Origin of the sequence: Saccharothrix sp. CB00851 (assembly GCF_001905065.1) — a bacterium.
Lineage (GTDB): Bacteria > Actinomycetota > Actinomycetes > Mycobacteriales > Pseudonocardiaceae > Actinosynnema.
This window is the reverse complement of the sequence record NZ_LWLC01000035.1, coordinates 30,243-86,702: the sequence shown is the minus strand read 5'-3', so window position 1 is coordinate 86,702 and position 56,460 is coordinate 30,243. Positions and strand designations below refer to the sequence as shown.

The 56,460-nt window shown below is 71.5% G+C and carries 53 protein-coding genes and 2 pseudogenes; 13 read left to right on the top strand and 42 right to left on the bottom strand.

Features of this window, described 5'->3' with window-relative positions; all coding sequences use genetic code 11:
• Window positions 1-48 precede the first annotated feature (48 nt).
• The 12 genes from A6A25_RS31260 to A6A25_RS31205 form a co-directional block, all read right to left on the bottom strand.
• Window positions 49-669, bottom strand: coding sequence for an EndoU domain-containing protein (locus tag A6A25_RS31260; RefSeq protein WP_241829005.1), 621 nt, complete (start codon window positions 667-669; stop codon window positions 49-51).
• 84 nt (window positions 670-753) lie between these two features.
• Window positions 754-1,188 (bottom strand): hypothetical protein, encoded by a 435-nt coding sequence (locus A6A25_RS43445; RefSeq protein WP_143193523.1) that lies wholly within the window; start codon window positions 1,186-1,188, stop codon window positions 754-756.
• 690 nt (window positions 1,189-1,878) lie between these two features.
• Entirely contained in the window at window positions 1,879-2,463 is a 585-nt protein-coding gene (locus A6A25_RS31250) for a YbaB/EbfC family nucleoid-associated protein (RefSeq protein WP_073896366.1), read from the bottom strand.
• 722 nt (window positions 2,464-3,185) lie between these two features.
• On the bottom strand, window positions 3,186-3,821 hold the full coding sequence (locus A6A25_RS31245) for a WXG100 family type VII secretion target (protein ID WP_073896365.1): 636 nt from the start codon (window positions 3,819-3,821) through the stop codon (window positions 3,186-3,188).
• Window positions 3,821-4,168 carry a hypothetical protein gene (locus A6A25_RS31240; protein ID WP_073896363.1) on the bottom strand — a complete coding sequence of 116 codons (348 nt, stop codon included), beginning with the start codon at window positions 4,166-4,168 and terminating at the stop codon, window positions 3,821-3,823. The genes A6A25_RS31245 and A6A25_RS31240 overlap by 1 nt, the downstream gene beginning before the upstream one ends.
• 24 nt (window positions 4,169-4,192) lie before the next feature.
• Window positions 4,193-5,632 (bottom strand): hypothetical protein, encoded by a 1,440-nt coding sequence (locus A6A25_RS31235; RefSeq protein ID WP_073896362.1) that lies wholly within the window; start codon window positions 5,630-5,632, stop codon window positions 4,193-4,195.
• A complete protein-coding gene (locus A6A25_RS31230; protein ID WP_143193522.1) occupies window positions 5,611-6,525 on the bottom strand; it encodes a WXG100 family type VII secretion target in 915 nt (304 codons plus the stop codon). Before A6A25_RS31230 ends, A6A25_RS31235 begins: the two co-directional genes overlap by 22 nt.
• Window positions 6,522-7,049, bottom strand: a complete 528-nt coding sequence (locus tag A6A25_RS31225) for a YbaB/EbfC family nucleoid-associated protein (RefSeq protein WP_073896359.1) — start codon at window positions 7,047-7,049, stop codon at window positions 6,522-6,524. The genes A6A25_RS31230 and A6A25_RS31225 overlap by 4 nt, the downstream gene beginning before the upstream one ends.
• Window positions 7,046-7,816 (bottom strand): ESX secretion-associated protein EspG, encoded by a 771-nt coding sequence (locus A6A25_RS31220; protein WP_073896357.1) that lies wholly within the window; start codon window positions 7,814-7,816, stop codon window positions 7,046-7,048. Before A6A25_RS31220 ends, A6A25_RS31225 begins: the two co-directional genes overlap by 4 nt.
• Entirely contained in the window at window positions 7,813-9,423 is a 1,611-nt protein-coding gene (locus A6A25_RS31215) for a hypothetical protein (RefSeq protein ID WP_073896355.1), read from the bottom strand. The genes A6A25_RS31220 and A6A25_RS31215 overlap by 4 nt, the downstream gene beginning before the upstream one ends.
• A 14-nt stretch (window positions 9,424-9,437) precedes the next feature.
• Window positions 9,438-9,950 carry a hypothetical protein gene (locus A6A25_RS31210; protein ID WP_198932924.1) on the bottom strand — a complete coding sequence of 171 codons (513 nt, stop codon included), beginning with the start codon at window positions 9,948-9,950 and terminating at the stop codon, window positions 9,438-9,440.
• Window positions 9,951-10,087: 137 nt separating this feature from the next.
• Window positions 10,088-11,893, bottom strand: a complete 1,806-nt coding sequence (locus tag A6A25_RS31205) for an Hsp70 family protein (protein ID WP_158073850.1) — start codon at window positions 11,891-11,893, stop codon at window positions 10,088-10,090.
• 259 nt (window positions 11,894-12,152) lie between these two features.
• Between A6A25_RS31205 and A6A25_RS31200 the strand changes: the two genes are divergently transcribed.
• The 3 genes from A6A25_RS31200 to A6A25_RS31190 are packed head-to-tail and all read left to right on the top strand — an operon-like array spanning window position 12,153 to window position 15,156.
• A complete protein-coding gene (locus tag A6A25_RS31200) occupies window positions 12,153-12,701 on the top strand; it encodes a histidine kinase (protein WP_073896351.1) in 549 nt (182 codons plus the stop codon).
• Window positions 12,692-13,366 (top strand): response regulator transcription factor, encoded by a 675-nt coding sequence (locus A6A25_RS31195; protein WP_073896349.1) that lies wholly within the window; start codon window positions 12,692-12,694, stop codon window positions 13,364-13,366. The genes A6A25_RS31200 and A6A25_RS31195 overlap by 10 nt, the downstream gene beginning before the upstream one ends.
• Window positions 13,363-15,156: a hypothetical protein gene (locus A6A25_RS31190; RefSeq protein WP_073896348.1), complete on the top strand. Its 1,794-nt coding sequence runs from the start codon at window positions 13,363-13,365 to the stop codon at window positions 15,154-15,156. Before A6A25_RS31195 ends, A6A25_RS31190 begins: the two co-directional genes overlap by 4 nt.
• Window positions 15,157-15,160: 4 nt before the next feature.
• On the opposite strand, the gene A6A25_RS31185 is transcribed toward A6A25_RS31190, so the two are convergent.
• The 11 genes and pseudogenes from A6A25_RS31185 to A6A25_RS31130 all read right to left on the bottom strand — a co-directional run bounded on the left by A6A25_RS31185 (window position 15,161) and on the right by A6A25_RS31130 (window position 25,969).
• Window positions 15,161-16,117, bottom strand: a complete 957-nt coding sequence (locus A6A25_RS31185) for a sensor histidine kinase (RefSeq protein WP_073896346.1) — start codon at window positions 16,115-16,117, stop codon at window positions 15,161-15,163.
• Between the two features lie 136 nt (window positions 16,118-16,253).
• Window positions 16,254-17,168 carry an RNA polymerase sigma-70 factor gene (locus A6A25_RS31180; protein WP_073896345.1) on the bottom strand — a complete coding sequence of 305 codons (915 nt, stop codon included), beginning with the start codon at window positions 17,166-17,168 and terminating at the stop codon, window positions 16,254-16,256.
• Window positions 17,169-17,196: 28 nt separating this feature from the next.
• Entirely contained in the window at window positions 17,197-18,387 is a 1,191-nt protein-coding gene (locus A6A25_RS31175; protein ID WP_073896343.1) for an NAD(P)/FAD-dependent oxidoreductase, read from the bottom strand.
• Between the two features lie 109 nt (window positions 18,388-18,496).
• Window positions 18,497-18,766 (bottom strand): annotated as a pseudogene (locus A6A25_RS44935) (hypothetical protein); the annotation flags it as partial.
• A 397-nt stretch (window positions 18,767-19,163) separates the two neighbouring features.
• Complete coding sequence (locus A6A25_RS31160; protein WP_158073849.1) at window positions 19,164-20,015, bottom strand: fibronectin type III domain-containing protein; 852 nt, start codon at window positions 20,013-20,015, stop codon at window positions 19,164-19,166.
• A gap of 149 nt (window positions 20,016-20,164) precedes the next feature.
• Window positions 20,165-21,610 (bottom strand): hypothetical protein, encoded by a 1,446-nt coding sequence (locus A6A25_RS31155; protein WP_073896338.1) that lies wholly within the window; start codon window positions 21,608-21,610, stop codon window positions 20,165-20,167.
• 128 nt (window positions 21,611-21,738) lie between these two features.
• Entirely contained in the window at window positions 21,739-22,320 is a 582-nt protein-coding gene (locus A6A25_RS31150) for a TetR/AcrR family transcriptional regulator (RefSeq protein WP_073896337.1), read from the bottom strand.
• A 43-nt stretch (window positions 22,321-22,363) separates the two neighbouring features.
• A complete protein-coding gene (locus A6A25_RS31145; protein WP_198932923.1) occupies window positions 22,364-23,257 on the bottom strand; it encodes an SDR family NAD(P)-dependent oxidoreductase in 894 nt (297 codons plus the stop codon).
• Between the two features lie 30 nt (window positions 23,258-23,287).
• Window positions 23,288-24,148: an esterase/lipase family protein gene (locus A6A25_RS44930; protein WP_198932922.1), complete on the bottom strand. Its 861-nt coding sequence runs from the start codon at window positions 24,146-24,148 to the stop codon at window positions 23,288-23,290.
• A 14-nt stretch (window positions 24,149-24,162) separates the two neighbouring features.
• Complete coding sequence (locus A6A25_RS31135) at window positions 24,163-25,095, bottom strand: alpha/beta hydrolase (RefSeq protein WP_073896334.1); 933 nt, start codon at window positions 25,093-25,095, stop codon at window positions 24,163-24,165.
• Window positions 25,096-25,270: 175 nt separating this feature from the next.
• Window positions 25,271-25,969, bottom strand: coding sequence for an MFS transporter (locus A6A25_RS31130; protein ID WP_241829003.1), 699 nt, complete (start codon window positions 25,967-25,969; stop codon window positions 25,271-25,273).
• Window positions 25,970-26,237: 268 nt separating this feature from the next.
• On the opposite strand from A6A25_RS31130, the gene A6A25_RS31125 reads away from it, so the two are divergent.
• The 3 genes from A6A25_RS31125 to A6A25_RS31115 all read left to right on the top strand — a co-directional run bounded on the left by A6A25_RS31125 (window position 26,238) and on the right by A6A25_RS31115 (window position 29,618).
• Window positions 26,238-26,570, top strand: coding sequence for a hypothetical protein (locus A6A25_RS31125; protein WP_073896383.1), 333 nt, complete (start codon window positions 26,238-26,240; stop codon window positions 26,568-26,570).
• 760 nt (window positions 26,571-27,330) lie between these two features.
• Entirely contained in the window at window positions 27,331-28,455 is a 1,125-nt protein-coding gene (locus A6A25_RS31120) for an acyl-CoA dehydrogenase family protein (protein WP_241829002.1), read from the top strand.
• Window positions 28,456-28,559: 104 nt separating this feature from the next.
• Entirely contained in the window at window positions 28,560-29,618 is a 1,059-nt protein-coding gene (locus tag A6A25_RS31115) for a zinc-dependent alcohol dehydrogenase (RefSeq protein ID WP_198932921.1), read from the top strand.
• Between the two features lie 14 nt (window positions 29,619-29,632).
• Here the strand turns inward: A6A25_RS31115 and A6A25_RS31110 are convergent, their stop codons facing one another.
• The 4 genes from A6A25_RS31110 to A6A25_RS31095 form a co-directional block, all read right to left on the bottom strand.
• Window positions 29,633-30,475, bottom strand: a complete 843-nt coding sequence (locus A6A25_RS31110) for an MFS transporter (protein ID WP_274534355.1) — start codon at window positions 30,473-30,475, stop codon at window positions 29,633-29,635.
• Window positions 30,476-30,509: 34 nt separating this feature from the next.
• Entirely contained in the window at window positions 30,510-31,448 is a 939-nt protein-coding gene (locus tag A6A25_RS31105; protein ID WP_073896329.1) for a Gfo/Idh/MocA family protein, read from the bottom strand.
• On the bottom strand, window positions 31,445-31,927 hold the full coding sequence (locus A6A25_RS31100; RefSeq protein ID WP_073896328.1) for a flavin reductase family protein: 483 nt from the start codon (window positions 31,925-31,927) through the stop codon (window positions 31,445-31,447). Before A6A25_RS31100 ends, A6A25_RS31105 begins: the two co-directional genes overlap by 4 nt.
• Window positions 31,928-32,091: 164 nt before the next feature.
• Window positions 32,092-33,537: an MFS transporter gene (locus A6A25_RS31095; protein ID WP_073896326.1), complete on the bottom strand. Its 1,446-nt coding sequence runs from the start codon at window positions 33,535-33,537 to the stop codon at window positions 32,092-32,094.
• 132 nt (window positions 33,538-33,669) lie between these two features.
• On the opposite strand from A6A25_RS31095, the gene A6A25_RS31090 reads away from it, so the two are divergent.
• Window positions 33,670-34,011 carry an ArsR/SmtB family transcription factor gene (locus A6A25_RS31090; protein ID WP_073896325.1) on the top strand — a complete coding sequence of 114 codons (342 nt, stop codon included), beginning with the start codon at window positions 33,670-33,672 and terminating at the stop codon, window positions 34,009-34,011.
• 38 nt (window positions 34,012-34,049) lie between these two features.
• On the opposite strand, the gene A6A25_RS31085 is transcribed toward A6A25_RS31090, so the two are convergent.
• Window positions 34,050-34,445 (bottom strand): hypothetical protein, encoded by a 396-nt coding sequence (locus tag A6A25_RS31085; protein ID WP_143193519.1) that lies wholly within the window; start codon window positions 34,443-34,445, stop codon window positions 34,050-34,052.
• A 205-nt stretch (window positions 34,446-34,650) separates the two neighbouring features.
• Here A6A25_RS31085 and A6A25_RS31080 point away from each other — a divergent pair, with 205 nt between their 5' ends.
• The gene (locus tag A6A25_RS31080) at window positions 34,651-35,925 is read left to right on the top strand and encodes a hypothetical protein (protein ID WP_073896322.1); all 1,275 of its coding nucleotides are present in this window, start codon (window positions 34,651-34,653) and stop codon (window positions 35,923-35,925) included.
• 9 nt (window positions 35,926-35,934) lie between these two features.
• Here the strand turns inward: A6A25_RS31080 and A6A25_RS31075 are convergent, their stop codons facing one another.
• The 3 genes from A6A25_RS31075 to A6A25_RS31065 form a co-directional block, all read right to left on the bottom strand.
• Window positions 35,935-37,131 (bottom strand): hypothetical protein, encoded by a 1,197-nt coding sequence (locus A6A25_RS31075; RefSeq protein ID WP_073896319.1) that lies wholly within the window; start codon window positions 37,129-37,131, stop codon window positions 35,935-35,937.
• Between the two features lie 154 nt (window positions 37,132-37,285).
• Window positions 37,286-39,085 carry an FG-GAP-like repeat-containing protein gene (locus A6A25_RS31070; protein WP_073896317.1) on the bottom strand — a complete coding sequence of 600 codons (1,800 nt, stop codon included), beginning with the start codon at window positions 39,083-39,085 and terminating at the stop codon, window positions 37,286-37,288.
• A gap of 201 nt (window positions 39,086-39,286) precedes the next feature.
• Complete coding sequence (locus A6A25_RS31065) at window positions 39,287-39,610, bottom strand: AMIN-like domain-containing (lipo)protein (RefSeq protein ID WP_073896316.1); 324 nt, start codon at window positions 39,608-39,610, stop codon at window positions 39,287-39,289.
• Window positions 39,611-40,542: 932 nt separating this feature from the next.
• Here A6A25_RS31065 and A6A25_RS31050 point away from each other — a divergent pair.
• A complete protein-coding gene (locus A6A25_RS31050; RefSeq protein WP_158073847.1) occupies window positions 40,543-42,072 on the top strand; it encodes a pectate lyase family protein in 1,530 nt (509 codons plus the stop codon).
• Window positions 42,073-42,227: 155 nt separating this feature from the next.
• Here A6A25_RS31050 and A6A25_RS31045 read toward each other — a convergent pair whose 3' ends face one another.
• The 10 genes from A6A25_RS31045 to A6A25_RS31000 all read right to left on the bottom strand — a co-directional run bounded on the left by A6A25_RS31045 (window position 42,228) and on the right by A6A25_RS31000 (window position 51,379).
• Complete coding sequence (locus tag A6A25_RS31045) at window positions 42,228-43,208, bottom strand: aldo/keto reductase (protein ID WP_073896314.1); 981 nt, start codon at window positions 43,206-43,208, stop codon at window positions 42,228-42,230.
• Window positions 43,208-43,849 carry an HAD-IA family hydrolase gene (locus A6A25_RS31040; RefSeq protein ID WP_073896313.1) on the bottom strand — a complete coding sequence of 214 codons (642 nt, stop codon included), beginning with the start codon at window positions 43,847-43,849 and terminating at the stop codon, window positions 43,208-43,210. The genes A6A25_RS31045 and A6A25_RS31040 overlap by 1 nt, the downstream gene beginning before the upstream one ends.
• Before the next feature lie 3 nt (window positions 43,850-43,852).
• The gene (locus A6A25_RS31035) at window positions 43,853-44,701 is read right to left on the bottom strand and encodes a phytanoyl-CoA dioxygenase family protein (RefSeq protein ID WP_083668818.1); all 849 of its coding nucleotides are present in this window, start codon (window positions 44,699-44,701) and stop codon (window positions 43,853-43,855) included.
• Window positions 44,698-46,056 (bottom strand): glycosyltransferase, encoded by a 1,359-nt coding sequence (locus tag A6A25_RS31030; protein WP_073896310.1) that lies wholly within the window; start codon window positions 46,054-46,056, stop codon window positions 44,698-44,700. The genes A6A25_RS31035 and A6A25_RS31030 overlap by 4 nt, the downstream gene beginning before the upstream one ends.
• Before the next feature lie 37 nt (window positions 46,057-46,093).
• On the bottom strand, window positions 46,094-47,173 hold the full coding sequence (locus A6A25_RS31025) for an MFS transporter (protein ID WP_073896308.1): 1,080 nt from the start codon (window positions 47,171-47,173) through the stop codon (window positions 46,094-46,096).
• A 20-nt stretch (window positions 47,174-47,193) separates the two neighbouring features.
• Complete coding sequence (locus A6A25_RS31020; RefSeq protein WP_073896307.1) at window positions 47,194-47,847, bottom strand: D-sedoheptulose-7-phosphate isomerase; 654 nt, start codon at window positions 47,845-47,847, stop codon at window positions 47,194-47,196.
• Complete coding sequence (locus A6A25_RS42540) at window positions 47,844-48,647, bottom strand: hypothetical protein (RefSeq protein WP_083668817.1); 804 nt, start codon at window positions 48,645-48,647, stop codon at window positions 47,844-47,846. Before A6A25_RS42540 ends, A6A25_RS31020 begins: the two co-directional genes overlap by 4 nt.
• An 8-nt stretch (window positions 48,648-48,655) precedes the next feature.
• Window positions 48,656-49,603, bottom strand: coding sequence for a transketolase family protein (locus tag A6A25_RS31010; RefSeq protein ID WP_073896305.1), 948 nt, complete (start codon window positions 49,601-49,603; stop codon window positions 48,656-48,658).
• Window positions 49,600-50,466: a transketolase gene (locus A6A25_RS31005; RefSeq protein ID WP_073896304.1), complete on the bottom strand. Its 867-nt coding sequence runs from the start codon at window positions 50,464-50,466 to the stop codon at window positions 49,600-49,602. The genes A6A25_RS31010 and A6A25_RS31005 overlap by 4 nt, the downstream gene beginning before the upstream one ends.
• A 409-nt stretch (window positions 50,467-50,875) precedes the next feature.
• The gene (locus A6A25_RS31000) at window positions 50,876-51,379 is read right to left on the bottom strand and encodes a winged helix-turn-helix transcriptional regulator (protein WP_073896378.1); all 504 of its coding nucleotides are present in this window, start codon (window positions 51,377-51,379) and stop codon (window positions 50,876-50,878) included.
• A gap of 82 nt (window positions 51,380-51,461) precedes the next feature.
• Here A6A25_RS31000 and A6A25_RS30995 point away from each other — a divergent pair, with 82 nt between their 5' ends.
• The 4 genes from A6A25_RS30995 (at window position 51,462) to A6A25_RS30980 (ending at window position 55,464) form a co-directional block, all read left to right on the top strand.
• Window positions 51,462-51,884: a nuclear transport factor 2 family protein gene (locus tag A6A25_RS30995; RefSeq protein ID WP_073896302.1), complete on the top strand. Its 423-nt coding sequence runs from the start codon at window positions 51,462-51,464 to the stop codon at window positions 51,882-51,884.
• A 53-nt stretch (window positions 51,885-51,937) separates the two neighbouring features.
• Entirely contained in the window at window positions 51,938-52,786 is an 849-nt protein-coding gene (locus A6A25_RS30990; protein WP_241829001.1) for an alpha/beta fold hydrolase, read from the top strand.
• Between the two features lie 119 nt (window positions 52,787-52,905).
• On the top strand, window positions 52,906-54,612 hold the full coding sequence (locus A6A25_RS46490) for an AAA family ATPase (protein WP_198932920.1): 1,707 nt from the start codon (window positions 52,906-52,908) through the stop codon (window positions 54,610-54,612).
• A 3-nt stretch (window positions 54,613-54,615) separates the two neighbouring features.
• Entirely contained in the window at window positions 54,616-55,464 is an 849-nt protein-coding gene (locus A6A25_RS30980) for a DUF7192 family protein (RefSeq protein WP_073896301.1), read from the top strand.
• A gap of 319 nt (window positions 55,465-55,783) precedes the next feature.
• Here A6A25_RS30980 and A6A25_RS30975 read toward each other — a convergent pair.
• Window positions 55,784-56,460 (bottom strand): annotated as a pseudogene (locus tag A6A25_RS30975) (LamG-like jellyroll fold domain-containing protein); the annotation flags it as partial.

Genomic DNA, 56,460 nt, shown 5'->3' with positions numbered 1-56,460 from the left:
CACCACAAGAAGGGCACCAAACCCCGCCGAACAGCTTAAACGGCAAGCTCAGGGCGAGATGACGGGGAAGTACGTGAGCGCTTCGCCGGTTTCCGGGTCGTAATAGCCGGCCAGTTCGAGGTTCCGCCACATACCGGACCAGGTCCCGGTGTGCGGATCGCGGATCAGTTCCCGGGACTGCCAGGCGCCCTCGCCCGCTTCCATCACCTCTTCGACGGTCCAGTTCAGGGGGAAGTAGGTGTGGTCGACGACGGCGGGTCGGGCCGCGCCCGAGTCCTGGTGCTCGGTGGTGGCCCGGAAGGCTTCCGGGTAGTCGGCGGGGCGGGCGAGGGTGGGTTCCCGGGCGGCGCCGGCCATGAACCCGTGCAGTCCTTCGAGGACAGCCCAGAACAAGGAGTCCGGGATGACCGCCCGCGGCCATCGCGCGTAGCTGCTCTCCAGCAGCACGACGTCGTTGACCAGGTCGACCGAGCAGCCGTTGCCCACCAGCGTGCGGCCTTCGCGTTGGCAGTGCCGGAGCAGGCCGACGAGGTGGTCCAGTCCGGAGAGGTGGGGTTGGGCGTCGGTGGTGAGCCAAGCCGCCAGGGACAGGTAGTCGGCGGGCACCGACACCCGGAGCCTGCGGTGCTCGTCGAAGGTGAACTCGATCGAGTCGCCGATGCCGAACATGTCCACTCCGGAACTCCTCTGTGAAAGCACTGCCACGGACACCGGCGTCCCGTCGCGCCGAACCCACGACCGGACCGCGCCGGATCACTGGTACTCGGACGGGTAGTAATGAATCACACTTCCGCCGCGCCCGTTGGTGCCGCCGGTGACGTGACCGGAGATGCGTATCGGACTGTCATCCGGCAAGCTTGCGATCCCCTCCCACAAAACCCGGCCGTCGCGTTGCCGCTGGTATCCGAAGAACGGATTGCCGCCGTTCCACGCTTCGTTGGCGAGGCCCCTCACCTGGTCAGGCGTGAGGCCGCGCGGGAACATCATGTGGGGCACCGCCTTCTCCCTCAACTCGGTCGAGTTGCCGCGCCGTACCTCGATCCGCGGAGTGGGGTGCTCGTAAACGCCATTCTGATAATAGTGGCGACCTTGAGGCGGCGGATTCTCGTGCTGACCGCCCCGGAACCGCGGCGGCAGGCCATAGGGTCGTCGGCCCAGGTCTCCTCGCCACACGTGCCCGCCCTGCACCCGGGGATACCTACCACCAGGGTCTTGGCCGTAGATGGCTCTGTTGTGCACGTCCCTGTCGATCGGGGGGTTCGTGCCATGTTCCCGCTGTACCCACGGCTTGTTGCCGGGGCCGGTGACCTCCCAGGTTGAGTTCCGTTCAACGCCCGGCGGGAATTGTGGCTGCCATGTCCGGGCGCCGCCCTGATGTCCGCCTTGGACGCCGCCGCCACGCGGAGCACCTTGAACGCCACCGCCTCGCGGAGGGCCTTGCAACCCACCGGCACGTGGAGCATTTTGAAAGCGGCCACCACGTGGAGGGCCTTGAAAGCCGCCCGCACGCGCACCACCTCGCGGCTGGTTCCACCCCGACGGACGGCTTGCCGGCGCGGGCCCGCCTTCGCCGGTCCCGCCCGTGCCGCCCCCCTGCCCCCGCATGGGCTGTTGCATGTTCTCAGCCGCGCCGCCCAACCTGGCCATGTCGGTCGAGGTCCGTTGCGCGGTCGAAGTGATCGTCCTGGGTGGAGTGCCACCCCGGGGCTCAGCGCGCCTGGTCGGAGACGGGGCACGGGAATTCGTGGAGGGGGACGAGCGCGGAGGCGGGGTCGGCCTCCGCGCTCCGGGAATGTTGGGGACGCCGGGCACTGGTGGTTTCCTTCCGGAATCAGCCGCGGTCGTGGTTGTGGACCGGTCTCGATGAGGACTGCGCGGTCACCACAGTGGCGCCTCCCAGTCCTCCTCTTCGTCGTTGTCGCCCGGTGCGCGGCGCGTCGTCCTGGCCGGGGTGACGGTGGCGGCCGTTGCCGGAGGTCCCGGTCGCGCGTGCCGGTCCTGGACCGCCGCCGCGGTGGGCGGCGCCGGCTCGGTGTCCATATCGGACAGTCCGAAACCGAGGTTCTCCGCCAACGGCGACGGCGGCTCGGCGGCCACGTCGGACAGGGACGGAAAGCGGTGCTGGTACTCCTGGGCGATGGCTTGGCCGCCGGCGGTGTCACCGATCGTGTCGGTGACGACCGCACCCACCCGGTCCGCCAAGCGCGCTTGGGCGCGCCGCAGGCAGGCCATGATCTGGGCGGCGATCTGGTCCGGCTTCATCCGGTCGACGTCGCCACCGAGCCGCAGGTCGGTGGGAATGCCGGAGGACGCCACGGTGAGCACGATGGCTCCGCCGGCGGCGGTCTCCGTCACCGACACCTCGTCGATCGCGCGGCGGGCCGCGTCGAACCGCTGGGCCTGCTCGGTGACCCCGGCCCGCCATTCGGTGATCAGCCGTTCGACATCATCCGCGGTTTCCACGGTGGTTTCCTCCTCGGAAGTCGTTCGGGTGCCAGGACGTTCGGACCGACCCGTCCGGATTGAGGGCTACCCTCACGCCGTTGTACCCGACGTACAGGAACGATCGGTGATCTTCCTGCCAGATGACCCTGCGCGGGTTGGTGAACGCCTCGTGACGCTCGGCGTGCCTGGAGCTGCGTTCTCCGAGCCGGTCACTGGCGTGCTGGGTGTCGCCGAGCGTGTGTGTAGGTCGTGGCGGCACTCGCGGTGGGGCGGGTGTGGGCTGATACCTGGGCTGTTGGGGAGGGGCCGACGTGAGCTCGCCGGGGCGAGCGCCGATGGCTGACCACCCACCCAGGGCGGCACCACGGGTCGGGCCCACGATCGGGATCGCGGTCGGGGTCGGCGATCCGCCCGCCGACGAGCCCCGGCCCGTGCCCGCGGCCGTACCCGACCCGTGATTCCCACGGCCTGCCCTCGCAGTAGATCCCCGCATGGGCGGCTGCAACGCTCGAGCGGATTCGGCCAGGTTCGCGGAACTGCCCATCGAGCCGGTCATGATGCGAGTGATCCCGGAGTTGTTCCCGCCCTGCCCTCGCGCTATGGGGATGCCGCGCCCTCGTGTGGTGTTCGGCGTGTTGTGGTTTCCGCGATTTCCCCGGTTCGTGGTGGGCGGCGGCGTGCGGCGGCCTCCTGTGGGCACTGGACGTCTCCTTCGCCGTGGTGGGGTCGGCTTCGTGGGATCAGGACCAGGCGTCGACGATGGCGGCGACGTCGGCGAGCACGTGGTTCAGCGCGGCGGGGTGGCCGGAGTTGAGGACGTTGTAGTAGTCGGGCAGCCGGGTGATGATGTCGTTGACGCAGTTGGTCACCGACTCCTGGATCTGTGCGCGGGCGCTGCCCGCCAGGTCACCGGCGGCGGTCACCAGGGCGACGATCGACTCCGCCGCCTCGACCACCATGTCCAGGTCGTCCTGTTGGGTGGTGGCGTTCTCTCGGTACCGGACTCCCGCCTCGCCGCCCCAATCGGCGGTGTGCCGGCGAACGCTGGTGTCGAAGAGCGTGCCGGCGTCCCGTGCCAGGTCGGCCACGCGCTGCCACCTCTCCGCGTACTCGGTGACCGCGGCCGGATCACCGGCGAACCACTGCTGGGCCTCGCGCAACGGCCGCAACTGGTCGAGCAGGCCGGGGATGTTGGTGTTCGACAACGCGTCCACCGGGTCCGGGGCCGGGCCGAGCGCGGACGTGCCGCCGGGTACCACGACGCTGTCCGGGTGCACCCAGTCGTTCCGCCGCACCGACTCCTTGATCACGCGGAGCTCGTCGGCGCGGCGCAGTCCCTTGAGTGATGGGGTAGTGGTGGTCGTCGGCTCCGTCATCACGACTCCACTTCACGGATGTGCAGCAGGTCCGCGTTCGCGCGCTCGACCTCGTCGTAGTCGCGCACGGTGCGGAGCATGGCGTCCTGATGGGCGCCCACCGACTCGACGGCCCGCTCGAACGCGCTGCGCGCCTCCTCGGCCGTCGGCAGGATCGCCAAGGCGAGCGGAGCGCCGAACGGACCGAACGACTCCTGGGGCAGGTGCGCCTCGGACGCGGCCTGCAACGCGTCTGCCAGCTGCTCCAGGACCGCGCCGAGGTGTTGCTGGTGCGTGACCAACGCGGTGAGGTCGACGTCGAACCCGGACGTGACGCCCAGGGCCGACCCCGGTTCGAAAGTGGTCATGGTGAGGTCGTCCTCGCGGTAGGGCTAGTTGGCGGGCGGGGGAGTGGGCGTGGGCGGCGGCGTGTCGCCGATCACCGGGGGCGGCGGGTTCACCTCGGTCATGGTGAACAGGTCCTCGCCCTTGATGTACGAGGCCGTCATGCGCTCCTGGTCGCCGCCTTGGCCGCCACCGGGGCCCATGCCACCCATGGGCGCGGCACCACCCAGGGGCGGTGCGCCGGAACCACCGTGCACGCCCAGCTGCGATCCACCTCCGGCGGGAATGGAGACAGCTCCGGGCGGCGTCGGGCTCAGGCTGCTGACGGTGGCAGGCGGACCGGGCGGCGGTGGACCGCCGAGACCACCGGCCGACAGGCCGCCGGGGCTCGGGACCGGTGGGGCACCGCCGCCGAAACCACCGCCACCGCCACTACGGGTGAACAGGTCGGGCGGGTTGACCGGTAGCAGTTTGTGCAGGGCGCGGTCGGTCGTCGGGCGCGTGGTGTTCAGGTCGGTGTCGAGCTGATTGCGGAAGTTCGCGATCTTGGCGTCGCCGGGAAGGGCGGCACCCGGGATCTGACCGACGGGCACCTGCGGTCGTGGTGGCGTGAACGGCGGCGGCGTGAACGACTGCGGCGATGCGGAAGCGAGCACCGTACGGCCGGACGTGGACGGCGGCGTGAACGGTGGCGGTGTGAACGTCGGCGGCGGTGCGGAAGCCGGCCTCGTGCTGTCGGGAATCGACGGGAGCGGCGGGATCGGTGGCGGTACGAACGTCGGCGGTGGCGCGGAGGCCGGTGACGTGCCGCCGGGCATCGGTGGCATCGGCGGCACCGGTGGTGGTACGAACGTCGGCGGTGGCGCGGAGGACAGCCCCAGGTCACCGGACGTCGGCGGCGGCATCATCGACGACGGGTCGGTCAGCTCCGGCGGCACGAAGCTGCCCGCGGGCGGAGCGCCGAAACCCCCGGTCGGGTCCTCGACCGGCATCGGGTACCCGGTGCCGTCACCGGCCATCATGGGGTCCGCCGGGTAACCGCCGCCGGCCATCGCGGGGTTTACGGGGTACATGCCCCCGTCGCCCGGCAGCGGGTAGCCCGTGCCGCCGCCGGCCATCGTCGGATCGACCGGGTACCCGCCGTCACCACCGGGCAGCGGGGGCGGCAGGTCGCCGCCTTCGATGCTGCCGAAGCCCATGGCGTTCTGCTCCTCCACCGCCGCGTAGTCCGCCGCGGTGTCCTTGGCGCCCACGGCGGCGTTCTCCACGGCTTCGGCGGCACGCTCCAACAGCTCGGTGATCCGCTGCGTGGTCTGCGCCATCGCCTCCGTGAAGCCCTGCTTGCGGGCGGTCGGACCGAACATGTCCGGCGGGACGTCGATCACGCCCAACGTGGCCGCCGCCGTGCTCACCACCTCGGCCGACCCGGAAAGCCGATTGCCGAAGTCGTTGATCTCTTCGCCCGTTACGCTGAAGCCGGCGCCCATGCCTTGCCCTCCAAGCCGTTGGTGTTCTCCGGGGTCACGGCGCCGAGCGGGGCCGAGGTCTTCCGCCCGAGCCCGGCGGCCTTCTCGTACCGCTTGAGCGCGTCGGCGATCTCCTCGGCGATGGTCTCCAGGGTGCCCATCCGCTCGGTCTGCCGACCGAGCGCCTCCGTCAGCAAGTTGATGCGGCGGGCGGATTCGACCGCGGTGACCGCGGCGGCGGTGAGCGACGCGGCGATACCGATCGCGATCGACGCACCGAGCGTCCAGACTGATGCCGCGAGCGCGGCACCCATGATGATGACGATGGTGCCCAGCGCGGTGGCGACCAGCTCACGGACGATCTTCCGCAGGGTGATCACCATGGAACTCGTCACGGCGGTCAACGTGCCCAACCCGTGCACGACGTGCATGAGGCCGAGGATCTCCTCGTGGAGCTGCTTCATGCTGGCGCGGAACGCCTCTCCGGCATCACCCTGCCAGTCCTGGAGGGAGGCGATGTCGGCCTGGTGCCCTCGCGCCAGGAAGGACAGGTTCTCGGAAACCTGCTTCATCGAGTCCACCGCGGTCTGCGTGGCGGCCGCGTCACCGTCCAACTCGTCGATGGCGTCGCGGAGGAAAGCCACCTTGTCGATCATCCAGCCGAACCCGGACGAGAACAGCTGGGCGAACGGATCAGCGGGCGGGCCGCCGCCGTCGCCGACGTTGTCCATGCCCTCCAGGACGTGGCCGACGATCGGCACGCCTTCCTGCTTGGCCTCGTTCACCAGCAGGGTGACCTGGTGCTCGATCTCGATGGCGAACTGGCCCTCCGGCCCACCGGTGCCGCCGGAGCCACCCGAGCCGCCGGACGTTTCCGGTCCGCTCGCGGACGGTTTCGTGTCGAACGTCGTCACCATGGCTCCATCTCGTCAACGGTGTCGTCCTCGGCCGGGCGGCGTCGGGGTGCCCTGGCCGGGGGCGTCGGGGAGTGCGGCGCGGGCGCGGGTTGGCGAGGCCCCGGCTCGACCAGTTCCTCCGGGACGAACCTGTCCTGCGGTCCGTCGCCGGTCGCGGTGGCGTCCGGGGTGTCCTCCGGCGGCAGGTAGGTGATCAGGTTCCTGGTCTGCTCGGTCAGCGCCGGGTCGCCGAACGGGATGAACGCCTCCGACACCCGGGCCGCCACCTGGCGCTGCGCGTCGCGGACGGTGCTCATGATCAGCGTGGTGAGCTGGGTGTGGCTGATGGCGGCGGCGCGGTGGCCGAGGCTGAGGTTCTGCAGGGCGCCGTTCGGGCCGACCGTGACGGTGACCGCCTCGTCCCGCGAGCTGAGCGTGACCACCGAGTTGTCGATGTCTTCCTTGAGCTGTGCGCTCCGCTGCTGCAGGTCCTCCAGCCACGCCGTCGAACCGATCGGCGGGCTGCTGTTGGCTGTCGTCATGGCGTCACCTCGTTGAGAGTTCGGTCGATACGTGCCGTGAGGCGGTCGTTGTCGGCGGGCGTGAAGCTCACCCAGTCCCCGTCGCGCACCCCGAGGTAGCGGCCTCTCGGGGTGTCGAACCAGGTGACCACGACCGGGGATCGCCGCTGACGGCGGGAAATCCCGAACTGGCCGCCGGCACGACGGTGGTCCGCCAGCTCGGCCAGCTCCGCGGCGTCCCGGGCGGACAGTCCGGCCCTGACCATCGTGATCCGCTCGTGGTCGTCGTCGGCGGACGCGAAGGTGTACGGATCGTCGTCCGTCGTCGGTTTCACCGCGGCGGCCATCGCCCGGTACGGCACCGACATCGCGCGGCCGGGACCGGCCTGGTTGGTCGGCAGCACGGCGACGATCGAGGCGGCGAGCGCGGTCGGGCGGATCCCGACCAGCCACAGCTGGTCCTCGCCGAACGCCGCCAGCACGCCGTGCTGCCCGCCTCCGACCGCGACCGCCCGCAGCGGGCCGTCGAGGTGGCCCACCGCGTCGACGGACAGGTCGTGCCGGGCCAGCAGCCGCAACTGCCCGACCAACCGCTCGTCCAGGTCGCGACCGGTCGCGAGACCGCGTTCGGCGAGGTCCCGGTGCACCTGCTCGGCCGCCTCGGCGCGTTCGGTGACGGTCCGGCCGACGCTGGGCACGTCCAGCGGGTAGGGCTTGGGCCCGAGGCCGAGGCCATCCCAGACGATGTCGAACTCGCGGGCCGACAGCACGAAATCGGGTGCGATCACGACCGGCCCCCGTGTTCCCCGGGCGCCTTGCCGCCGATCACCGACGGCGCCAGGTGGGCGTCGGACACCTCGAAGAACCGCTCGCCACCGACGTACTTGGCCTTGCGCTCCTCGTCCTCGGCGCCCTGGCCGCGAGCGGGACTGCCCACACCACCCACGCCCGCTCCCGCCATCGCGGCCGGGCTGGGCACACCGGGCAGACCGGGACCACCGGGCCTGGGAAGCGCCGGCCCCATGCCGCTCTGGCCGTTGGTGGGTGGGGCGTAGGGCATCCGGTTGCGCGGGTCGCCGTCCACGGGCACGGAGATCGAACCCCGCGGTCCCGCCCCGCCCCGGCCGCCTTCGCCACCGTTCGGTGGCATCGCGGTAGTGGGCGGCGGGACATTCGACGTACCCCTCGAATTCCACGACGACGTCCCGCCCGGCCGGTACCCGTCCCGGTTCGGCGCCGAGCCCATCGGACCACCGGGTTCCCCCGCGCCGAAGACCGGTCCTCCCGCCGAGTTCTGCGGCGCCGTCCAACCCTGCCGGTGCTGGTCCACAGTGGACATACCACCGGGGATTCCGGGATTGGGAGGCGTGAACGCGGACGGGGTGAGCACACCTTGCGGCGACGTGCCGCCGGGCTGGTGGACGTCCAGGTGCCTCGTCAGCACGCGATTCGGCACGGAGTTCGGCGGTACCAGGACCTGCCCCGGCGACGCGAGCTGTGCCGTGGTGGTCGCCGGTAGTCCGACGTGTGCCCCGGGTGCGCCCAGTCCTCCCTGCGCTGCCGGTACCCCTTGCGCCACCAGTGACGTCGGTGCGGTCGTCCCCGCCGATCGAAGCTCGTCCGGGTTGGACAACCCTCCGCCCGCCCAGCTCCCGCCCGCGTTCGGCACACCGGCCGTGGCCTCCCCGGCGGGCGTTCCCGCCCTGGCGAGGAAGAGAGGCTCCGACGTGGTCGACAACTCGACGTCCTCCGCCCTGCGGTACTGCCGCAGCGTGGGGGTGCTGCCGTTGACCGGGTCCGGCGGCGGGGTGAACCACGGCGAGGCGGTGTCCACCGCACGGGACTGCTCCTCCATGCGGGCCATCACGAGGACCGCCTGCTGGTGCGCCGAGCCCGCCTGGTCGCTCTTGACCTTCACGTCCACGAGCGCCGCCGCGAAACCGGCCATGCCACCGCTCGCGAAGCCCTCGCTGAGCATGGCGTACCAGTCGAAGTCGACCGGTTCCGGCATCGCGGCCCTGGCCTCGGCCATGATCTGGGCCTGCTCGCCCACCCGCTGACCGAGGTCGGCGGCGGTCAGCGCGGCGACCTCGCTCCAGTCGGCGAGCTCGCGGATCGCACCGCGGGCCGACTCGGCCGACTCGCCCTGCCAGCCCTCCTCACCGGCGAGGAGGCATTCCCTCATCAACTGGGCGGAATCGGCCATCTCCACGCCGAACTCCACCCACTCCTGCGCGAGCGCACCGGCCTGCCCGGGGTCGTTGTCGACGTGCACCGACTCGTACAGCGTGCGGTGGTCGTACGCGGCCCAGTTCCAGGTCTCCGACAGCACCACGTCGAGGCTGGGGCTGACCGCGGCGATCGGGTCCTCGGCGGGCACGTTCTGCTGTGCCATTCGCTTGTCCGTCCTCACTGGTCGGGGCTGACGGGCCGCGACGCGACCCCGGGGGTGTTGTCGAGGCGATCGACGCGGCCTGCCAACCGGAGGTACCGGCCGCTCCCGTCCGCCAGCTGCTGGAAGCTGTCGACCTGGTCTTCCTCGGTCCGCCGGTACAGCTTCATGGCCTGGTCGACCGCGGCGTGCGCTTCCTCCAGCACCAGGCGGTACGGCGTCAGCACGCCCGCCAACGACGAACTGCCGTCGGCGGCGCCCGCCCGGTGCTCGAACTTGAAGGCCATCGCCTGCCCGACCGGGTTGCTGCCCAGCGGCGCGCGACGAGCGAGCTGCCGCGTCCCCCGCAACCAGGCGTCCACCCGATCCACCTGGTCGCGCAACATCGACAGGATCTTGTCGCCCGCCTCGGGGTCGAGGGACAACCTGCCCGCCACCACGTTGTCGCGAATCGCGGCAACCGCGGCGATCCTCCGCTCGAGGGTTGCCGCCTCGCCGATGCTGACCATCACCTGGACTCCCCGTTTCACCTTGCCTTGATAGGCAAAGCGTGCCGTTCCCGGCTGGGGAAGTCGCTGGGGTCATCCCTCGATGTCGGGGTGCTGTCCCGCGTTCGTGGGTAGGGATATCCCTACGGCGCGGTGGAGCGGGGGTGACGCGCGGGCGGTCAGGGGCCCGAGGTCTCCACCATGAACCAGCGGGAGGTGTTGTCGGTGCACTCCTCGATCGTCACGGGCGCACCTTCCGGCCACGCCTCGTCGCGCTCCAGCGCGAGGCAACGTCCGCCGCTGGCGTGGTTGCGGATGCGGACGGTCCCGCTGGCGGCGTCACGATCCAGCCACCACTGCTGGTTGTCGTCCAGATTGGCGTTGCAGGGAGAGACCACGACCTTGGTCCCGGCGCGTTGAGCGCCGAAAGCGGGCAGGTCGAAGCAGTACCAGTCGTCGTCGTCCGCGTCTTCGATGTGGGAGAACATCAGCAGCTCGCGGCCGTCCGGTCCCGCCTCGGGGTGGGGGACGGTGTAGAACCACTTCTGGTTGGCGGCCGGGTGCTCGTCGCACCGGGACTGCCTGAGGACGTTGTTCGTCGGTGTGCCCGCGTCCGCGCCGCGGATTCCCACGCACATGTTGGTCACCTCGCTGCGGAGCTTGATCTCCCGGGGAGGCGGCTCGACGTAGGCCTTCTTCTCGGTCGGCGGACGTGGTTGCGTCGACCGCGGGGACGATGGCGCCGACGCGGGTGGGGTGTTCTTCGTGGACACCGGGGAGGGCGTGGTGGACCGGGACCCGGGCGGTGCTTGCGTGGTCGTGGTGACCGCGGTGCTCGTCGTGGACGTCGTGGTGGTGGCGGTCGTCGTGGTTCTCGTGGTCGTGACCAGGACGACGACCAGGGTGGCAACCACAGCCGGCGCCGCGAGGGCCATCAGCGCCAGCCGCTTCGGCCGGCGAGGTGGTGGCTCGCTGAACGGTGGGGCGTCCGCGCCGTCGGGGGAGTGGACCGGCCGCGGGTCGGCCAGGGCACGTGCCGCGATCGCGGCCGCGCCGAGCGCCACGGTGAACTTCGGGTGGTGAGCCGTCCGCACCGGCTTGTCGAACGCCTCGGACAGCAGCAGCCGCACCAGCGGAACCTGGGACGAGCCGCCCGCGAGCAGCACCGCGGACAGCTCGTCGTCGCGCAACCCCGCCGACGCGACCGTGCGCCTCAGCGCGCCGACGGTCAGCTCCAGCGACGGCCGGATCACCGCGTCGAACTCCGGTCGGGTGATCGTCACCTCGCGCGGCCCGGACGGCAGCGGCACGGTCAGCGCGACGTCCGGCTCGGTCGACAACTCGACCTTGGTCCGAACGCACAGCGCGCGGATCCCGGCCAGCGCCGAGGCTTGAGCCGGGTCGGTCGGGTCGAGCCGGCCGATCGCGCCGTCCAGCCGCTCGTCGAGGTGGGCGAACAGCGCGTCGTCGAGGTCCATGCCGCCGAGGTGTTCCAAGCCCTCCGGCGTGCCCAGGATGTCCATGCCGCCCGAGCGCATCCGCAGCACGGTGGTGTCGAGCGTGCCGCCGCCGAGGTCGTACACCGCGACGACCTCGCCGTCGCCGAGCGCCCGCTCGCGGCTGTAGTGCGTCGCCGCCGCTTCCGGTTCGGTGATCAACTGGAAGTCGGTGACGTCCGCCAGCCGGGGCACCTCGGCGAACTGCTCCCGCCGGTAGGGCCCCCAGATCGCCGGGCAGGTCAGCACGATCGACGCCGGTGGACCGCCCATCGCCTCGGTGACCTGGTCGAGCACGGCCCGCAGTTGCGCGGCCATCAGCGCGGTCGGGGTGTAGGCGCGGCCACCGAGCAACAGCGGTGTCGGGTCGCCGAGCCTGCGCTTGAACCCGCGACCCAGCCGGTGGGGGTCGGCGGGCGCGTCCCCGGCGGCCGTGCCGGTCAGCAGCGTGCCGTCCGGTGTGCAGTAGGCCAGCGACGGAACGACCATTTCGGGTGACAGCGGCACCATCCGCGTCCCCGCCGCGTCAGAGACCGCAGCGGAAGCGAAGGTGGTGCCGAGATCGATCCCCACCGCGTAGCGCAACGACACCCCCGTGTCCTGGTCCTGCCCCCACGAAACGCACAGTCAATCACAGGGCGCAGCAGTCCGATCACAGACCAGCGCGGATCGGTAGTGGGGACACCCCTACCCGCGAAGAGGGGCAGCACCCTTGCCCCGGCGATGACCGCACGACCAGCCTGGTCGGGTGTACTGCGTGGTCCGCTGGCTGCGCCGGACCGGCGCCCTCCTGCCGGGGTCGCTCCGGCCACCCGACCATGCCGCCACGCGCCTGCGCCACGACATCGAGCGGACCCTGCACGACGGTGCGGTGGCCGAGGCCTCGACGCTGGCACTGGAGCTGGGCGTGATCTCGGCCCTGGTCGACGACCCGGAGGTGCGGGTGAAGCTCGCCGCCGCACAGCACCGGGTCCGGCGCGTCGTGGACCACTTGCGCCAGGTCGGGTCGGAGATCTACCCGCCCGTGCTGGCCTCCGCCGGTCTCGGGCCGGGACTGCTGGCGGTCGCCGAACGCCTGGGGCTGTACCTGCTGCTCGACCTGCCGCGCGGTGAACTCGACGCGGAGACCGGGGCGCGGGCCGGCCTGCTCGTCGCCGACTACTTCGCCACGTTGCCTCCCGGTAGCGTGGTGCGGGTGCGCGTACGGGGACGGCGGATCATCCGGGTGAGCATCACCGATCGGCAACCAGGCGGCACGTCGCCGCGCGAGCACCGGGCGGTGCTGCGATGCGGGTAGCGATCGCCGAGGACGGCGCGCTGTTCCGGGAAGGCCTGGCGCTGCTGCTGCAAGCGGCCGGGCACGAGGTCGCGGGCTCCTTCCTCGACGGCGACGCGCTGGTCGCCGCCGTCGCCGAAGATCCGGTCGACGTCGCCGTCCTGGACATCCGGATGCCGCCCGGCCCGGAAGGCGGCCTGGTCACCGCCGAACGCGTGCGCGCGCTGCGCCCCGAGATCGGCCTGCTGCTGTTGTCGCACTACGCCGAGACGCACTACCTGATGCGGGTGCTGGAGATCGGTTCCGAGCGGATCGGCTACCGGCTCAAGGAACGCGTCGCGGGCGTGCAGGTCCTCGGCGACACGCTGAGCCGCATCGCCGACGGGGAGATCGTCATCGAGCCGGTCCTGGCCAAACGGCTGGTGCAGGGCGGCGCCCGGCACGCCGACACCCCGATCGCCGCGCTGAGCGAACGGGAGCTGGACGTGTTGCGGCTGATGGCGGAGGGCCGCGCGAACAACGCCATCGCGGGCGAGCTGTTCATCTCGACCAAGGCCGTGGAGAAGAACATCGCGGCGATCTTCACCAAGCTCGGCCTGCCCGGTGACGCCACCGTGCACCACCGCCGCGTGCTCGCGGTGCTGGCCTACCTGCAGACGGGGCGGATCGGCGGACCGGCGTCGTGAACGGCGGGCGGGCGTTGGTCCCCGGGCTGCGCAGGCTCATGTCCGGCTACCGGGCGCCGTACGAGGTGGCCGCCGCCGAGCCCCCGCAGCGGCTGGCCGCCGCGCTCGTCCGCAACCTCGCCGAAGGCGTCGGCGGTGAGGTCGCCTACGCGGTGCCGTCCGGGCGGACCCACGCCGTGGTCGAGTCGTGGCCGCCCGGCGTGTCCAGCGTCGTCGCCGCTGTCGGGGTCGCCCGCGTTGACGGCGGCGGATCGGTGTTCGTCGTCGCGCCGAGCCGGTGGGACGACGAGGCACGCGTGATGCTCCGCGACACCGCCGTCTGGCTCGGCACGGCCGTTCGGCTGGAACGGTTGCGTGCCGACCGTGACGCGGCGGACCTGCGGGCGCGTCGGCTGCGCACCGAGCTCAGCACCGCCCGGACGCGGCTCGCGCGGGTCCGCGACCTCGAACGGCAACGGCTGGTCGGGGCGATCACCACGACGACCCTGCGCGATCTGGCCGGGGTGCGGACGTTGCTGCGCGCGGTCGCCGAGGAGGGTGCCGGGCTGGAAGCGGCCCAGGAGGCGCTCGATGAGCTGATCGACGATTTCCGCAGCGTGGTGCGGGGGGTGTTCCCGGCGATGCTGCCCGACCGGGGCGCGCGTGCGGCGTTGGAGGAGTTGGCCGCGACCCTGCCCCGTCCGGTGAACTTCACCGGCGACCTCGGGCCGCGGGCGGGCTGGCAACTGGAGTCCGGCTTCTACCACGCGGTCGCGTCCGCGCTGAACCTCCTGGCGGGCCGGGAACACCCGCGAGCGGTCACGGTGGTGCTCGGTCGCGACGACGCGTTGCGGGCCCGCGTCACCGCGTCTGGTCCGCTGTCGGCTCAGGACCTGTTAACCGCGCTGGGTCACGACATCGAGCGGGTCGCGGTCCTCGGCGGCGAGATGACCTGCGGCGTCGTCGACGGATCCGCGGTCGTCACCGTGCGGCTCGCGGAGCGGACCGAGCCGGTCGCGGTGACCAGGTTCGACCCCGCGGTGGTGGGCCGCAGCGCCATCTACCGGCAGGTGCGCGACCTCGTGCGGCAGGGCCAGGCGGCCACCGACGGCCTGCCGGAGCGGGCGGCGTGGGACGCCGTCGCGGAGCGGTTGACCATGCCGCCCCGGCTCGCCGTCGTCGGACCGGACCCGGACTTCGCCGCGCCGGGTGTCGCCGTGCTGGTGGTGGACGCTCCCGCGGACCGGGCGCTGGCGGAGGAGTTCCTCGCCGACGACGGTCCGCGCGGTGGCGTGGACGCCGTGCTGTGCCAGTCCGCGCCGACGCACGAGTTCCGAACAGCTCTACGGGCCGGGCGCAACCGGGTCGCTCTGGCCGTGGCCGGCTCGTCGGAGGCGCTGGTCTCGGCACTGGCCGCGCGTGGACCGGCCATCGCGGCACGGCGGGCCGTGGCGGCGATGACCGAGCTGGTCCGCGCACTCCCCGGTGACCACCGGTTGCGCTGGGCCGTCGAACGGGTGGGTGTCGACGCCCACGAGTTCGCCGAACTGGACCTGCTCCACGACCTCGAACGCGGTGATCTGCTGCGCGGGGTCGCCTCCGCGGCGGCCCGCCTGCTCGGCGCGGACGGTGTCGACCCGCGCAGCAGGCTCGGCCTGCCCGAGAGCGCCACCACCGACGAGATCAGCGCCAAGGCCCGCGACGAGGTGACCCGCTGGCGCGCGCACGCCGAGCACCCGGTGACCGGCGGCCGCGACCGCGCCGCCTGCGAGGTCCTCGTGCGCACCGCCGAAGGACTGCTCACCCCCTGAACGGTCAGAACGGGACGAGGCCGCTGACCGTGGTACCCGCCCCCGGCACCGAGCGGACCTCCACCACACCGTCGACCGACGCGGCACGCGCGGCGAGGTTGGGCAGACCCGCGTTCGACGCCCCCATCACGAAACCCGGCCCGTCATCGGCGACGGTGAACTCCAAACCCCGGTAGCCGTCCCGCAGGGTGACCGTGACCCGCGCGCCCCCGGCGTGCTTGCGCGCGTTGTTCACCGCTTCCAGCACGACGAAGTAGACGGCCGACTCGACCGGCACCGGGTAACGGCGACGCAGACCCGCACCGTCCAGCGTCACCTCGTCGTGGCGGGCCAGCTCGGCGTGCAGCGCCACCGCGACGCCACCGGACACCAGCGCTCCCGGCAGGATCCCGGTCGCGGTGTCGACCAGCACGCGTTCGGCCTCGTCCAGCCGTGCCACCAGCTCCGCGACGCGTTCCCGGCCCGCACCCGTGCTGATCGCGTGCTCGACCAGCGCCAGCGACATGCGCAGCGAGACCAGGTGGTGTTGCGCGCCGTCGTGCAGGTCCCGTTCCAGGCCTCGGCGTTCCTGCTCCATCTCGGCCGCCGCCCGCCACCGTTCGTCGGCCAGCACCCGCGCCGCCGCGTCACCGTCACGACGCAACCGATCGGTCTCCTCGACCAGCCGCAGGGCCGCCACCGGCGCACCCAGCACCGCGGCGACCGCGCCCAGCGAACCGACCGACTCCGGGGCAGCGGCCAGAACACCCGGCACCTCGTCGCCATGGCCGATGTCGTGCTCCCGCCACGACCCACCGCCGTCGCCCCACTGGTACCGGCGCCCGTCGATGATCAGCGCGCAGCCGGTCGCACCGAGCGCCTCGCCGACCACGCGGGCGAGCGCACGCGGATCCGGATCGTGTCCGTCCCGCGCCAGGTAGGCCGTGACCGCCTCGGCTACGCGCCGTTCCCGGGTGCGCACGCTTCGACGTTACCGAGTCTTGGGGCCGAGGTCCGTGGCGCCCCGCGCTCGATGCCGCACCGGGAGCGGGGCGACGTCGACCACGACCGCGTGCCGGGCTTGTTGGCGTGGCCGAGCCCGGCCTGCGACGGCTGGCTCATCGCAGGCTGAGCGGGGTTTCGGAGCCGATGTGGGTCAGCTTGCGGGGGTTGCGGACGAAGTAGAGGCCGGTGATGCGGTTGTCCTCGACCCGCATCGCGATGACGCCGTCGAGCTCACCGTCGACCAGCAGTGTCAGCGCCGGGCCACCGTTGACCAACGTCGACTCGACGGTGAACGTGACGTCGTGCTTGGTGAGGCCGCCGACGATGAACCGGGCGACCTTGTCGGCACCGGTGATCGGCCGCGGTGCGGCCTGCTTGATGCCGCCGCCGTCGCTGATCGCCACTACGTCCGGGGCGAGCACGTCGAGCAGGCCCTGCAGATCACGGGTCACGAGCGCGCGCCGGAACGCCCGGACCGCCGCCTCGGCCTGACCCGCGGTGACCGAGCGGCGCGGACGGCGGGCTTCGACGCGGCGGCGTGCCCGGTGGGCGATCTGGTGCACCGCCGTGGGCGTCTTGTCGACCGCGGCCGCGATCTCGTCGTAGCCGATCCCGAAGGCCTCGCGCAGCACGAAGACCGCCCGCTCGGTCGGGCTCAACGTCTCCAGCACCAGCATCAGCGCCATCGACACGCTCTCGGCGAGTTCGACGTCGGCCGCCACGTCCGGTGTGGTGAGCAACGGCTCGGGCAGCCAGGGACCGACGTAGGCCTCCCGGCGACGTTTCAGCGACCGCAACCGGTTGAGCGCCTGGCGGGTCGCGATCCGGACCAGGTAGGCGCGGGGGTCGGCGACACCGGCCGCGTCGACCGCGATCCAGCGCAACCAGGTCTCCTGCAGGACGTCGTCGGCATCGGCCGCCGAGCCGAGCATCTCGTAGGCGACGGTGAACAGCAGCCTGCGGTGGGCGAGGAACGTTTCCGTCGCCTCGACGACGGCGTGGTCACCGGGTTCGCTTGTCGTGTCCATCGAGTCTCCCGTGGTGGCGCGACGACTGCTACGCGAGCGGTGCGGCGGCGTTGTCACGCTGGGCCCGCAACAGCTGTGGCCGGTGCTTGCCGTCCTTGGGCCAGTGGTGCGTGCCTGGCTCGCGCGCCTCGGTCACCAGGTGCTTGACGCTGGCCTGGCAGGAGAACTCCTTGAGCTTCTTGCCCGCGAGCCCGCTGAAGTAGACCGGCACCGCGGTGTCGTCCTTGTGCGCGAGCTGGAAGATCCCGGCACCGCGGCCGAAGCTGACGCACATGGCCGGGAACGACAAGTCGACCGGCTTCGGCTGATCACCCGCGATCCGGCTGAGCACCGTGTCGGCGGCGTGCGCGCCCAGACACCCGGCGGCGTAGGCGCTCATCCGGAACGGCAGGTCCGACGGCGCGGACGAGTCACCCGCCGCGACGATGCGCTCGTCATCGACGCTGGTCAGCGTCTCGTCGGTGAGCAGACGCCCGTCGGCATCCGTGCGCAACCCACTGCGACCGGCCAAGTCGGGCACACCGAAACCCGCCGCCCAGAGCGTGACCCGACTCGGCAGCACCCGGCCGTCACTGAGCTCCACCGCTTCCGTCGTCACGGCGGCGACGGTCGTGCCAGGGCCTTCGACGACCTCCACGCCCAGCTTGGCGAGGTACTTGCGCCCCGTCCGCCGAGCCCGCGGGTGCAGGTACGGACCGAGAACACCCCCGCACACCAACGTGACCGCGCGACCCCGCTCCGCCAGCTCCGCAGCCGTCTCGATCCCGGTCGGACCACCCCCGACCACCGTCACCGCGGCCGTCAAGGGCGTGTCATGGAGCACCGACCGCACCCGTTGCGCCGCCTCCAACGTCGCCACCGGGTACGAGAACTCGGCCGCGCCGGGAACCCGCGGCACCGCACTTCCGCTGCCCACCGCGTAAACCAGGTAGTCATAGCCGATGCTGTCGCCCCCGGCCACCGTCACGCTGCGCCCGGCCGCGTCGATCCGCGTCGCGCCGTCGACCACCAGCCGAACGCCATCGGCCAGGACTTCCCCGTACGGGACGACCGCGTCGTGGGTACCGGCCACCAACTGGTGCAGCCGCAGCCTCGGGACGAACAGCGGCCGGGGGTTGATCACGGTCACCGTCACGTCGTCGCGCTGCGTCAACCGGTTCGCCGCCATCACCCCGGCGTACCCGCCACCGACCACGACCACGTCGATGCTCTTGCCCATGGTGTCTCCTTCGCTCCGAGAAGTTCGAGCACAAGACACCGCACCGACCGGATTCCTGACATGAGGTGAGGCAGATCACTTCACCGCGGACCGAGGTCGCCGGCACACATCACTGCACGGTGCCTGGCGGTTCGACGGTGAACGTCACGACCTCGACCACGGCGTCGGAGGGCGGGCCGGGGTAGTGGTCCCGCAGTCCCGCCTTGAGCTGGTCGATGCTCGTGCCGTCATCGAGGCGGGCCTGTGCGGCGGTGAGGCGATCGAGCCGGTGGCGCTCGACGCCGGTGACGGTGCCGTTCAACGTGCGGTGGGCGTCGTCGTCTTCGAACAGGAAGATCGCGGGACCCGGCGTGACCGGGTCGTCGTAGCGGACGGTGGAGGTCTTCCGCCGTGACGAGCGGACCGGCGTCCGCTGCCGCGGCGGTACCGAGCACGACGAGTTCGGCGCACGGTCCGCCGGTGAAGTGGTAGACGTTGACCGCTTCGTGGATCCTGCCCGTGGTGTCCATCGCCGCCGCGGCCACGGTGTGGTTCAGGTCCTCCCCGAGGGTGGCGGCGAGCCGTTCGGCGGTCTCGATGACGCGGCGTTCGGAGTCGAAGAGCTTCGTGGAGACCATGGCGCCGACCCTGGATCGGCCCAGCCGGACCCCTCGACACATTTGTTCTCCGGGGCTTCACCCTTGGCCTCCAGCAGGGACCGCGTCGCCGCGCCTCCGAGGTGCCCATGCGCTACGGAGGCGTAGCGAAGACGTCTACCGCGGGTGCCGTTGTGGTCGTCAGGCCGGTGGGATGGTGAAGATCAAGCCCTGGCTCATGGTCGACCGGACGCCCTGCACGTCCACGGTGACGACCTTCGCCCGGTGCTGTCGGTCGGGGGTCAGGCCGGTCAGCGTGACCTGCTTCTCGGTGACCAGGCCGGTGTGCCCTCCGTCCAGGTACACCTCGTAGCCGTGGGTGGGGTTCCACCAGGACGAGGCTTCCCAGGCCAGGGTCACGGACGTCGGCGTCGTCGAGACCACCCGCAGCCCGCCCGGGCGCGGTGGGCGCTCGAAGATGGCGGACTGCGACCACACGGTGCCCAGCAGATCGTTCTGCGCCGGGTCGTGCGAGCAGGACGCGGTGACCGTGCCGAGAGGTGAGCCGTCGGCGCGCTCAGGGCGCAGTGTCAACGCCAGGTCGTCCACGTGCAGGTCGTAGTAGCCGGGAATGGTGAGCTGCTGCACCGGGAACGAGCCCGCGGCCCGCACCGCGGTCCTCTCGGTGGTCGTCAGCCACGTGGGCGCGATGGTGAACGCGGCCCGGGTGGTCCGCGTCCCGTCCGGGCCGACGACCCTCGCGTCGAGCGTCGCGGTGCTGTCGCCGTCCAGGCGCACCCCGCCGGCGAACGTCAAGGCGGGGCGCAGTTCGCGCAGGTCGAGGTCCACGTCGATGAAGGTGTACTCATGGCTCGCGACGGTGTTCAGTCCCGCGCCTTCATCCGGCAGGCCGCCGACGACCCACACGGTCAGCGAAGCTTTCGGTCCGAGCGAGGTCTTGCAGGTGTAGTCCATGCGCACCGCGGTCGTCTGCGCCGACGCCGGTCCTGCCGTTCCCGTCAACGCGCCGGCGGCCACCAGGGCCGAGGCCACGGACAAGGCGGTGACGCGGAATGAGCTCCGTCTTTTGCGCAACTTCACGTCCCCTCGGTTTCGCCCGCCCGCTGACAGTGTTCCGCACATCACCGTCCGTTCGTGTGGACCATTCAGTCGCAACGTCGGTAGTCGATTCCCGGCACGGGTCACTCCTTGGCCTGACTGCTGGAGATGCGTTCCCGCAGCCCGTCGAGCCCGCCGAACACCACTCCGGCCACGGGGTGCAGGCCCAGCCCCCACAGGAACGCGGTGATCTTGTCCAGCGACGTGCCCCACGCGAGGTAGTTCACGTAGAGCAGTTGCAGGCCCAGCAGGACTGCCACCACGGCCACCAGCGCGGTGACGACGAGATGGGCCCGGCGGCTCTTCGTCCCGAGGCCGCGCAGGGGATCGGAGACGTCGACCGAGACCTCCTCCTCGGCCGGCAGTGTCCGCTGGTCCGCCTGCGTTGTCGTCGGCCCCATGGGCTCCCCGTGCCGCCGGCCGATCGCGAGCGCATCGTCGAGGTGCTTCTTCGCTTCCTCCTGATCGGACACGACGAGCCGCAGCGCTTCATCCAGCTTTCGCCGTGCGGTGGTGAAGTCGTTGATCCGGTCGGTCGCGCCCGTCTGCGCAGCCACTTCGAGCCGGCGTTCGACGGTCGCCCGGGCGTCGGTGATCTCCCGTGCCAACGGGCTCGCCAATGCGTTGAGGGCTTTCGCGAGGTCGGTCAAGGCGACCTCGGCGGCCTCCCGACGGGTCTTGATGTCGGAGGCGTCCACGGGGGTGTCGAGCCACTCCTTCACCTCGACCAACTTGTTCCGCAGTGCCGGGTCCGCGGTCGGGGGCATCCGTCGGTCGCACAGGACGTAGGAGCGCACACCGGGGACCTTGCGCCCGCACTCGTCCAGCTGCGCGGCGGTCGGTCGGTCATCGGCGTCCTGCCGGACGCGGAGTTCCTCCAGCTGGTCCGCGACGGAGTCCACGACGCGCTGGTGCTGGTCGTCCAGGTCTCCCAGCGAATCGCGGACCTGCCGCAGGCGGAGGGTGAGCAACCCGATCCTGCCGCGCGTCCTCAGGATGTCCCGGTAGGTGCCGGCCAGGTACTTGAGGATCCCCGACAGCACGACACCGAGCAGGATCAAACCCGCTGCGATCGCGGTCGAGCTGCGGACCTTCACCGACACCGCGGTCTTCACCTCGGCGCCCGTCGCCGTGCCGACGGCGATCTGAGCGCTGTAGGTGCCGGCCCTGGACAGGCCTTTCAGCCGCACGACGAACGTGGCCCGTTCGTACGCCGCCAGCTGCACCGTGCCCGTCACGGACCGGTCGTCGCGCAGCACCTCGACGGCCGACCGGATGGTCACCGCACCGGCACCGGTGTCCCTCTTCAACGACAGCAGCACAGGGGCCTTGAGCGTGACGGTCGTGTCCGTGGTTCCGCGCAACTCCAGGGGAATGTCCACGTCGACGCCCCCGGACGGCGGCAGCACGGCCGCGACCGTGCCGATCTCCTCGATCGTGACCGGAGCCGACGGTTGCCGGGCCGATGCGGTACCCGCGCCGCACGCCCAGACAAGCGCGGTGGCGACCGCCAGAAGCACTGCCTTCATAACCGGTCATCGCCGCTGGTGACGGAAACGAACCGGCCCTGGATCGAGACAGACACGAACGAGTGAAGATCGCCGCCGCTGACTGGATCACGGTCGGATGATCGGGGTGCGTTCCCGGCTCGCGACGCTCAATCCTGTGGTGCCCGGCTGCGCAGGCCGTCGAGCATGGTGGCCAAGTAGCGGCGCGCGGTGGTGGCCCGGTCGGTCGGGGTGGCGCTGTGGACCTGTGCGGCATAGGCGATGCCGCACATCAGGGGCACGAGGTCGGTGGCCGCCAGGTCCGGGCGCACGACCCCGGCCCGGCGGGCGCGGTCGAGCAGGGTGGCGCCGACCGCCTGCAGCGACCGCTTGAGTTCCGTGGTGCGCGGCAAGGCGTCGGACGGCGCGGCGGTGACCGGGGCCAGGGACGCGTCGGTCACCTGCGCTTCCACCGTGCGGATCAGGAAACCCTCCAGCGCCCGCCGGGTGTCGGTGTCGGTCAGCGCCTGCTCGCCGTGCTCGACCAGGGCTTCCAGGCAGGCGGCGGCGACGGTTTCCAGCAAGGCCTCGGCGGTCGGGAAGTGCCGGTAGACGGTGCCGACACCGACCCCGGCGCGGCGCGCGACGTCGTTGAGCTGCAACGGTGTGCCCTCGTCGACCAGCCCTCTGGCCACCGCGACGATCCGGTCCCGGTTGCGGGCGGCATCAGTGCGCTGCCGAGTGGTCGCCATGGGGTCAGTCTAATCGGATGACACATCCGGATCGTGCTACCGCTCAGGCGACCGCGAGTGGCGCGTGGCGTTCGCTGAGTCGACGCACGGCCTCGGCGATGCGGGGGTCGGTCGCCGCGCGGAACGGCGCGACCGGCTCGGCCCGGAGGCCGATGACGACGCCGGTCCGGCCGGTCAGCCCGTCGTCCGTGGCCGCGACGATCGACGGCCTGGCCGCCACCGACGCGGGCCCCGAGGTCGAGCGCTCGAACTTGCGGCGCACCAACGGCCACAGCAGCCGCAAGCCGGGCGAGACGATCTTCGGGTCCGACATGGAGCCGTTGGTCATGTCGGTGGCGGCGCCGCCGGGGTCCGCGGCGAACACCGCGACACCCGTGCCGTCCAGTCGCGCGGCGAGATCGAGCGTGTAGGCCAGGTTGGCGAGCTTCGCGCGGCCGTACCAGTGGAAGCCGTAGTAGCCGCCGGGCGGCTCGACGGCGTCGAACGACCGCTTCGCGACCCCGACCGCGCCCGAGGTCACGTTCACGACCCTGCTCGGCGCACCGTTGGTCAGGGTGGGCAGCAGCAGTTCGGTCAGCAGGTACGGCGAGAGGTGGTTCACCACGAACGACGCCTCGATCCCGCCGCGGTCGCGCCGGTCGGCGAACATCGCGCCCACGTTGTTGACCAGCACGGTCAGTGGCTCGCCGGAGACGGCGTGGTCGGTGGCGAGCCGGTCTGCCAGCGACCGGACCTCGTCGAGCACGGCCAGGTCCGCGCGCAGGAACCGGGCCGGGTGCGCCGGTCCGGTCTTGCCGATCCGCTCGACCGCGCGCGCACCCCGCTCCTCGTCACGTCCGACCACCGTGACCGCGAACCCGGCCGCGGCGAGCCCCAGCGCCGTCTCCAGGCCGATACCCGCCGTACCGGCCGTCACCACAGCTGTCCGCTTCGTCACGCGTGCGCTCCCATCGGCTATCCGGATAGTTCATCCGCTTGAACCCGAGCGTAGCACGTAACCGGATGAACTATCCGCATGGCGTTGGTGCCCGCGCCGCGTTACGTGGTGAATGCGTCCCGATAGGCCTCCACGAACTCCGCGAACGACCGGGCGGGGCGTCCGGTGACCTCGGTGACGGTGGACGTGACGCGGTCCTAAGCGCGCCGAGCCCGGACGCGTGGTCCTCGACCGCGGACGGACTGAGCAGCACCACCCGTCGCGCCCCCGCGCGGAGCGCGACGGCCAGGAACGGTGCGACCAGCGGTGCCGGCTCGGCCACGCCGACCGGGGCGACGAGGTAGATCGCGTCGACACCTCGTACAGCTGCCTGGCCTCGTCCTCGCTCACCGCGTTGGCGAAGGAGTAGCGGAACTGCTCGTAGGTCAGCGGCACGGCGCGGTGGTAGTTGGCCGGGTTCCCCAGCACCGGCCGGGCCGCCCGCAGCGAGGAGATCGGCAGCGGCAGCACGCCCCGGAACGGCGCCGGGTCGATCGCCACCGACGCGGCGGACAACCCGCGACCGGCGATGATCTGCGTGACCAGCCCGCCGAAGGAGTGGCCGACCACGGCCGGCTTGCGGTCCAGCTTGCCGATGAGGTCGCAGAAGTGGTCGGCGACCTGGCCGACGCTCTTGCCCGCGAAGACCTCCGGGTGGGCGTTGGCCTCGGCGACGGTGTCCGGGTCGTCCGGCCAGCCCGGCGCCACCGGCGCGTACCCGGCCTCCTCGAAGACCGCTGCCCAGCGGTCCCAGCTGCTGGGCAGCAGCCACAGGCCGTGGATGAACACCACGGGCGGTCTGCCACTGGCGTTGACCTCGTCGATGCGGGCCAGGTCGTGCGCTTCGGACATGACGGCTCCTCCTTTCAGCGGGACTTCAGGACGGTAGACAGGAACGCGACCGCCTGGCCGATGGCGGCTTCGGCGGCGTGCGTGTCGCGCAGGGCGTTGAGCATGACGAAGTCGTGGATCACGCCCTGGTAGCGCGCGGCGGTCACCGGAACGCCCGCCTGGCGCAGCTTGTTCGCGTACGCCTCGCCCTCGTCGCGCAGCACGTCGGCCTCCGCGGTGATCACCAACGCGGGTGGCAGGCCGGTGAGCTGGTCCACCGTCGCCCGCAGCGGTGAGGCGGTGATCTGCGCGCGGTCGGCCTCGGAGGTCGTGTACTGGTCCCAGAACCACCGCATCGCGTCCCGCCGCAGGAAGTAGCCCTCGGCGAACTGCCGGTACGACGGCGTGTCGAACGACGCGTCGGTCACCGGGTAGAACAGCACCTGCCCCAGCAGCGGCACATCGCCGCGCTCCTTGGCCGTGAGCGTCAGCGCGATCGCCATGTTCCCACCGACGGAGTCACCGGCCACCGCGATCCGCGAGGCGTCCAAGCCGTGCTCGGCACCACGCTCCACCACCCACCGCGCCACGGCGTGGTTCTCGCCGATCGCGACCGGGTAGCGGGCCTCCGGCGAGAGGCTGTAGTCGGGGAACACCACCGCCGCACCGGTGCCGCGGGCGATCTCGCGGGCGAGCCGGTCGTGGGTGTGGTTGTTGCCGAACACCCAACCCGCGCCGTGGATGTAGAGCACCACCGGCAGCGGCCCGGTCGCGTCGGCGGGGCGGAAGACCGTGACGGCGGGATCGGTCAGCGTCGCCTTGACGGTCCCCGGCACCACGACCTCGGGGCTCTGCACCGCGTCCACGGCGGCACGTCCGTCCACCGGGCCGAGGTCGAACAGGTAGGGCGGGTCGGCGGTGGCGTCGGCGAACGCCCGCGCCGCGGGTTCCAGCACTGGCTCGGTCATGCGCGCTACTCCTTCGGGCTGTGGACCACCGCAGACGGTGTCAGCCCGACCGGGTGACGCGTGACCTGACCGTGCGAGGTTCTGAACCCACAGTGCGCCCGATGTTCCGACAACGGCCCGGTGGGCGGGTCACGGGACGCGAGCAGCTGCCGACCCTGCTCGACGGTGAACGCGACTACCGCCAGGGTGCCGCGGACACGCTGGGCAGCACCGACTCACGGTTGACGGTCCGCACCACCTGCCCTGCCGTCCGCGGTGCGCAGGAGCCTGGTCGCGAGGCCGAGGAGTGCGGCGACGACGCCGACAGCCGCCGCCACGGCAGCGGGACCCGTTGCGACGCGGCCCGACGGTCGGCGGGTTCCCACAGGTAGCGCACCGCCAGCAGGGCCAAGGGCAGGCTGGCGGCGTAGAGCCAGAACGGCGTCCGCCAGCCCTGCGCTCCCAGCAGGCCGCCCAGCGCGAAGAACACCGTTGCGGCGACGGTCGTGCACACGGTCTGCAGCCCGAAGTAGCGTTCCCGTTCGGGGCCGTGGAAGTAGTCGGCGAGCAGGGTCGTGCAGCAGGTCATGATCGCGGCCTCGGTGATGCCGACGAGGACGCGGCTGGCCACGATCAGCTCCAGCGAGGGCAGCCACAGCGGCGCGGTGCCGAAGAAACCGTAGGCGACCAGCGCCACCACCAGCAGGCGCTTGCGGCCCGTGCGCTCCAGGACCCAGCCCGCGATCGGAGCGGTCAGCCCGATCATCAACGCCGGTGCGGTGAGCACGATCGGCGCGAGCGCCGCGACCCCCGCCGTGCCGGCGAACGCCTCCTGGATGGCCGGCAGCACCGGTGCCAGCAACACCGCCCCGAGCACCGACAGGCAGCTCGACAACAGCAGGACCAGCGCCTGAGGACGTCCCGCGGGTCGGTCCGCATCGGCGATGACGCCGTCGCCGGAAGGGCCGGCGGTGGGTCGACGGTGTGCCCGGAACGGGCGGTGGAGTCCGACACAGGTCGCTCCGATGAGGTCTGCCTGCCGATCCCCGGTGACCGGCATCACTGGTGTCACAGTCTCGGCAGCGGCGAACGCGTGCGGAAATCACTTGTGCTGACGTCGGGTATCCGGCCGGGCGGCGCCGGTGATGTTGTTGACTGTCGGCATGTCGAACCCGGACACCACTGAACCGCAGTCGTTACCGCCCCGACCCGAACCGACGACCACCGCACCTCGTCGGGGCAACGGTCTGCTGGCCGCCGCGATCCTGTTCGCCGGTATCGGCGGCGGTCTGCTCGCGTGGCACCCATGGGACGAGAACGCGGTGCAGGTCCCGCCGGCCAAGGACCCGCACCGCATCACGATCCAGAAGGTCGGTGAGCAGACGGAGGCGGGCGAGTCCGAGGCGACGAAGCCGGTCTACTGCCTGACCAACGAGACCGGCGGCCTGTACTGCGTCGTGATGCCCAACCGCTACACCGCCATCCTCCCGGAGTAATAGCGGCGGACCGCGTCACGGCGCGGTGAGCAGGGCGCGGCGGGAGTGCGGTGCGGCGGAGGAGCCGTCCACCACGTCGTGCAGGCGGCGTAGTCGTGGACGTTGCTGTGCACCGCTTACAGCCGGTCCACCAACGCCTTCGGTGCGGGCGGCAGCTCGACCGCGCGCAGGATGCTGATCGCGGGCACGCGGGGCAGCACCCTGCGCGAGCACATTGGCCTGCCGCAGCCGGTACGCCTCGGCCGCGCTGATCTGAACCGACCCAACGACGACGCTCCGCCGCACCGGACGACCGGTGCGGCGGAGCGTCGTCGTTGTCGGTGCAGGCAGCCGCGGCGCGCGGAGCCGTGGCGGTAGACGGGCGCGGATTGGCGCTGCGGCCGGCGCACAGGAAAAGGATCGGCACCGGTGGTGTGAGTCCCGACACGCGGTCGCCGAGTACGTCGAATCGGTATCCCGTATTGGTCGCCGGAATCGGTAATCCAGCGGTGACATTCCGTTCTCCTCACTCACGTGGAGTGCGCGGAACGGTCACCAGGTCACAACCGCGCCCCGTGGCGGGATTTCCCTCGACGCTTGCCGGGGCGCTCCGGCCGCTTGTACGATCCAGGCGAACAGTCCGACTGTTCACGTAGTGTTGAACTACTTGGGACGAGAGACAGACTGGGGAACCACAGACATGTCCACGGACATCGCACCGAAGCACGCCCTCTTACACACGCCGGTAACCTCCGCCGAAACGATCGAGTGGGTCGCGAAAGTGGCCGAGCTCGAGGTTCTCGTCCGCGAGCACCGCAAGACCGCGGAGGAAGACCGGCGCACTCCTGAAGTCGTCATGGACGCGCTGCGCGCAGCCGGTTTCCACCGCATGTGGGTGTCCCGGGAGTTCGGCGGCGGCCAGGTGAGCATCGAGACCGGCTCCGCGGTCATCCAGGCCCTCGCCCGGCTCGACGCCTCCCTCGCCTGGCAGATGGGCGTCCAGGGCGCGATCGGCAGGCTCTCGGACTACCTGCCCGAACCGACCGCGCGCAAGCTGTTCCGGGACCACTCCGGGCTGGTCGTCGGCGGGGTGAACCCGTCCGGCTCGGCCGAGGTGGTCGACGGGGGTTTCCGGCTCAGTGGCCAGTGGGCGTTCGCCAGCGGCTACGCGCACGCCGACTGGATCGTCTGCGCGGCGTTCGTCACCGAGAACGGCAAGCCGCGGCAGACGCCGACCGGTCGGGAGATCCGGATGGCGTTCCTGCCGGTGGCCGAGACCAGGATGCTCGACACCTGGGACACCATCGGCCTGCGCGGTACCGGCAGCAACCACTACACGGTCGCCGAGACGTTCGTGCCGGAGGAGTTCACCGTCGCGGGCGCCGACATGCTCAAGCCGCCCGCGGCCCGGCCGTCGCGCGCGTACCCGGTCGGGTACTACGACTTCGGCCCGTTCACGTCGGGGTCCACCGCGCTCGGCGTGGCGCAGGACGCCCTGGCCACGTTCGAGGAGCTGGCCACGTCCAAGGTGCCCGCGGCGGGTGCCACGACGCTGGCCACCAGCCACACCGCGCAGGAGAAGTACGCGCGCTACGCCATGCTCGTGCGCACCGCCGAAGTGCTGCTCCGCGACGCCGCGCGCACCGTCGCCGCACACGGGGAGGACGGCGGCGACGACCTGTCCGCACTGGTCCGGATCACCGCGGCCAGCGTCGCCGAGCACGCCGTCGCGGCGGTGAACGGCCTCTACCAGCTGGCCGGCACGAGCTCGCTGTACACCACGAGCCGGCTGGAGCGCGCCTTCCGCGACGTCAACTCGGCGACGAAGCACATCACTCTTTCGTCGTCGCACTTCGAGACGGTCGGCCAGTACCTGCTCGGTGGCCCGTTGCAGATGCGTCGCTGATCTCCGACGCAATCCACGACCGCTTTTACCGCGCGCCGCCACATCAGGTGACGCGTCGATCGGGCGTGCCGAACAAACGAGGGGTGGAATCGTCCTTGTCAACCATGAAAGCGCTCCAGCTCATCGCGCCGCGCAAAGTCGTCCTGACCGAGATGCCATTACCCGAGACACCCGCCGACGGTGTTCTCATGAAGACCCGGTGCGTGTCGATCTGCTCGACCGACATCTCCTTCTTCGAAGGTCACCTGTTCCCGTCCGAGTACCCGATCGTGTTGGGGCACGAGTACCTGGGCGAGGTCGTGGAACTGGGTGCCGGGCTCCCGGCCTCGGGCGGGCACGTCAGCGTGGGGGACCGCGTCGTGTACTGGGGCCAGACGGACTTCGGGGGCTTCGCCGAGTACCGGTCGCTGCGGCCGATCTTCTCCGGCCAGGTGCTGGAGGACGTGTTCGGGGCCGACCGGAACTTCTTCGACGACCGCCGTGCCGCGGCGGTGCGCGTGCCGGAGGAGCTGGACGACCTCCAGGCGTCGTTCATCGAGCCGACCACCGGCGCGCTGCGGGCGATCCTGACCCACCCGCCGCGGGTGGGCGACCGGGTGCTGATCCTGGGCAGCGGACCGATCGGGGTGATCGCGGGCAGCATCATCAAGCGGCTGCTCGCGCCGAACTCGGTGGTGTCGGTGGACGCCAACCCGCAGCGCAACGCGTTCGCCGAGGAGCACTTCTCCGAGCGCGCGTACCTGCCGGACGAGCTGCGCGAGGAGGTCGCGGACAGCACGTTCGACTACGTCTTCGACGCGCTGCCGACGATCCAGGGCGTGGACGAGGACAAGGACCCGCGCCGCCTGGCGATGCGCAAGCTCAAGCCGCGGGGCCGGTACGTGCTCTACGGGGCGTCCCAGGAGATGCAGAAGTTCGACACGTGGCTCATGCTCGCCAAGGGGATCAACATCATGTCGGCGCCGTTCGACGTGACCAGCTTCCCGATGCACAAGACGGCGAACGTGATCGCCTCGGCGATGCAGATGCTGGTGTCGGGTGTGGTCGACGGCAAGCGGCTGCTGTCCTCGGTGTGCAAGTTCTCCGACTACGACAAGCTGGTCGGCATCCTGGAGAACTACCGGGGCACGACCGACCTGAAGACCATCGTCGACTTCCGCTGACGCAGGTGCGGCGGTCACAGCGTCGTGACCGGCGTACGCCGCAGCACGTGGCGCACGCCCGCGGTCAGCCCGGCGCACGCCACCAGCGCGCAGACGGCCCACCAGCCGAAGTGGGACTGGGCGAGCACGCCGAGCCAGGACCCCACCGCGCCACCGAGGAACGTGCAGGTCATGTAGGCGCTGTTCAACCCGCTCCGCCGGGCGCGGTCCAGCGCGAACACCCGGTGCTGGTTGGCCACCTGGTTGCTCTGCACCGACACGTCCAGCACCAGCAGACCCACCATCAGGCCCACGAGACCGGCGACACCGGCCGAGGCGCCTGACACCAGGATCGCGGCCGAGGCGACGGCACCCGTGAAGCACACCAAGCCGACCTTCTCGGGACCAACGCGGTCGGTCCACCGACCGGCGACCGGTGCCACCAGCACACCCACCGCGCCCACCGCGGCGACGAGACCGAGGATCGACGTGGGCCACCCGTGCTCGTCGTCGGTCAACAACGGGGCGGTAGCCGTCCAGGCCGCGCTGAACCCGCCGAACAGCAACGCCTGGTAGAGGCCGGACCGGCGCAGGCCGGGGTGCCGGACCAGCAGCCGCAGCGGTGCGAGCGGATCGGCGGCGGTGGTCCGGGGCGCACGGGCCGGCAATCGCCGGGCCAGCAGCACCGCCAACAGGGCGCACATCCCTCCGGCCACCAGGTAGGGGCCGCGCCAGCCCAGCCAATCGCCCAGCACACCACCGAAGGCGCGGGCCAGCAGGATGCCACCGAGCAGCCCCGCCTGCAGCACACCGACGACCGCACCCGTCCGTCCGGTCGGCGCCAGGTCGGCCGACAGCGGGACCAGCACCTGCGGCACCACGGTCGTCAGCCCCCCGAGGCCAGCAGGACGATCACGGTTCCGCCTCGGTCAGGGCCTGCTCGGTCAGGGCCGCGAGCACGCGGGCCACCTCCACCGCGTCGGCGGTGGTGGGTGGGTCCCAGGCCGGTTGGCCCCGCAGGTGCGCCAGGAAGGCCACGACGGCGTCACCCGCGGCCGGCGGCGGGTGGTGGAGGTGCGCGCCCGAGCCGGTGGACAGCGTGCCGCCGGACACGGTCAGCGAGCCGCGGACGCCCTCCACGTGCAGGTGGACGCCACCGGGGCGGGCGGTCCAGCCCGCGTGGAGGGTGACGGGCGTGCCACCCCAGTCCACCAGCGCCGCGCCGCCGACGTCGAGCGGGACGCCGTCGCGGAACCGCAGCCGGGCCGCGTCCGCGGTCAGCGACGCCTCCGGGCGCAGCCACCGCAACAGGTCGAGCAGGTGCACGGCCAGGTCCGCGAACCCGCCGACCGCGCCGTGCCGCGGGTCGAGCATCCACGGCACGGCGCCGAACACGCCGTCGTCCAGACCGGGATGGGTGAAGCGGGCGTGCGCGGAGACGAGTTCGCCCAGGTCGTCCAGGCGTTCCCGGGCGGCGCGGAACGCGGGCGCGCAGCGCAGGAACATCGCGGTGGTGACCGGCGCCCGGGAGGTGGCCAGCAGCGCGGCCAGCCACCGACTGGCGTCCACCGTGGACGCCAGTGGCTTTTCCACCAGGGCGGGCAGACCCGCGGCGGCGACGCTGGGCAGCAGCACCGCGTGCTGCGCGGTCGTGGAGGCCACGATCACCGCGTCCGCCTCGCACAACGCGTCCACCGGGTCCGCGACCCGGTGGACGCCGGGCACCGGCTGCCCCTCCTCGCCCCGGTACACCGCGACGAGGCGCACGTCGGGGTCGGAACGCAGTGCGGTCAGGTGGTCGGACAGGTGGACGTGCGCCGTGCCCAGCACGGCGACGCGAAGTAGGGTCACGCCAGTCCGACCGGCCGGGTGAAGGAACGGTTCCAGTAGGTGAGCGGGGTGTGCGCGACGGAGTAGGTGGCTTCCACCAGCCCGATCAGGATCGTGTGGTCGCCCGCGTCCACCAGTTGGTGCACCGAGCACGCCAGCCGCGCCGCGGCCGTCAGCAGACCGGGCAGACCCAGCTCGCACGGCACCATGTCGTCGGCCGAGAACCGGTCCACACCCGACCGCGCGAACCTCAACGCCACGTCGGTCTGGTGCTCGCCGAGCACGTTGACCAGGTAGCGGTCGGCGGAGCGGAACGCTTCGTGGGTGGTCGCGGTCTTCGCCAGGCACACCAGCACCAGCGGCGGGTCGAGCGACGCGGAGCAGAACGCGCTGCCGGTGAAGCCCCAACGCCTGCCGCGCTCGTCGACCGTGGTCACCACGGCCACGGGGGCGGGCACCTTGGACAGGGCGCTGGCGAACTCGACGGGACCGACGGACATCGGGCACCTCCTGGTGGTGGGGCGGAAGGATGGGAAACCCGGCCGGTCGGGGCGCGCGGCGGGGCCGTCGCCGCACCCGCGGACGTGACGGTCGGACGCGGGACGTCCCCGACCCGGCCGGGTCCCGCCGCGGGGCTGGGGTCCCACGCGGCGAGTCGGAGCGGTCAGGCGGTGGACACGGGGCTGGGTGCGACGACCTCGGCCGGCGCCTTGGCGCGCACGACACGCGGCAGCGCGAACGCGAGCAGCAAGCCGACGACCATCCCGACCGCCGTGCCGAGGACGGCGACGGAACCGCCGTCCGCGGTGGCCGTCCGCAGCGCGTCGCCCGCGACGTCACCGAGGCCCGCGTTGGCGATCGCGATGAGGACCGCGAGGCCGATGGCGTTGCCGAGGTTGAGGGCCGTGGACGCCATGCCCGACGCCACGCCCTGCTCCTGCGGCGCGACACCGGCCGCCGCGGCGATCCACATGCCGGTCCACGTGATGCCCTGGCCGATGCCGGAGACCACCAGGCCGGGGACGATGGCGAGGAACGTGCTGTCCACGTCGAAGCCGATCGCGAGCACGGCGGTGCCGACGACGCCGATGACGAAGCCCGCGAGCAGCGTGGTGCGCGTGCCGAGGCGGGTGGCCATCCGCTCGCCGAGCTGGGTGCCCAGCGCGATCGCCACCGACGGCACGAGGAACGCCAGACCGGTCTGCAACGCGGAGAAACCGTGCACGGACTGCAGCAGAACGGTCAGGAAGTACGGCAGGGCGCCGAACGTGGCCATGTAGATGCCGGTGATGGTGACCGCGACGACGAGGCTGCGGTTGCGGAACAGGCGGAACGGCATCAGCGGGTCGGCGCTGCGGCTCTCGATCACCACGAACGCGGCCAGCAGCACGACGGCGAGGACCGCGGACACCACGATGGACGTCGAACCCCAGCCGATCTCCGGGCCCTGCACCAGGACGAACACCAGCAGGGTGGCGCCGCCGGTGACGGTCAGCGCGCCGGGCAGGTCGAAGCGGCGGCGCGCACCACCGCGCACGTCGGCCGGGATGACCAGCAGCGCGGCGATGGCGACCGCGCCCGCGAGCGGCACGTTCACGTAGAACACCGCGGGCCAGCCGAAGCTCTCGGTCAGCACACCGCCGAGCAGGGCGCCCACGGTGAGGCCGCTGGCACCGGCGCCACCCCACACCGCCAGCGCCCGGTTGCGCTTGGGGCCCTCCTCGAACAGCGTGTTGATCAGCGACAGCGTGGACGGCAGCAGCAGCGCGCCGCCGATGCCCTGGACCGCGCGGGCCACGATGATCACCGCCGGGGACGTGGCCAACCCGCCCGCCAGCGACGACACCGCGTAGATCGTCAACGCCAGCACGAACATCCGGCGGCGACCGAGCAGGTCGGCCGCGCGTCCGCCGAACAGCAGGAACCCGCCCGCGAACACCACGTAGGCGCTGACCACCCATTGCTGGGTCTGGCCGGAGAAGCCCAGTTCGGCGCCGATGTCCGGGAGCGCCACGAAGACGATGTTGATGTCGAGTGAGAAGATCAACTGAGCCAGTGCCAGCAGGGTGAGGCTCAGGCCCAGCCCGCGGGACGCCTGCGTGGTGGACATGACGCGCCTTTCGTTGAGACTATTGTACGAAAACTTTCGTACAGTGAGGCATCGTACGACAGCACTCGTACCGTCGGAAAGTCCCAGTACGAAAGTTCACGTCTGTTCGTACATCCGGGCTATACTGGGCCTGTGACGCCCCATCACCCCGATCGCGACCAGATCAAACTGGAGAACGTGCTCAACGCACTGGGCAACCCCATGCGCCTCGCCGTCGTCCGGGTCCTGGCGGGGGGCGGCGAACACGCCTGCGGCACCGTGCTGAGCAAGGAGATCTCGAAGTCGACCCTCACCCACCACTGGCGGGTGCTGCGGGACAACGGGGTCATCTGGCAGCGCCCGTCGGGGCGCGAGAACCTGCTGTCGCTGCGTCGTGAGGACCTCGACGCGCGCTTCCCCGGCCTGCTCGACGCCGTGCTCAACGGCGTCGACTCCGCGCCGGAGACCATCGACCAGTTCACCGCGCACATCTGATCACTCCGACAAGCCCTGCGATCAGGGTGCCGGTCCTCCTAGGACCGGAACAGTTCCCAGCGGGGCATCAGCGCGAAGGCGAACAGGCACAGCCAGACGATCCGGCCGGCCACGACCAGGCCCGACACGTCGCCCATCAGCGAGCCGACCAGTCCGAGGACGACGCCGATCGCCAGCAGCGACAGGCCCCACCGCTGCCACAGCCACAGCCCGGTCAGGGCGATCGCCTCACCCAGCAGCCCCAGGATCAGCAGTGCCACCGGGAGGTCCAGCGTCCGCCCGCGGTCCAGCTCCCGCACGGCGTGGCCGACCAGCGTCACCCCGACCGCGAGCACGGCGATGCTGTAGACCGCCAGCCACGCCGTCAGCACGGACCCGCGCCCGGAAGGCTTCTCGACCACGCCGCCCATCGCCGCCCCGTCCCCCCCCCGCACCGCCGACACGTGCCTTCCGACGCACCCGCGACCGCGACGGGTTCCGCGACTACACCGCAATTGCCCGGAACGGAGTACCGCCGAGGATTTCGCCTGAGCCCACGAGTTCCGCGGCAGCGCCGGTCGTTCCACGCGGTGCGAGCGGGGAAGGCAGGAAGCTGACAGCGGGGACCCGGTCGTGGCCGTCAGCGCCGAGACTGCCCGTATGCGTGAGCTCATCTCGGCGTTGGCCATCGGTCTCGTGGTCACCGGGTGTTCGGCGGCCGAACCGACCGCGTCCCCGGCTCCACCACCACCGCCTCCGCCCACCCGGGAGTTGGTCGAGTGGTCGAGCACGGTGTGCTCGCACGTGAAGGCGCTCGACGCGGCCACGAAACCGTCGAACTCCAGCCCTTTCTCCTACGTGCAGTCGGTGGTCGACGGCGTCGACAACGCGACGAAGGCGCTGAAGAAGCTGGAACCGTCGGGGGTGGCCGCGGCGGACGGGCACGTCGCCGGACTGGTCAAGGCGCTCGAAGGCGTCCGGCCACAGCTGCCGCCCGCGGCCGACCACTCGCTGATCACCGCGCCGGAGGCCGAGGCGCAAGCGAGGATGAAGCAGATCGCGGAGCTGGTGTCCGGCCTCGGCCCGGTGCGGCAGGAACTCACCGATGTCGTCGAGAACGCGCCCGAGCTGCTCACCTCGTACAACCTCACGCCCGCCTGCGAGCCCGCGCGTGCCGTGACGCTGCCGGACCCGGCACCGACGCGGGACCTCGTGAACTGGGCGGACGAGATGTGCGCCACCGTCACCTCGATCAACGAACTGAGCACCGAAACCGCCGACATCGTGGGCGAGGACCCGCGGTTCGCGTCGTTCGAACTGGAGAGCTACCTCAGCACGACGAGTTCGGCGATCACCGGCGGTGCCGCGCGGATCGCCCAGCTGGAGCCGACCGGCGTCACGGAGGCGGACACCTTCCACGACACCCTGCTGACCACGCTGCGGGAACAAGCCGGGACGCTGCCGGAGAGCCGCTCGTTCGGCGACCTGGCGCCGCTCTCCGTCCTGCGGGAACGGGCCGACCTGGCCAAGACCGCCGTCACCGCGGTCAAGCCGAAGGCGGAAGGGCTGCTCGCCGCCGTCGGACACGGTCCCGCGCTCGCCGCGTCCCACGACCTCGCGCCGTCCTGCGTCCCGCGCGAGGTCGCGGCGAAGCCGAAGCAGCCGCTGACCGCGCGCGACGGCACCGATCTCGCCGCCTGCCGGACCGGCACCTGCCAGGTGCTGATCACCGGCAAAGCCGACATCACCGTGGGCGACCTGACGGTCAAGGTGTCGATCCGCGGTGGCAGGCTGGTGCTCACCACCCCGTCCACCCGGATGTCGATCGGTGCGAGCGGTTCGGGGAAGTTCGGCACGGCGGGCGGGCCGACCGTGGTGTTCTCGCTCGCCGGCGTGGAGGGCACGACGGCGGTGCTCGACATCAGCACCGAATAGGGGAGCGGCTCAGCGCTCCCCGCCGCTGGACCCGCCCTGCTGGGCACGGATCGCCGGGCCGAACGCGCGTTCGAAGTCCCGTCGCATCAGGCCGCCGTAACCGCCTCCGGTGCCCCACAGCGTCGCCGCCGGGACGGGAGCCTGCGTCACGGACGTGAACGCCTCCTCGGACACCCACTCCCCGGCCCGCCCGCCGCCGTAGGCGCTCAGGCCCACGACAACCAGGCTGATCGCCAACGCGCACACCGCCATGCCCGGCCCGCACACCAGCGACGCCGCCCACGCCGCGCCAAGGCTCCCGGCGCTGCCCGCGATCCACCCGCCGGCGAAACCGCCCGCTTCCCGCGTGATCACCCTGGCCCGGTCGTAGCCGGGCTGGGCGTGGTAGATCTCGTAGCCGGACGACGCCAGCGACGCACCGACCGCGAGGGGTCCCGCCACCCGTCCGACCCTGGCCGCCACCGTCATCGCCCGGTTGGTGCGCCCCGCGCTGGAGATGATCGCCCGGGACACCTCCTCCGAACTCTCCGCGGCACGGGCGGCCTGTCGTACGCGCGCGGGGTTGCGCAGGTCCTCCTCGGACAGGCCGTACCGGCTCCGGTTCGCCCGGACGACCCGTTCGCTGTACATCGCGACGAGCTGGTCGAGGGTCTTGCCCTCCTCCTTGATGGCCTCGGACATCGCGCGTCCGCCGGGGGTGAGGCGCTGCCGCGCGTTCCCCAGGGACTGGTTGCGCAGGGTCGACGCGGCGAGCCGCGCCTCCTCGTGGGAGACGCGGCCCGCGTCGAGGTCGTCCAGGACCTGCTGGGAGATCCGGCGGGCCTCGTCCACGTACATGCTGATGCGGGTGTGCGAGTCGAGAGCGGTGTTGATCGCCGCCGCGCTGCCGCCGGTGTGGGTGTTCCCGCCCAACTGCGTGGCCCGTGCCTCCAGGGCGCGCAGGTAGCCTTCACGTTCCTGCCGGGCCGGGTCGGACGGTTCCATGCGCGCCAGGTCGTTCCGCACGCGGGTCACCTCGGCGGCGATCTCGCTCTCGGAGGCGGTGGCCGGGTTGAGCGTGCGGTCGACGCGCTGCACGCTCAGCGCCAGCCGCGAGACCGCCCGGTTGCCCGCCTGCCGTTGCAGGCCGAGGAGTCCGCGGTCTCCCGTCCGTCGTTTCGCCTCGGACGGCTCGTGGGTGGACCGGCGTTCGACGTGTTCCCGCATGCGACGCTCTCCCAAGGGGCGGACCGGGTACCCGCAAGCCTGCTCCTGGCCGAGCCGGCGTCGCAACGGCCGTCGGGGCAGCGAACGGTGCCCTCGCGGGTCACGCCGGACGTCGGCGAGCGGAGGCACTCGCCGACGTCCGTGCCGAGGAGGATCAGCCGCCGCACCGGCCGGTGAACACGTCGGCCCGTCCGTCACCGGTCAGGTCGGCGAGTGCCAGGCCGGCCAGTGGGCAGCCGCTGGATGCCAGCGGCACCCAGGACGACCGACCACCCGACGAGTGGTACCACTGGCCCCCTGCGGTGCGGAACACGTCCGTGCGGCCATCGCCGTCCAGGTCGCCGAACCGCAGCGCGGACACCGGGATGTCGGACACGGCCAGCGGCGCCCACCCGGCGGCGCCGCCTGCCGAGTACTGCCAGCGGTCACCGACCAGCGCGAACACGTCGGTCCGACCGTCGCCGTCGAAGTCACCGAAGCCCATCGAGCCGACGTCGAGACCGGACGTGGCGAGCGGCCGCCAGGAGGAGACGCCGGCCGACGAGTAGTACCAGCGGGTGCCGTCCGCGTGGAACACGTCGGTCTTGCCGTCGCCGTCGAAGTCACCGAACCGCAGCTCGGCCAGCGGCTCGGACGCGGTGGCCAGCGGCTGCCAGCTGCCGGTCGCGCCCGACGAGAAGCGCCACTGTCCATTCGAGACGGAGAACACGTCGGTCCGGCCGTCACCGTCGAAGTCACCGAACCGCGTCCCGGCCCTGGTCACGGTCGACTGCGCGCCGGGGACGAACGGCTCACGCCCGCCCGGCGAGTAGTAGAAGCGGTGTCCGGTGGCGCGGAAGACATCCGTGCGCCCGTCGCCGTCGAAGTCACCGAAGCCGACCTCGGACACGTCGAACGTGTACGGCCGCAGGTCCTGCCAGTTGCCGGTGCCCGCGCTGGACAGCTTCCAGCCGACGGGCTCACGGTCGCCCAGCTGGTGGCAGGTGCCGGTGGTGGTCCCGTACGTGTTGGTGCCGACGTGGAGGTTGCCGGCGTAGTGGCGCTGGAGCACGGCGCTGCCGGAACTGCCGTGCGCGAAGCAGTTGCCCGACACCCAGGCCCCGGTGTACGGCCGGCCGCGGACCGCGACCGCGGGCTCCGCGCTGGAGCGGAAGCTGTTGTTCTTGATGTGGATGACGTCCCCGGCGTAGGGCGAACCGTTGCCCTGCGTCTCGTTCTCGCCGTGCATGTCGAAACCGTGCGAGCGGGCGTTGTCGACCACCAGGTTGTACCTGGCGTCGTACCGCTGGGTGCGCAGCCCGTTGCCGGCGATCGCGTGCCGGTTCTGGGTGAACGTGTTGAACTCGATGACCGCGCTGGAACTGTTGTACAGCACCACGCCGTAACCCAGGCCGGTCCGCCGGTTGTGGTGGATGTAGTTGTTCGCGATCCTCGCTTCGAGGGTGTTGCCCAGGTACACCGCGCCGTGCGACCAGCCGGACAGCTCGTTGCCGTCCACGGCCAGGTCCGAGGCGTCGAGCGCCTCGATGCCGCGGGAGTTGTCGTACTCGTAGGCGTCACCCCGGATCTCCGGATCCGGGCCCCGCAGCCGCAGACCGGTGATCCGCACCCCGCTGCCTCGCGGCGAGAACTGCGCCCACGCCTCGCTCTGCCCCGCGTCGAGCTCGGTGTTGTACAGCAGGGCACCGGGCGCGCCACCTTGACCGCGGTTGCTCGCCAGCGTCACCCCGGCCGGGATGACGATCCGCTTGTGCCCGGTCAGGTTGATCGACGCGGTGCCCGTGACGAACACGGTGTCACCCGCGGTCGCCGAAGCCAACGCGGCGAGCAACTCCTCTCTCGTGTCCACCTCCACCACCGCGGCCGCCGCCGGCCCAGCGGTGACCACAGCCGGGACGACGAGCGCGAACACCGCCACCACGCCGACCGCGAACCGGGACGTCCTCGACCGCACCGTCCGACCGCGTGAACGCCAACCTGCCGCCTCAGCCACACGTCCCCCTCAACGCGATGATCCGCACGATCACGCGCGGCCCTCTCGCGATGTTAGCGACGCCCGGCTCGCCGCGGTATCCGGTGAATCGCCGACACGATCCGGCTGTGGCGCTGTCCGTGCGTGGTGGCGGGATCGCCTGGGCGGCGATCCCGCCACGGCTCACCACTGGTGGGCGACGTCCACGACGATGCGGTCGGGCAGGGTGAACACCCGGAACGGCAGGCGGGCGCGCACGCCCAAGCCGAGGTCCGTGGTGCCCTCCCAGGAGCCTGCCCAGGCGACCTGCCGGAACGTGCGGTAGCCGGTCACGTCCACGACCTCGGTCGGGTCGGCGGGCACGTAAGTCGGGTCGTAGTTCTCGTCGTACGACGGCGAGTACGCCATCACGAACAACTTCGCGCCGCCCCGCAGCGGGACCGGCTCACCCGACCCGACGTAGGTGACCTCGTCGGTGTAGCGCACGTAGTAGCTGCCGCCGGCCATCAGGGTTGTCCGACGACCCGGTGCGCCCGACCCGTTCACCCGCACGGCGGTACGCCCGCCGGCCGTTACCGGGCACGGACCCGGTGCTGGAGGTGGGCGTCGTCGGAGGTTCGGGCGATCTGCACCCGCCCTGGTCACCAGGTCGCGCGTCCTGCGGTACTCGGTCCAGTGCGTCTCGGGTGAGAGAGTCGCCGTCATGGCAGCTGGGTGACGCCGGGACGTGAGGTGGTACTCGAGACGGGGCGCTTGCTGCTGAGGCCCTGGCGGGTAGCCGAGGCTGTCGTCCTGCGTGAGCTGTGGACCGAACGTGATCCAAGAGTGCCCCCGCACCGCCGGATCGACGCTGATGGACACCCCACGGTCGAGGAGCTCGAGGAGTCGATCAGGGCCACTCCGCCGTCGTCTACCGGGCTGCTGGCGGTCGAGCGGAAGGCCACCCGGGGCGTGATCGGCTCGCCGTGTGCCGGCCAAGCTCGGGTTCACCGAGACCGGGCGGGAGGAAGTGGACCCGGTCCACGGGACCACCCTGTTCACCGCGATACGGCTCTGACCCCAACGGCCCGCTACCAACCTGTGGCGGGGTAGCTCGACTGGAAGGCCGGTCGGCGGGGTGGGTCCTGTGCGATCCGTCGAGTTCGTCGTCCAGCGCACCCCGGCTGATCCGGAGATGTGGCCGGTGCTCCCTGGCGACGAAGACCCCTGCCGGACAAGGCGAGTCGTACTGGGTTCGTGTACGTGAATGATTCGGTGGTGACTTGTGCGACGCGTTTGTCGTTCAGCACCGTGAATTTTGTTGCCTGTTCCGCAAGCTTGCGCAATGCTTCCTGGGAGCGCTCCCAGAATTGCGGGTCGCCGCTGATTCCGCCGGTCAGCGGTGGTGCGCGTCGGTGGGGAGCGGCTGTCCTGGAGTGCTGTTCGCAAGGAGGCGACGCATGAGTCTGCGCATTGGTAAACGCGTGGGTAGTCGGACCGCAGGTATTGCCGCGGCGGTGTCGGTGGCGGCCTTGACCGGGGGCCTGGTGATGGCGGCCGGCACGAATGCCAATGCGGCGGCCGGGTGTCGGGTCGACTACAGCGTGACCAGCCAGTGGGAAGGCGGGTTCGGTGCCAACGTCACGGTGACCAACCTGGGCGACGCGGTGTCGAACTGGACGCTGGAGTGGACGTTCGCGGCGGGGCAGAAGGTGACGCAGCTGTGGGGCGGTGAGTTCTCCCAGTCCGGCGGCACGGTGACGGTGCGCAACGCGTCCTGGAACGGCTCGCTGGCCACGGGCGCGTCGGTCACGCCGGGCTTCAACGGCACCTGGACCGGCTCCAACCCCGCGCCCACCGCCTTCAAGCTCAACGGCGTGGCCTGCACCGGGCAGACCACCTCCACCTCGACGTCCACGTCGACCTCCACCACGACCTCCACCACAACGTCCACGACCACCACGACGACCACGACGACGAACCCGCCCGCGGGCGTCGCGACCGGCTTCGCGTCCCAGAACGGCGGGACCACCGGCGGTCAGGGCGGGGCGAAGGTCCGGGCCACCACCGGGACCCAGATCCACGAGGCCCTGTGCAAGCGGGCGGCCAGCGACACCCCGGTCATCATCGAGGTCGAGGGCACGATCAACCACGGCAACACCGCCAAGGTCTCGGGCGACAGCTGCTCGACGGCCGCCGGGGTGATCGAGCTCAAGCAGATCAGCAACGTCACGATCATCGGTGTCGGCAGCGGTGCGGTGTTCGACCAGCTGGGCATCCACATCCGGGAGTCGCGCAACATCATCATCCGGAACGTGACGATCCAGAACGTGAAGAAGTCGGGTTCTCCCACGTCCAACGGCGGTGACGCGATCGGGATGGAGAGCAACGTCCGCAACGTCTGGGTCGACCACGTCAACCTGCTGGCGTCGGGCGGTGAGGACGAGGGCTTCGACGGCCTGTTCGACATGAAGAACAACACCCAGTACGTGACGCTGTCCTACAGCACCCTGCGCAACTCCGGTCGCGGCGGGCTGGTCGGGTCCAGCGAGAGCGACCAGTCGAACGGGTTCGTCACCTTCCACCACAACCTCTACGAGAACATCGACTCCCGGACGCCCCTGCTGCGCGGCGGCGTGGGCCACATGTACAACAACCACTACGTGAGCCTCAACGAGTCCGGCATCAACTCCCGGGCCGGCGCCAAGGCCAAGGTGGACAACAACTACTTCAAGAACTCCAAGGACGTCCTCGGGACCTTCTACACCGACATGGCCGGCTACTGGCAGGTCAGCGGCAACATCTTCGACAACGTCACCTGGTCCACGCCCGACAGCGAGCACAAGCCCGCCGGACCGGACGTCAAGTCCACCACCACGGTCAGCATCCCCTACAGCTACACGCTCGACCAGACCGCCTGCGTGCCGAACATCGTGAGCCGCACGGCAGTCGCCAACAAGGGCATGCCGGTGTCGAACGGTACCTGCTAGCGAAGGTCTGGACGGCCGCTGTTCCGATCCGCGGTGGGCGAAGCCGGGTTCGGCGGAGTCCACCGTGACAGCGGGGTCGGGCGGGTACATCGCGGTACTCGCCCGACCCCGCTGCGCCGTCAATCGGTCGATCGACCGACACGGCGACCCGCGCGTCACTCGAAGCCGGCGACGCGGTGGGGCACGTAAGGGGATTCCAGCTCGGCGACCTGATCGTCGGTGAGGCTCAGGTCCAAGGCCTTTAAGGCGTCGTCGAGGTGGTGGGGTTTCGTGACGCCGACGATCGGCGCCACCACGACCGGGTTGCGGAGCAGCCAGGCCAGGGCGACCGACGCCATCGGCGCGTCCAGCTCCTGCGCCACCTTGGCGACCGCGTCCACGATCCGGCGGTCGGCTTCTTCGGTCCCCGCGTAGAGGCTGTCGCCGAAGGCGTCGTCGGCGGTGCGCGCGGTGGTCGCGCCGCCGGGGCGGGCCAGCCGGCCTCGGGCCAGGGGGCTCCACGGGATGACACCCACCCGTTGGTCGGCGCACAGGGGCAGCATTTCGCGTTCCTCCTCGCGGTTGAGGAGGTTGTAGTGGTTCTGCATCGACGTGAAGCGCGGGTAGCCCTTGAGGTCGGCGGTGAACAGGGCTTTGGCGAACTGCCAGGCGTACATGGACGACGCGCCGAGGTAGCGGACCTTGCCCGAGGTGACCAGCGCGTCCAGCGCCGCCAGGGTTTCCTCCACCGGGGTGGCGGGGTCCCAGCGGTGGATCTGGTAGAGGTCGAGGTAGTCGGTGCCCAGCCTGGTCAGGCTGTGCTCGACCTCGGTGAGGATGGCCTTGCGGGACAGACCGCCCGAGTTGGGCCCGGACCGCATGGGACCGAAGACCTTCGTGGCGATCACGACCTCGTCGCGGCGGGCGTGGTCGCGCAGTACCCGGCCGACGATCTCCTCGCTGCTGCCGTCGGAGTAGACGTTGGCCGTGTCGAAGAAGTTGACGCCCGCCTCCAGCGCGGAACGGATGACGGCACGGCTGTCGTCCGGCCCCAACGTCCAGCTGTCGGCGCCGCGGTGCGGCTCGCCGAAGCTCATGCAGCCCAGGCACAGGCGTGAGACGTCGAGGCCGGTGTTGCCGAGCTTGGCGTAACGCATCAGTCCTCCTCCGAGAAGCACAGCGCGGTCAGGTCGTCCACGGCCCGCCGCTCCGCGAGCCGGTCGTCACCCATCGTGGTGCGTACCGCGACCGCGCGCATTCCGGCGGCGCGGGCGGCGGCCAGGCCGGGCGGCGCGTCCTCCAGCACGACGCACTCGTCGGGCGCGACACCGAGCTCGGCGGCCGCCTTGAGGTAACCCTCGGGATCGGGTTTGCCCGACCGCACGTCGTCGGCGGTGACCAGCACGTCCGGGCGCGGCAGGCCGGCCAGTGCGAGCCGCAGGTCGGCCAGCCGCCGCCAGGCCGACGTGACGACGGCCCACCGGCCGGGCGGGAACGCCCCGAGGAGTCGGCGTGCGCCGGGCACCGGCACGATGCCGTCGACGCACGCTTCCTCAGCCCGCACCAGGTCCCCGACCTCGCGTTCCACGTCGAGGTGGGCGGCGACCAGGGCAATGGTTTCGTGGTTGCGCCTGCCGTGGGAAACGCGGAACAGGTCCTCGGCGTCCAGGCCGTGCCGCGCGCACCACGACCGCCAGACGCGCTCCACGCAGCGGCTGGAGTCCACGAGCGTGCCGTCCATGTCGAACAGCACGGCCGCGCACTCCAGCCGCCACCCCGGCCCGGTGAGCACCGGCACCGGTCAGCCGCTGCCCGGACGCGCACCGCCGGGGCGGCGCTTGCCGACGTAGTTCTGCCCCGCGCCGCGGTTGGCGACGAGCTCGGGGTGCGCCACGGTCGGGTCGGCGTACACGTTGCCCGCCCGGTCCCGGCCGCGGGCCAGGAAGATCTGGTGCCGGTCGCCGACGTCCTCGTGGTTGAAACGCACGGCGGTGCTGATGTAGCGCATGGTGAAGCCGCACCGACGCCGGTCGCTGGAGTTGGCCTCGCTGCCGTGCACGAGCGTGGCGCTGTGGATGCTGCACTCGTTGGGGCGCAGCCGGATCGGCACGGCCCGCGCCGCATCGACGGACTCGGGGTCCAGTTCCTCGTCGAAGACGTTGTCCGCGTTCCGGGTGGGGCGGTACTGCCGCGCGCCGGGCACGTGGGTGCCGGGGATGACGTGCATGCAGCCGTTCTCCTCGTCCACCTCGTCCAGCGCCAGCCACACGGTGACCGCCTCGGAGGACGGGATGATCGTCTCCCGCCAGTAGTAGGCGTCGTCGTGCCACGGCACGCTCTTGCCGTCACCGGCCGGCTTGCAGAAGAAGTGCGCGGAGAACACCGCGATGTCCGGTCCCACGAGCTGCTCCACGAGGTCGAGGACGCCGGGGTCCATCAGCCAGTCGAACAGGGTGGGGTCGGTGAAGTGCGGAACGTCCATGTCCTCGGGGCGCATCCCGCCGGGCAGGCTCGCGAGCTTGCGCTCGAAGTGCTCCTTGAGGGCGTCGAACTTGGGCCGGGGCAACAGCTCCGGCAGCGTGATGTACCCGTTGTCCCGGTAGAACTCCAAATCCGTGGTGGACAGGTGCCTGCTGGTCGCTATCGTCATGTGATCTCCCAGGTGAGAAGCCCGGCGGTGGCCAGCACGTCGCCGTCGGGCAGGTATCGGCGGCGCACGTCCTCGTGCGCCCGGTCACCCAGCGCGGTCCCGTCGACGGCACCACCGGTCACGGCGGTGACGAGGTCGGCGAAGCCCGCCAGGTCGTGCGGGTCGTCCAGGAGCAGCCCGGTGCGACCGTGGTCGATCTGCGCGGCGATGCCACCGACCGCGCTGCCCACCACCGCGCGGGACTTCCACATCGCCTCGGCGACGGTGAGGCCGAACCCCTCGGCGAGGCTCTTCTGCACGACGACGTCCGCGGCCCGCTGGACGGCGTTCACCAGGCGCGCGTTGTCGTCCAGGTCGTCCATCGGCAGGCACACCAGCCGGATGCGCTCCCGCGTCGGCAGCGGCAGCGCCCGCCACGCGTCGAGGCACGTGGCGAACCAGTGCGCCTGGTCCACGTCGTCGGGGATGGCCGCCGGGTCGGGCCCCACGAGCGCGAGGTGCGCGTCGGGCACGGACTCGGCGAAGGCGGTCAGGACGCCGTGCATGTCCTTGAGGCGGTCCCAGCGGGACACCTGCACGGCCAGCGGCGCGTCCGGGTCGCGCGGCCCGTCGGCGACGACGTTGCCCGGGACGGGGCCGGAGCCGAGGCCGGCCCGGTCGAGCAGGACCCGGGTCGCGTCGTCGGGCAGCGGCTCGTTCTTCGGTGCGAACGGCCAGATGACCGGTGGGACGACCGCGACGCGGTGCCCGGCCAGTTCCGCCGGCACGTGGTGCGCCACGGAGAACACGACGCCGTCGGCCCGGTCCAGCAGCGGCGCCATGATCGCCCACGCGGCGGCGGAGCCCTCGGTGGGCGTGTCGACGCCGACGTGGCACCGCCAGTGCACGGCGGCCACCTTCGCCGACAGCGCGGGCACGAGGCCCGCCGTCTGGTGGTCGTGCAGCAGCAGCACGTCCCGCGGACCGAGCACCCCGGCCAGCTGCGCCGCCTCCAGCTCCAGGTGCGCCAGGTAGTCGTCCGCGGCGCCCGCCCCGAGCCGGTCAGCGGGCTCGGTGCTCCCGTAGGCGAGGTTGCCCAGTTTCTTGGTGGTGTCGAAGAACCGCTCGTCCCCGTCGACCACCGCCCAGCGGCACGGCACGCCGAGGGCCCGGTACAGCGGCACGAGCACGTGGAGCATCTCGGCGACGCCGCCGCCGCGCGGGGTCGAGTTGACGTGCCACAGCGTGCCGCCGTCCAGCCCTCGCGCGATCCGCACCGCGGCGGCGCGCACCTCGGCGGCGCGCTCCGGGCCCAGCAGGTCGAGGAAGGCCGCGAGCACACCGGGCGGCAACGGCCGTGGATCGATGACGCGCATGGTGGACGCCTCCTGGTTCTCGGGTGGTCGGGTCGGCTCAGGTGACGACCAGGTGGCCGACCACGGGCGGGAAGAACATGGCGCCGACGCTGGCCGTGCACAGGCACACGGCGCTGACCCGGCCGGTCACGGTCACCTCCTGGTCGAGCAGCGTGAACGCGGAGGGGAAGATCGGCGCCATGCACAGGCCGAACCCGACCGTGCCTGCCACGACCAGCGGCGTGGCCGTTCCCGCGCCGAGGACGAGGGCCAGCGAGAGCACGCACCCGGCGAACGCCGCGAGCAGCAGGCGTTGCGGCGGGTACCGGTGGGCCGGCGGCAGCCACACGAGGCGGCCGACGGTCACCGCGATCCAGAACAGCGACGCGAAGTACGCCGCGTCGGCGGCGGAGGAGGCGATGCCGCGGCCGTGGACGTAGGCGGGCAACCAGCCGGAGAAGCTGATCTCCGCGCCCACGTAGACGAACAGCATCGCCGCCACCGCCGCGACGACCCGTTTGCCGCCGCTGCCGCCGCGCGGCTTGTCGTCCGCTCCGACGGTGGGTCCGGGCAACATCCGCAGCATCCAGATGATCAGCACCACCGACAGCACGGCCGCCGACCAGTACGCCCACTGCAGGTGCCCGGTTCCCCGCAGCGACTGCGCGATGACCACGGGCATGACCAGCGAGCCGAGGCCGAGGAAGAAGTCGGCGACGTTCATCGACGGCCCGACGTTGCCCGCCCGCTCGCGGATCAGCAGCGTGTTCACGGTGACGATGAGGAACGTCTTGCACAGCCCCAGCGCCCACCAGGCCGGCAGCAGTGCGGTGGGTGTCGTCAGGGTCGGCAGCACCAGCAGCAGCACCGTGATGCCCACCAACCCCGCCACGGCTTGCAGGTGGGTGGCGAACCGGTTGAGCAGCCACCCGGCGAGCAGCGACCCGCACACCGAGCCGAACGAGTCGACGGTGAACAGCAGCCCCAGGCTGCCCAACGGGCTGCCGGTCACCTCGGAGAGCGTGAGCAGCGACGGCCCGAGCATCGTCGACAGCACGCCGACGAGGGCGAAGCACAGGAAGTACGCGGCCGTCTGGCCGGTGATCCGCCTGCTCGGTGGTGTGGCGACGACGTCCAACCCGATCCTCCTCCGCCCGGTCAGGACCCGACGCCCGCCGACACCGACTCCGCGACGCGGGCCCTGAGCAGGCCGACGAGGATGTGGTTGACCGACAGCACCATGTCCTCGAAGTGGAAGTTGTTGTCGTTGCCGCCGGTCTGCCCGGGGAACGTCGAGGTGCCCGGCACGACCACGCACACGTCGGCCAGGTCGCGGCACTTCCCGCCGTCGCCCTTGGTCATCGCCACGGTGCGCGCCCCGACGGCGCGGGCCACTTCCAGGGCGCGCACCACGTTCGCCGAGTTCCCGCTGCCGGAGAACGCGAGCACCAGGTCGTCGGGCCGCACGAACGGCGCGAGCGCGCCCGCGAACACCTGGTCCGGTCCGAGGTCGTTGGCCAGGCCGGTCAGTTCGGCGGGTGAACCGCACAGGTTGACGAACCTCAGCCGCGGCACGGACGCGGGCAGCGGCCGGGTCTTGTCGTCGCTGACGAACGGGTGGTGCTTGAAGTCGCACAGGAAGTGGTCGACCGTGCCCGCGTTGCCCCCGTTGGCCATGCCGTAGACGGTGCCGCCGGACCGGTAGGTGTCGAACAGCAGGTCGGCGGCGTGATCGAGGTCGGCGACCGGGAAGCGCGCCATCACCTCCCGCTGCTCCTCCAGGTACAGCCGGATCAGGTCGGCGGAACTCACCGCGTGCTCCCCTCGTGCTCACCGTCGATGCGCCCGTGGCCGCGCCCGCTGTCGTCCTGCCAGCGGATCACGTCGTCCAGCTCGTTCGTGGACACCTCGATCGAGGTGTACGTGCTGCGCGCGATCACGCGGTGCAGCACGTTCGGCGCGGACGACCAGCCGGTCCGGGGTCCGCGCGTGGAGACGGGGATGCGGTCGACGTCGATCGTCGCGGTCAGGTCCTCGGGTGCGGGCAGTCCGTTGAGGACGGTCGCCTCGCCGTCGATCACGTAGTTCGTCTCGGACTTGAACCGGTGCGACTGGAGCGAGGACTGGTGGCCCGACGTCATGTGGATCTGCTTGAGCGCGTACGGCGGGTCGTCCAGGTTTTGGGTGTACCAGACCTCGTGGCCCCACGGCTTGTCGACGGTGTACCCCGAGGTCCGGGTGCACGTGGGCGGCCGGGTGCCGGGCGGGACCAGCGCCGAGGCGTCGTCGGCCTCCACGACCTCGCCCGCGCGGGTGCCCGCCTCGACCACGAGGGTTTCGTCGTCGGTGCGGTTGACCAGCCGGTAGACGCTGCCCGGCGGGGCGTGCCAGCCGGCGAGCCGGTCGTGGTGGACCGAGATGGTGTCGTCGTCGGAGTGGAACACCTCCAGGTCGACGCCCCCGCCGATGACCACGAAACTGCGCAGGTCGTCGTCGTGGCGGCGGAACGGGGTGGCACCGCCGGGCGGTAACGCGTGCTCGGTGAACAGGTAGGGGTGGTCGGGCGAGTCGCCGACGAGGTCCTTGGTGCGATAGGTCGTCGGTGCGGACATGGTGCTCCTTACTGGGTGACGCGGTCGGCGAAGGCCCGGACGTGGTCCACGACGGACGGGACGTCGAGCCGGTAGCGGGCGTAGAGGTCCGCAGGCGCCGCGGCCTGGCCGTAATCGGGCACGCCCCAGACGCCGAAGGCGGGTGGGCGGTCGGCCTCCAGCAGAATGCGGCCGATCTCGTCGGCGACGCCGCCGGTGACGAAGTGGTCCTCCACGACGAACACCGCGCGGTGCCGGCGGGCGAGGGCGCGGACGGCGTCCCGGTCGGCGGGCAGCGACGACTGGTTGACCACCGTCGGGTGGATGCCGTGCCCGGCGAGCGGGTCGAGGCTGTCGAGCACGACCTCGACCATGCCGCCCATGGTGATCACGGCGATGTCCTCGCCCTCCCGCAGCACGTCCGGCATGCCGAAGGCGAACCGGTAGTCCTCGTCGTGGACCTCGCGCTGCGGCTGGCGGCACAGCCTCAGGTAGGTGGGCCTGCGGTGGCCCGCGATGTGCTCCAGCGCCCGCCTGGTCTCGACGCCGTCGGCCGGGTGCACGATCTCGACGTTGGGCAGCGTGCGCATGACGGCGAGGTCGCGCAGGCCCATCTGGGTGGGGCCGTCCTTGCCGATCGCCAGGCCCGCGTGCGTGCCCACCAGCACCACGCCCGCGTCGTTCAAGCCGACCGACTGGAAGATCTCCAGGAACTTGCCGGTCAGGAAGTGCCCGAAGCTGGACACGAACGGCCGCAGGCCCTCCTGCGCCAGACCGGTGGCGACGCCGATCGAGTTGGCCTCGGCGATGCCGCACTCGAAGAACCGCTGCGGGAACACCTGCCGGAACGGCAACGTCTTGGTGGCCGAGCCGAGGTCGCAGTCCACGACCACCACGTCGTCGTGGTCGGCGCCGAGGTCGAGCAGCCCTTCGCCGAACCACTCCCGGGTGGCCTTCGGCTTCACGGACGCCGTCACCGGCCCACCTCCAGGTAGGCGAGCGCCTCGCGCAGGCCCTGCTCGTCCAGCAGGCCGCTGTGCGCACCGTTCAACGCGGCACGACCGGGGCCGAGGTGCCCCTTGTGGGTGTGGGCGATGATGGCGGACGGGCCGGTCGTGTCGGCGCGGGCCGCGGCCAGCGCCTCGCCCAGTGCGCGGTGGGAGTGCCCGTCGACCTCCTGCACGCTCCAGCGGAACGAGCGCAGCTTCTCCGCCAGCGGCCACAGCGCCAGGGTGTTGTCGACGGTGTTGTCGCTCTGCCTGCCGTTGCTGTCGACTATGAGCGTCACGTTCGCGACACCGCGCGCGCCCGCGTACATGACGGCTTCCCAGACCTGGCCCTCCTGGCACTCGCCGTCACCGACGAGGCAGTAGACGTGGCCGCCCTCGCCCTTGAGCGTGCGGGCCTGCGCACGCCCGATCGCCACCGAGAGCCCTTGACCGAGCGCACCCGTGCTGACGTCGGCGAACTCGCAGCGGGTGCGGTCGGGGTGGCCCTGCAGCGGGCTGTCGAGCGTGCGGAGGGTCCCGGTGAGCGCCGGGTCGAGGTCGCCCGCGACGATCAACGCGGCGTACCAGGCGGGTGCGGCGTGACCTTTGGACAGCACGAAGACGTCGCGGTCCGCCGCCGACCGCCACTTCATGTGCTCGAACCTCAGCACGGTCATGATGTCGACGCTGGACAACGACGAGCCGATGTGCCCCGAACCGGCGCGGTGGATCATCTCCAGCACCGTCGCCCGCACTTTTCGCGCGAGCTGCCGCGTCCGTTCCCGGTCGACGTCGTCGACCGGGCGGGACCGGGCGCGGGTGAGAACGGGCGAACCCGGCGAACCGTTCATCAAATGAACCCCCGTGGTGGATGATTCGCGCACCACGACACCGCGCATCACGCGACCGAGGACGTCGCGGGTGCACGCATTACCGGTGCGCGGATTGTGAGCGCGAGAATTCCGTCTGCGCGACTGCTCAACGCCGGCGCGATCCGACCGACCGCCGCGTGACCCGACTGCGTCGTGCGGTCCGACCCTCCAGCGCTGTCACCGACAACCCTGCCGGCCAGGCCGCGCGGAGTTCAACTCGAGAGGCCCGGATAACCGGAATGCACTAATGCGCACCATTTCGCGCAGGCCTTCGACCTGCGTAGACATCAATCGACTAATAAAGCGCGGGGACCGAGGTTTGGCGCACCGCGAAGTGGTTAGGAAGGATTTATTCCACGTGAATTGTCCGTGGTGCCGGCCGTGGCGGTCAGGCCGGTGGACGGCCCGTGAGCAATTCCGCGATCACGCGGGTCCCCGGCGCGGCGCGACCGCCCGGACCGGGGAGCGGGACGACGTCGTCCGCGTGCAGTTCCCCGCCGCAGTGCGAGCAGCTGACCACCGGGGTGGTGACGTGGTCGCACGTGGTGTGCCGCAGGCGCAGCGGTGCGCCGTCCGGGGCCAGGTGGCGATCTCCCCAGGCCAGGAGGCTCACGACCACGCCGTAGAGCTCCTTGCCCGCCTCGGTCAGGTGGTACTCGTGGCGAGCGGGGCGTTCCTGGTACTTGCGGCGCTCGACCAGGCCGGCGTCCACGAGCGTGGTGAGGCGGTCGGTCAGGGTGTTGGTGGCGATGCCCAGGTCGGCGGTGAACTGGTCGAAGCGGGTCAGGCCGAGGAACAGGTCGCGCAGGACGACCAGGGTCCACGGGTCGGCCACGATGTTCGCGGTGCGGGCCACGGAGCAGGCCATGGCGGCGAAGCGATCCCTGGACATGACGCCCATCCTAGTCGATTGCGAAGTGCAAGTCAGGTGATCTAGGGTGGCTTGCACTTCGCAAGTTACAAGGAGGTGCGTTGTGTACCACGCCATCGTCCGCGCCAAGGTGCGCAGGTTGTGGGAACGGGTCGGGGCGGGGGACCACCTGGCCGCCGTCGAGCTCGCCGCGGCGGACGTCAGGTTCAAGTTCGTGGGCGAGCCGCCGCTGGGTGCCGAGTTCACCGGGCGTGACCGCTTCGAGCAGTGGTTCCGCGTGGTGCACGAGAACCTGCCCGGTCTGCGCATCACGCTCACCGATGTCGTGGTGCGCGGGTGGCCCTGGCGCACGACCGTCGTGACCAGGCTGACCATGGCGGCCACGCTCGCCGACGGCAGCGAGTACCGCAACGAAGGCATGCAGTGGGTCACGCTGAGGTGGGGCAGGATGGTCGACGACTACGTCCTGGAGGACACGGCCCGCCTGGCCGAGGCGTTGGGTCGCCAAGCCGGGGCCCCGGCCTGATCGACGTCCAGGGGTGTCACGCCTGCCCGCCCGCACCCCTCGGAGACACCCACGTGACCGACCCGTTGAGCGCGGCCAAGGCCGAGGTGGAAGCCGGACCGGCCGCCGCCGTCCCGCCGCGCACCGCCACCCTGGTCGTTGACGACGGCACCGGGATCGCCTACCACCGCTGGGACGCGGACCCGGGCGTCGCCCAGGACCCGGTTCCCGTCGTGCTGCAGCACGGCTTCTCCGTCGACACCCTGGTCGAGTGGGCCGCGCGCGGCACGGTCGCCGCCCTCACCGCCGCGGGCCGTGCCGTCGTGGGGGTCGACGCGCGCGGTCACGGCCAGTCCCGGAAGTCACCCGACCCGGCCCGTTACGGCGAACGACGCATGGCCCGCGACCTCCGCGCGGTCATCGCCACCCTCGACGTCCCCGCGGTCGACCTCGTGGGCTACTCGATGGGCGGCATCATCGCCCTCCTCACCGCGGCCGAGGAACGCGCCGTGCGTCGGCTGGTCGTCGGCGGTATCGGTGCCGGCGTGGTCGAACTCGGCGGCGTCGACACCCGTGTCCTGCCCAACGACGTCCTCGCCGAAGCGATGCTCGCCCGGCACCCGGGCTCCGTGCCGGCCGCGGTCGCGGGCATGCGCGGGTTCGCCGAGGTCATCGGAGCGGACCTGCCCTCCCTGGCGGCCCAAGCCCGATCCGTGCACAAAGGACACATCGACCTCGCCGCCATCACCGCCCCGACCCTCGTCATCGCCGGCGACGACGACCCGCTCGCCGAACGCCCCCACGTGCTCGCCGACGCCATCCCCGGCGCCGAGCTCCAGGTGATCGCCGGTGACCACGGCACCGCGACCGGCAGCCCCGCGTTCCGTTCCGCAATCGTGCAGTTCCTGACGCAACCCGGCTAGGTACCGGACCTGTGCACGGGTGTGGCCCACAGGACCGTGGCAGCAACGTGCCGATCTCCGTTCGGGCCGCCGGGACGTTCCCATACTCGGGGTGACACCACGGGTAACGGGGAGGAAGCGTGCGAACCAGCACGAAGTCGGAGGTCGCGCAGATCGCCGAGACGGTGGCGCGGGCGGTGTTCACGCAGAGCAACCTGCTGTGGATGGTGCAGGGCGAGATCCAGGCCCGGTTGCCGGAGACGATCCGCCAGCACGCCCACGCGGCGCTGCCCAACCTGGCCCGCGCCGCGGTCGCCGAGGCCACTCCGGACCTGGCCGAGATGCAGGCCGCGGTGGAGGGGGCGGCGCGGAAGGCGTTGGAGGAGGACCTGCCGGTCTTGGTCAACCGGACCGCGGACAGTCTGTTGCCGGAGCTGGCCAGGGCCGCGGTGCGGGACGCGACACCGGATGCGGCGGAGGTGCGCGAGGAACTGGTCGCCACGGTCGGCGCGGAGGTGACCGGCGTCGTGCGCGGTCAGGTCGGGGACGTGCTGGCGGACGTGGTGCGTCAGGCCACCGAGCGGGTGCGCGACGCGGTCACCAGCACGCTCGAACAGCAGTCCGAGGACGTGATCGCCGAACTGGCCCGCGCCGCGGTCGCCAAGGCGACCCCGGACCGCGACCAAGTGCGGGACGAGCTGGTGCACGCCGGGTCGGCCGCCATGGTCGAGGTGGTGCGCGCGGCGGTCAAGGACGCGGCCCCCGGGGCGGTGCGGGACGAGGCGGAGAAGGTCCGCGGGTCGCTGGCCGACGCGGTGCGGCGGGTGGCGGGGGAGGTGCTGCCGGGCCTGGCCCGTGACGCGGTGGCCGGTGCGACTCCGGATCTGCGGCGGATGCACGACGAACTGGCCGGCAAAGCCGCGGTCACGGCGACCGAGATGGCCCGCGAGGCGACCAGCAAGGCCCTGCCGGGCGTGGTCGGCAAGGTGTCCGAGGAAGCGTTGAACTCGGTGCGGCAAGCGGTCCGCGACGAGGCGGAGAAGGTGTTCGCGCAGTACGCGCCGAACCTGGTCACCGTCGTGCTACCGCAGGGCGGCAAGGTGGAGCTGGGCGCCGACACGCACAGCGTGCTGCCGGAGTTGCTGGTGGCGCTGCACGCGCGCTGCCACGTGCTGCTGGTCGGCCCGGCGGGCACCGGGAAGTCCATGCTGGCCAAGCACGCCGCGGGCGCGTTGGGCCTGCAGTTCCAGGCGCTGTCGCTGGGCCCGACCACGCCGATGAGCAAGGTGTTCGGCTACTACGACGCCCACGGCCAGTACCACGACACGCCGTTCCGCCGCGCGTTCGAGCACGGCGGGGTGATGCTGCTGGACGAGCTGGACAACGGCCACCCCGGGCTGCTCGCCGAGCTGAACCAGGCGCTCGCGCTGGGCACCTGCGCGTTCGCGGACCGCATGGTGGACGCGCACGAGGACTTCCGGCTGGTGGCCACCGGGAACACCTACGGCACGGGCGGTGACCGGCAGTACGTCGGGCGGCAGACGCTGGACTCCGCCACGCTGGACCGCTTCGTGGTGATCGACGTGCCGATCGACGAGGGGTTGGAGGAGCGGATCGCGCTGCGGCACGCGCCGTCGCACCCGGACGTGGTGCAGGAACTCCTCGAAGAGGTCCGGGACCTGCGGGAGCTCGCGGAGGAGAAGAAGCTGCCGGTGCTGTTCTCGCCGCGGACCAGCATCGACGGTGCCAAGCTGCTGGAGGCGGGCGCCACGTTGGACCAGGTGATCCAGTGGCGGGTGGTGCGCGGGCTCTCCGACGCGCACCGCAAGGCGCTCGGGCTGGACTGACCCGTGATCGACGTGAAGTTGCCACCGCTGCTGTCGTGGCGCGAGTTCCTGGATGCCGCCACGGCCGCGCCGTCCATCCCGTTCGGGTCCAGCCGGAGGGCCGATGTCGGCTGGCACGGTGCGTCCTGGGAGGAGGCGGTCCGGCTGGCCGTCGACGGCTGGCCGCTGGCCTTGGAGGAGGCCGACGTGACGATCAGCCAGCTGCGCGACAGCGCCGGGCTGTCCCATGCGGTCACCGTGCTGGAGCCGACCTGGGACGTGACCGGCAGCGAGGTGGACGTCGGCGCCTACCTGGCCGGGGTGCCGGAGTGCATGGTGGACGCGGTGCCGCGGCAGGTCTCCCGGCGCGGCAAGGTGATCACCTTCCTCGTGCCGTCCTCCTACTCGCACCGGATCGGGCACCAGGTGATCATCAACCGCGGCCTGGCGCTGGCCACGCTGTGCGCCGCGATCATCGATGCGGGCCACAGCGTGGAGATCTGGTCCGGTGACGCCGGGATCGTGCACCTGCCCGAGGGCAACCGGCGCTACTGCGGCGTGGCCCGGGTGATCTCGGCCGGTGAGCCGTTCGACGTGGGCAGGCTGATCTTCGCGATGGCGCACCCGGCGATGCTGCGCCGGCTGTGGTTCGGCATCTGGGACGCGCAGCCGGTCGAGGTCGCCGCGGCGATGTTCGCGGACAACTACGGGCGTCCCCCGTACCAGTGCCGTGCCGCCGACCTGCCCGCCGAGATCACCGAGCCGTACGTGTTCCCCTACCTGACCGAAGAGGACCGGCAGTGGGACGACCTGCCCACCGCGCTGTCCTGGGGGCGTCGGGTGTTCGGCGAGCTCGGGCTGATCCAGGACTGATCCAGGACTGAACCCGGCCGGTGGTGGCCTGCCGGTCGCGGGTGGCAGCGTCGGGTGACCGGTCGAGCAGTGGGCATGGTGGCCGGCGCGATCACGGCCATCCCGCCGAGCGCCCTGGCCGCGACCGACCCCGAGTGGTCGGCGCCCCGGGAGAAGTCGATCGCGGTCACGAACGCGACGGCGCCGCCGGTCGGACCGGGTGCCGCGGAAGAGAAAGCCCTCAAGGGCTCCCCGAAGGTCTCCTGGCCCGGACCGTCGACGACCGAGGTGCCGCTGGGCGCCGGACAGCGCACGGCGGCACCGCCCGGACCGATCCGCGTCACGCGCGCGGGCGATCCCGGGGCACGAGCCGCGGAGAAGGGGACGGTCCGGGTCGAGGTGCTCGACCGCGGTCGTCGACCGCCGTGGTGGTGCCGTTGTCCCCGGCCTTGACGCGAACGCCCTCGGCGGACGTGCGGTACTTGATCTCGCGCAGCGCCGGGTTGGCCGCCGCTTGCGCGTTGTGCACCACCAGCGCCTGCGAGAACCCGTCCAGGTCCGCGCGCACCCGCAGGTCCACGCCCGGCAGCACGTCGCGGTAGGTCGCCGTGTCACCGTCCAGTTCGGGCCGGGGCAACGGGTCGGGCCACGACAGCGACAACCGCTTGCCGTCCCGCCGGATCGTGGCCAGCACACCCGTGCCGCCGTCGGTGAAGCGGAGGTCGACCGGCGTGGCCCTCGGCCGCACCGTTCCGTCCGCGTCGCGCACCAGGGTCGTGTCGACCGGCTCCCACCCGTTGGCGGTGCGCGCGCGGAACGGCCGCACGTACTGCTCGACGGTCTTGGTGCCGGACGGGTTGAGGAACACCCGCGTGGTTTCGGTGCCCTGGTCCACCAGCTCCACCCGCTGTTGCGGGCTGGGCTGCGCGGACGGTGCGGGCTCGGAGTGCGCCGGCGCGGTGGTCACGGTGGTCACCGCGCACACGAGCGCCGCGATGCACATGTGTGCGCGCACCG

Excerpts from the sequence above, each read along its gene's own strand:
- A6A25_RS31175 (WP_073896343.1), bottom strand. The coding sequence starts at position 18,387 with ATGGGCAAGAGCATCGACGTGGTCGTGGTCGGTGGCGGGTACGCCGGG.
- A6A25_RS31050 (WP_158073847.1), top strand. The coding sequence starts at position 40,543 with ATGAGTCTGCGCATTGGTAAACGCGTGGGTAGTCGGACCGCAGGTATT.
- A6A25_RS31035 (WP_083668818.1), bottom strand. The coding sequence starts at position 44,701 with ATGACGATAGCGACCAGCAGGCACCTGTCCACCACGGATTTGGAGTTC.
- A6A25_RS31030 (WP_073896310.1), bottom strand. The coding sequence starts at position 46,056 with ATGCGCGTCATCGATCCACGGCCGTTGCCGCCCGGTGTGCTCGCGGCC.
- A6A25_RS31045 (WP_073896314.1), bottom strand. The coding sequence starts at position 43,208 with ATGCGTTACGCCAAGCTCGGCAACACCGGCCTCGACGTCTCACGCCTG.
- A6A25_RS31240 (WP_073896363.1), bottom strand. The coding sequence starts at position 4,168 with ATGACCACTTTCGAACCGGGGTCGGCCCTGGGCGTCACGTCCGGGTTC.
- A6A25_RS31125 (WP_073896383.1), top strand. The coding sequence starts at position 26,238 with ATGTCGAACCCGGACACCACTGAACCGCAGTCGTTACCGCCCCGACCC.
- A6A25_RS31155 (WP_073896338.1), bottom strand. The coding sequence starts at position 21,610 with ATGAAGGCAGTGCTTCTGGCGGTCGCCACCGCGCTTGTCTGGGCGTGC.
- A6A25_RS31095 (WP_073896326.1), bottom strand. The coding sequence starts at position 33,537 with ATGTCCACCACGCAGGCGTCCCGCGGGCTGGGCCTGAGCCTCACCCTG.
- A6A25_RS44930 (WP_198932922.1), bottom strand. The coding sequence starts at position 24,148 with ATGTCCGAAGCGCACGACCTGGCCCGCATCGACGAGGTCAACGCCAGT.
- A6A25_RS31195 (WP_073896349.1), top strand. The coding sequence starts at position 12,692 with ATGCGGGTAGCGATCGCCGAGGACGGCGCGCTGTTCCGGGAAGGCCTG.
- A6A25_RS31100 (WP_073896328.1), bottom strand. The coding sequence starts at position 31,927 with ATGTCCGTCGGTCCCGTCGAGTTCGCCAGCGCCCTGTCCAAGGTGCCC.
- A6A25_RS31000 (WP_073896378.1), bottom strand. The coding sequence starts at position 51,379 with ATGTCCAGGGATCGCTTCGCCGCCATGGCCTGCTCCGTGGCCCGCACC.
- A6A25_RS31150 (WP_073896337.1), bottom strand. The coding sequence starts at position 22,320 with ATGGCGACCACTCGGCAGCGCACTGATGCCGCCCGCAACCGGGACCGG.
- A6A25_RS31080 (WP_073896322.1), top strand. The coding sequence starts at position 34,651 with ATGCGTGAGCTCATCTCGGCGTTGGCCATCGGTCTCGTGGTCACCGGG.
- A6A25_RS31245 (WP_073896365.1), bottom strand. The coding sequence starts at position 3,821 with ATGACGGAGCCGACGACCACCACTACCCCATCACTCAAGGGACTGCGC.
- A6A25_RS31005 (WP_073896304.1), bottom strand. The coding sequence starts at position 50,466 with ATGAACGGTTCGCCGGGTTCGCCCGTTCTCACCCGCGCCCGGTCCCGC.
- A6A25_RS31260 (WP_241829005.1), bottom strand. The coding sequence starts at position 669 with ATGTTCGGCATCGGCGACTCGATCGAGTTCACCTTCGACGAGCACCGC.
- A6A25_RS31180 (WP_073896345.1), bottom strand. The coding sequence starts at position 17,168 with ATGGACACGACAAGCGAACCCGGTGACCACGCCGTCGTCGAGGCGACG.
- A6A25_RS31065 (WP_073896316.1), bottom strand. The coding sequence starts at position 39,610 with ATGGCCGGCGGCAGCTACTACGTGCGCTACACCGACGAGGTCACCTAC.
- A6A25_RS31135 (WP_073896334.1), bottom strand. The coding sequence starts at position 25,095 with ATGACCGAGCCAGTGCTGGAACCCGCGGCGCGGGCGTTCGCCGACGCC.
- A6A25_RS31235 (WP_073896362.1), bottom strand. The coding sequence starts at position 5,632 with ATGGGCGCCGGCTTCAGCGTAACGGGCGAAGAGATCAACGACTTCGGC.
- A6A25_RS31075 (WP_073896319.1), bottom strand. The coding sequence starts at position 37,131 with ATGCGGGAACACGTCGAACGCCGGTCCACCCACGAGCCGTCCGAGGCG.
- A6A25_RS42540 (WP_083668817.1), bottom strand. The coding sequence starts at position 48,647 with ATGTCCGCACCGACGACCTATCGCACCAAGGACCTCGTCGGCGACTCG.
- A6A25_RS31215 (WP_073896355.1), bottom strand. The coding sequence starts at position 9,423 with ATGGCACAGCAGAACGTGCCCGCCGAGGACCCGATCGCCGCGGTCAGC.
- A6A25_RS31225 (WP_073896359.1), bottom strand. The coding sequence starts at position 7,049 with ATGACGACAGCCAACAGCAGCCCGCCGATCGGTTCGACGGCGTGGCTG.
- A6A25_RS31205 (WP_158073850.1), bottom strand. The coding sequence starts at position 11,893 with ATGGTCGTTCCGTCGCTGGCCTACTGCACACCGGACGGCACGCTGCTG.
- A6A25_RS31115 (WP_198932921.1), top strand. The coding sequence starts at position 28,560 with ATGAAAGCGCTCCAGCTCATCGCGCCGCGCAAAGTCGTCCTGACCGAG.